General features: G+C 44.4%; 61 protein-coding genes and 1 pseudogene (1 of these 62 running past the window's edge). 60 read left to right on the forward strand and 2 right to left on the reverse strand.

What is annotated here, in order from left to right:
- The first annotated feature begins 78 nt into the window (after positions 1-78).
- From ACYQ3Q_RS24390 to ACYQ3Q_RS24450, 13 genes and pseudogenes are all read left to right on the forward strand, one after another.
- Positions 79-460 (forward strand): annotated as a pseudogene (locus ACYQ3Q_RS24390) (RRXRR domain-containing protein).
- Between the two features lie 3 nt (positions 461-463).
- On the forward strand, positions 464-1,723 hold the full coding sequence (locus tag ACYQ3Q_RS24395; protein ID WP_459931046.1) for a type II secretion system F family protein: 1,260 nt from the start codon (positions 464-466) through the stop codon (positions 1,721-1,723).
- A 254-nt stretch (positions 1,724-1,977) separates the two neighbouring features.
- A complete protein-coding gene (locus ACYQ3Q_RS24400; RefSeq protein ID WP_459931047.1) occupies positions 1,978-2,466 on the forward strand; it encodes a type II secretion system protein in 489 nt (162 codons plus the stop codon).
- A gap of 72 nt (positions 2,467-2,538) precedes the next feature.
- Positions 2,539-3,303: a prepilin peptidase gene (locus ACYQ3Q_RS24405; RefSeq protein ID WP_459931048.1), complete on the forward strand. Its 765-nt coding sequence runs from the start codon at positions 2,539-2,541 to the stop codon at positions 3,301-3,303.
- A 4-nt stretch (positions 3,304-3,307) separates the two neighbouring features.
- Complete coding sequence (gene pilM, locus ACYQ3Q_RS24410) at positions 3,308-4,786, forward strand: type IV pilus biogenesis protein PilM (protein ID WP_459931049.1); 1,479 nt, start codon at positions 3,308-3,310, stop codon at positions 4,784-4,786.
- A gap of 41 nt (positions 4,787-4,827) precedes the next feature.
- Entirely contained in the window at positions 4,828-5,439 is a 612-nt protein-coding gene (locus ACYQ3Q_RS24415) for a hypothetical protein (RefSeq protein ID WP_459931050.1), read from the forward strand.
- 133 nt (positions 5,440-5,572) lie between these two features.
- On the forward strand, positions 5,573-6,286 hold the full coding sequence (locus ACYQ3Q_RS24420; protein WP_459931051.1) for a LysM peptidoglycan-binding domain-containing protein: 714 nt from the start codon (positions 5,573-5,575) through the stop codon (positions 6,284-6,286).
- 213 nt (positions 6,287-6,499) lie between these two features.
- Entirely contained in the window at positions 6,500-6,946 is a 447-nt protein-coding gene (aroQ, locus tag ACYQ3Q_RS24425) for a type II 3-dehydroquinate dehydratase (RefSeq protein WP_459931052.1), read from the forward strand.
- 75 nt (positions 6,947-7,021) lie between these two features.
- A complete protein-coding gene (locus ACYQ3Q_RS24430) occupies positions 7,022-8,065 on the forward strand; it encodes a M24 family metallopeptidase (protein WP_459931053.1) in 1,044 nt (347 codons plus the stop codon).
- A 77-nt stretch (positions 8,066-8,142) separates the two neighbouring features.
- Positions 8,143-8,703 carry an elongation factor P gene (efp, locus tag ACYQ3Q_RS24435; RefSeq protein ID WP_459931054.1) on the forward strand — a complete coding sequence of 187 codons (561 nt, stop codon included), beginning with the start codon at positions 8,143-8,145 and terminating at the stop codon, positions 8,701-8,703.
- Positions 8,704-8,979: 276 nt separating this feature from the next.
- Entirely contained in the window at positions 8,980-10,656 is a 1,677-nt protein-coding gene (locus ACYQ3Q_RS24440; protein WP_459931055.1) for a ribonuclease J, read from the forward strand.
- A 30-nt stretch (positions 10,657-10,686) separates the two neighbouring features.
- Positions 10,687-10,812, forward strand: coding sequence for a hypothetical protein (locus ACYQ3Q_RS24445; RefSeq protein ID WP_291300797.1), 126 nt, complete (start codon positions 10,687-10,689; stop codon positions 10,810-10,812).
- 41 nt (positions 10,813-10,853) lie between these two features.
- Positions 10,854-12,821, forward strand: coding sequence for a sensor domain-containing protein (locus tag ACYQ3Q_RS24450; protein ID WP_459931056.1), 1,968 nt, complete (start codon positions 10,854-10,856; stop codon positions 12,819-12,821).
- Positions 12,822-13,309: 488 nt separating this feature from the next.
- Here ACYQ3Q_RS24450 and ACYQ3Q_RS24455 read toward each other — a convergent pair whose 3' ends face one another.
- Together ACYQ3Q_RS24455 and ACYQ3Q_RS24460 are read right to left on the reverse strand one after the other, a co-directional pair.
- Positions 13,310-13,609 (reverse strand): type II toxin-antitoxin system RelE/ParE family toxin, encoded by a 300-nt coding sequence (locus ACYQ3Q_RS24455; protein WP_459931057.1) that lies wholly within the window; start codon positions 13,607-13,609, stop codon positions 13,310-13,312.
- On the reverse strand, positions 13,609-13,950 hold the full coding sequence (locus tag ACYQ3Q_RS24460; RefSeq protein ID WP_459931058.1) for an AbrB/MazE/SpoVT family DNA-binding domain-containing protein: 342 nt from the start codon (positions 13,948-13,950) through the stop codon (positions 13,609-13,611). The genes ACYQ3Q_RS24455 and ACYQ3Q_RS24460 overlap by 1 nt, the downstream gene beginning before the upstream one ends.
- Before the next feature lie 712 nt (positions 13,951-14,662).
- On the opposite strand from ACYQ3Q_RS24460, the gene spoIIIAA reads away from it, so the two are divergent.
- From spoIIIAA to ACYQ3Q_RS24695, 47 genes are all read left to right on the forward strand, one after another.
- Complete coding sequence (gene spoIIIAA / locus ACYQ3Q_RS24465) at positions 14,663-15,766, forward strand: stage III sporulation protein AA (RefSeq protein ID WP_459931059.1); 1,104 nt, start codon at positions 14,663-14,665, stop codon at positions 15,764-15,766.
- A complete protein-coding gene (locus ACYQ3Q_RS24470) occupies positions 15,739-16,248 on the forward strand; it encodes a stage III sporulation protein AB (RefSeq protein ID WP_459931060.1) in 510 nt (169 codons plus the stop codon). Before spoIIIAA ends, ACYQ3Q_RS24470 begins: the two co-directional genes overlap by 28 nt.
- A gap of 20 nt (positions 16,249-16,268) precedes the next feature.
- Positions 16,269-16,466 carry a stage III sporulation protein AC gene (gene spoIIIAC / locus ACYQ3Q_RS24475; RefSeq protein ID WP_034145691.1) on the forward strand — a complete coding sequence of 66 codons (198 nt, stop codon included), beginning with the start codon at positions 16,269-16,271 and terminating at the stop codon, positions 16,464-16,466.
- An 11-nt stretch (positions 16,467-16,477) separates the two neighbouring features.
- A complete protein-coding gene (gene spoIIIAD / locus ACYQ3Q_RS24480) occupies positions 16,478-16,864 on the forward strand; it encodes a stage III sporulation protein AD (protein ID WP_034145690.1) in 387 nt (128 codons plus the stop codon).
- 10 nt (positions 16,865-16,874) lie between these two features.
- Positions 16,875-18,047, forward strand: coding sequence for a stage III sporulation protein AE (gene spoIIIAE / locus ACYQ3Q_RS24485; protein WP_459931061.1), 1,173 nt, complete (start codon positions 16,875-16,877; stop codon positions 18,045-18,047).
- 13 nt (positions 18,048-18,060) lie between these two features.
- The gene (locus ACYQ3Q_RS24490; protein WP_459931062.1) at positions 18,061-18,642 is read left to right on the forward strand and encodes a stage III sporulation protein AF; all 582 of its coding nucleotides are present in this window, start codon (positions 18,061-18,063) and stop codon (positions 18,640-18,642) included.
- Between the two features lie 35 nt (positions 18,643-18,677).
- On the forward strand, positions 18,678-19,241 hold the full coding sequence (locus tag ACYQ3Q_RS24495) for a stage III sporulation protein AH (protein ID WP_459931063.1): 564 nt from the start codon (positions 18,678-18,680) through the stop codon (positions 19,239-19,241).
- A complete protein-coding gene (locus tag ACYQ3Q_RS24500; protein ID WP_459931064.1) occupies positions 19,241-19,819 on the forward strand; it encodes a SpoIIIAH-like family protein in 579 nt (192 codons plus the stop codon). Before ACYQ3Q_RS24495 ends, ACYQ3Q_RS24500 begins: the two co-directional genes overlap by 1 nt.
- A 162-nt stretch (positions 19,820-19,981) precedes the next feature.
- On the forward strand, positions 19,982-20,341 hold the full coding sequence (locus ACYQ3Q_RS24505) for a response regulator (RefSeq protein ID WP_459931065.1): 360 nt from the start codon (positions 19,982-19,984) through the stop codon (positions 20,339-20,341).
- Positions 20,342-20,596: 255 nt separating this feature from the next.
- A complete protein-coding gene (gene accB, locus ACYQ3Q_RS24510; RefSeq protein WP_459931066.1) occupies positions 20,597-22,486 on the forward strand; it encodes an acetyl-CoA carboxylase biotin carboxyl carrier protein in 1,890 nt (629 codons plus the stop codon).
- 12 nt (positions 22,487-22,498) lie between these two features.
- A complete protein-coding gene (gene accC / locus ACYQ3Q_RS24515; protein ID WP_459931067.1) occupies positions 22,499-23,845 on the forward strand; it encodes an acetyl-CoA carboxylase biotin carboxylase subunit in 1,347 nt (448 codons plus the stop codon).
- Between the two features lie 325 nt (positions 23,846-24,170).
- Positions 24,171-24,566 carry an Asp23/Gls24 family envelope stress response protein gene (locus ACYQ3Q_RS24520; protein WP_459931068.1) on the forward strand — a complete coding sequence of 132 codons (396 nt, stop codon included), beginning with the start codon at positions 24,171-24,173 and terminating at the stop codon, positions 24,564-24,566.
- A 52-nt stretch (positions 24,567-24,618) separates the two neighbouring features.
- Positions 24,619-25,134 (forward strand): alkaline shock response membrane anchor protein AmaP, encoded by a 516-nt coding sequence (gene amaP / locus ACYQ3Q_RS24525; RefSeq protein WP_459931069.1) that lies wholly within the window; start codon positions 24,619-24,621, stop codon positions 25,132-25,134.
- Entirely contained in the window at positions 25,131-25,379 is a 249-nt protein-coding gene (locus tag ACYQ3Q_RS24530) for a DUF2273 domain-containing protein (protein ID WP_459931070.1), read from the forward strand. Before amaP ends, ACYQ3Q_RS24530 begins: the two co-directional genes overlap by 4 nt.
- A gap of 71 nt (positions 25,380-25,450) precedes the next feature.
- Positions 25,451-25,882 carry a transcription antitermination factor NusB gene (gene nusB, locus ACYQ3Q_RS24535; RefSeq protein ID WP_034145679.1) on the forward strand — a complete coding sequence of 144 codons (432 nt, stop codon included), beginning with the start codon at positions 25,451-25,453 and terminating at the stop codon, positions 25,880-25,882.
- A gap of 267 nt (positions 25,883-26,149) precedes the next feature.
- Positions 26,150-26,992, forward strand: a complete 843-nt coding sequence (locus ACYQ3Q_RS24540) for a sulfide/dihydroorotate dehydrogenase-like FAD/NAD-binding protein (RefSeq protein ID WP_459931071.1) — start codon at positions 26,150-26,152, stop codon at positions 26,990-26,992.
- The gene (gene gltA / locus ACYQ3Q_RS24545) at positions 26,992-28,404 is read left to right on the forward strand and encodes an NADPH-dependent glutamate synthase (protein WP_459931072.1); all 1,413 of its coding nucleotides are present in this window, start codon (positions 26,992-26,994) and stop codon (positions 28,402-28,404) included. The genes ACYQ3Q_RS24540 and gltA overlap by 1 nt, the downstream gene beginning before the upstream one ends.
- 13 nt (positions 28,405-28,417) lie before the next feature.
- Positions 28,418-29,269 (forward strand): bifunctional 5,10-methylenetetrahydrofolate dehydrogenase/5,10-methenyltetrahydrofolate cyclohydrolase, encoded by an 852-nt coding sequence (locus ACYQ3Q_RS24550; RefSeq protein WP_459931073.1) that lies wholly within the window; start codon positions 28,418-28,420, stop codon positions 29,267-29,269.
- Positions 29,269-29,904: a cyclodeaminase/cyclohydrolase family protein gene (locus ACYQ3Q_RS24555; protein ID WP_459931074.1), complete on the forward strand. Its 636-nt coding sequence runs from the start codon at positions 29,269-29,271 to the stop codon at positions 29,902-29,904. Before ACYQ3Q_RS24550 ends, ACYQ3Q_RS24555 begins: the two co-directional genes overlap by 1 nt.
- 273 nt (positions 29,905-30,177) lie before the next feature.
- Positions 30,178-31,380: an exodeoxyribonuclease VII large subunit gene (gene xseA, locus ACYQ3Q_RS24560; protein WP_459931075.1), complete on the forward strand. Its 1,203-nt coding sequence runs from the start codon at positions 30,178-30,180 to the stop codon at positions 31,378-31,380.
- Between the two features lie 4 nt (positions 31,381-31,384).
- Positions 31,385-31,729, forward strand: coding sequence for an exodeoxyribonuclease VII small subunit (gene xseB, locus ACYQ3Q_RS24565; protein ID WP_459931076.1), 345 nt, complete (start codon positions 31,385-31,387; stop codon positions 31,727-31,729).
- A 5-nt stretch (positions 31,730-31,734) separates the two neighbouring features.
- Positions 31,735-32,601 (forward strand): polyprenyl synthetase family protein, encoded by an 867-nt coding sequence (locus ACYQ3Q_RS24570; RefSeq protein ID WP_459931077.1) that lies wholly within the window; start codon positions 31,735-31,737, stop codon positions 32,599-32,601.
- Between the two features lie 15 nt (positions 32,602-32,616).
- Positions 32,617-33,057, forward strand: a complete 441-nt coding sequence (locus ACYQ3Q_RS24575) for a divergent PAP2 family protein (protein WP_459931078.1) — start codon at positions 32,617-32,619, stop codon at positions 33,055-33,057.
- A 44-nt stretch (positions 33,058-33,101) separates the two neighbouring features.
- Positions 33,102-34,988 carry a 1-deoxy-D-xylulose-5-phosphate synthase gene (dxs, locus tag ACYQ3Q_RS24580; protein ID WP_459931079.1) on the forward strand — a complete coding sequence of 629 codons (1,887 nt, stop codon included), beginning with the start codon at positions 33,102-33,104 and terminating at the stop codon, positions 34,986-34,988.
- Between the two features lie 32 nt (positions 34,989-35,020).
- Positions 35,021-35,830, forward strand: a complete 810-nt coding sequence (locus tag ACYQ3Q_RS24585; RefSeq protein WP_459931080.1) for a TlyA family RNA methyltransferase — start codon at positions 35,021-35,023, stop codon at positions 35,828-35,830.
- A 4-nt stretch (positions 35,831-35,834) separates the two neighbouring features.
- Positions 35,835-36,653, forward strand: coding sequence for an NAD(+)/NADH kinase (locus tag ACYQ3Q_RS24590; RefSeq protein WP_459931081.1), 819 nt, complete (start codon positions 35,835-35,837; stop codon positions 36,651-36,653).
- Between the two features lie 113 nt (positions 36,654-36,766).
- On the forward strand, positions 36,767-37,219 hold the full coding sequence (argR, locus tag ACYQ3Q_RS24595) for an arginine repressor (RefSeq protein ID WP_459931082.1): 453 nt from the start codon (positions 36,767-36,769) through the stop codon (positions 37,217-37,219).
- Positions 37,220-37,229: 10 nt separating this feature from the next.
- Complete coding sequence (gene recN / locus ACYQ3Q_RS24600; protein ID WP_459931083.1) at positions 37,230-38,921, forward strand: DNA repair protein RecN; 1,692 nt, start codon at positions 37,230-37,232, stop codon at positions 38,919-38,921.
- Between the two features lie 273 nt (positions 38,922-39,194).
- Positions 39,195-40,451 carry a SpoIVB peptidase gene (gene spoIVB / locus ACYQ3Q_RS24605; RefSeq protein ID WP_459931084.1) on the forward strand — a complete coding sequence of 419 codons (1,257 nt, stop codon included), beginning with the start codon at positions 39,195-39,197 and terminating at the stop codon, positions 40,449-40,451.
- 173 nt (positions 40,452-40,624) lie between these two features.
- Entirely contained in the window at positions 40,625-41,452 is an 828-nt protein-coding gene (spo0A, locus tag ACYQ3Q_RS24610) for a sporulation transcription factor Spo0A (protein WP_459931085.1), read from the forward strand.
- Positions 41,453-41,744: 292 nt separating this feature from the next.
- Positions 41,745-43,538 carry a methyl-accepting chemotaxis protein gene (locus ACYQ3Q_RS24615; protein ID WP_459931086.1) on the forward strand — a complete coding sequence of 598 codons (1,794 nt, stop codon included), beginning with the start codon at positions 41,745-41,747 and terminating at the stop codon, positions 43,536-43,538.
- A 203-nt stretch (positions 43,539-43,741) separates the two neighbouring features.
- Positions 43,742-45,472, forward strand: a complete 1,731-nt coding sequence (locus tag ACYQ3Q_RS24620) for a sigma 54-interacting transcriptional regulator (protein ID WP_459931087.1) — start codon at positions 43,742-43,744, stop codon at positions 45,470-45,472.
- 291 nt (positions 45,473-45,763) lie between these two features.
- Positions 45,764-46,831 (forward strand): Glu/Leu/Phe/Val family dehydrogenase, encoded by a 1,068-nt coding sequence (locus ACYQ3Q_RS24625; protein ID WP_459931088.1) that lies wholly within the window; start codon positions 45,764-45,766, stop codon positions 46,829-46,831.
- 28 nt (positions 46,832-46,859) lie between these two features.
- Positions 46,860-47,075, forward strand: a complete 216-nt coding sequence (locus ACYQ3Q_RS24630) for a 4Fe-4S dicluster domain-containing protein (protein WP_459931089.1) — start codon at positions 46,860-46,862, stop codon at positions 47,073-47,075.
- The gene (locus ACYQ3Q_RS24635; RefSeq protein ID WP_459931090.1) at positions 47,075-48,148 is read left to right on the forward strand and encodes a 3-methyl-2-oxobutanoate dehydrogenase subunit VorB; all 1,074 of its coding nucleotides are present in this window, start codon (positions 47,075-47,077) and stop codon (positions 48,146-48,148) included. The genes ACYQ3Q_RS24630 and ACYQ3Q_RS24635 overlap by 1 nt, the downstream gene beginning before the upstream one ends.
- Positions 48,145-48,894 carry a thiamine pyrophosphate-dependent enzyme gene (locus ACYQ3Q_RS24640; RefSeq protein ID WP_459931091.1) on the forward strand — a complete coding sequence of 250 codons (750 nt, stop codon included), beginning with the start codon at positions 48,145-48,147 and terminating at the stop codon, positions 48,892-48,894. Before ACYQ3Q_RS24635 ends, ACYQ3Q_RS24640 begins: the two co-directional genes overlap by 4 nt.
- Positions 48,894-49,448 carry a 2-oxoacid:ferredoxin oxidoreductase subunit gamma family protein gene (locus ACYQ3Q_RS24645; protein WP_459931092.1) on the forward strand — a complete coding sequence of 185 codons (555 nt, stop codon included), beginning with the start codon at positions 48,894-48,896 and terminating at the stop codon, positions 49,446-49,448. Before ACYQ3Q_RS24640 ends, ACYQ3Q_RS24645 begins: the two co-directional genes overlap by 1 nt.
- 179 nt (positions 49,449-49,627) lie before the next feature.
- Positions 49,628-50,164 carry an NUDIX hydrolase gene (locus ACYQ3Q_RS24650; protein ID WP_459931093.1) on the forward strand — a complete coding sequence of 179 codons (537 nt, stop codon included), beginning with the start codon at positions 49,628-49,630 and terminating at the stop codon, positions 50,162-50,164.
- A 97-nt stretch (positions 50,165-50,261) separates the two neighbouring features.
- Positions 50,262-50,411: a hypothetical protein gene (locus ACYQ3Q_RS24655; protein ID WP_459931094.1), complete on the forward strand. Its 150-nt coding sequence runs from the start codon at positions 50,262-50,264 to the stop codon at positions 50,409-50,411.
- A 44-nt stretch (positions 50,412-50,455) separates the two neighbouring features.
- On the forward strand, positions 50,456-51,055 hold the full coding sequence (locus tag ACYQ3Q_RS24660; RefSeq protein ID WP_459931095.1) for a stage II sporulation protein M: 600 nt from the start codon (positions 50,456-50,458) through the stop codon (positions 51,053-51,055).
- A 114-nt stretch (positions 51,056-51,169) separates the two neighbouring features.
- A complete protein-coding gene (gene ald, locus ACYQ3Q_RS24665; RefSeq protein ID WP_459931096.1) occupies positions 51,170-52,285 on the forward strand; it encodes an alanine dehydrogenase in 1,116 nt (371 codons plus the stop codon).
- Between the two features lie 291 nt (positions 52,286-52,576).
- The gene (locus ACYQ3Q_RS24670) at positions 52,577-52,891 is read left to right on the forward strand and encodes a hypothetical protein (RefSeq protein ID WP_459931097.1); all 315 of its coding nucleotides are present in this window, start codon (positions 52,577-52,579) and stop codon (positions 52,889-52,891) included.
- A 122-nt stretch (positions 52,892-53,013) separates the two neighbouring features.
- On the forward strand, positions 53,014-53,232 hold the full coding sequence (locus ACYQ3Q_RS24675; protein ID WP_459931098.1) for a hypothetical protein: 219 nt from the start codon (positions 53,014-53,016) through the stop codon (positions 53,230-53,232).
- A gap of 128 nt (positions 53,233-53,360) precedes the next feature.
- On the forward strand, positions 53,361-54,257 hold the full coding sequence (gene xerD / locus ACYQ3Q_RS24680; protein ID WP_459931128.1) for a site-specific tyrosine recombinase XerD: 897 nt from the start codon (positions 53,361-53,363) through the stop codon (positions 54,255-54,257).
- Positions 54,258-54,281: 24 nt separating this feature from the next.
- Positions 54,282-55,457: a phosphopentomutase gene (locus ACYQ3Q_RS24685; RefSeq protein ID WP_459931099.1), complete on the forward strand. Its 1,176-nt coding sequence runs from the start codon at positions 54,282-54,284 to the stop codon at positions 55,455-55,457.
- A gap of 3 nt (positions 55,458-55,460) precedes the next feature.
- On the forward strand, positions 55,461-56,291 hold the full coding sequence (locus tag ACYQ3Q_RS24690; protein ID WP_459931100.1) for a purine-nucleoside phosphorylase: 831 nt from the start codon (positions 55,461-55,463) through the stop codon (positions 56,289-56,291).
- A 159-nt stretch (positions 56,292-56,450) separates the two neighbouring features.
- Positions 56,451-57,671, forward strand: the 5' portion of a protein-coding gene (locus ACYQ3Q_RS24695) for a pyrimidine-nucleoside phosphorylase (protein ID WP_459931129.1). It continues 81 nt past the right edge of the window; only the first 1,221 of its 1,302 coding nucleotides appear in the window; its start codon is at positions 56,451-56,453; the stop codon falls past the right edge of the window.

Here is a 57,671-nt window from a genome sequence, read left to right on the forward strand (position 1 = left end):
TTGTCTAAGGATTTTTAACTCTGAAAGGAGATAGGTTTTATGTTAACCTATGTTTTAAATCAAAATGGGAAACCGTTAATGCCTTGCAAGTCGTCTAAAGCAAGAAGACTATTAAAACAGAGCAAGGCAAAAGTTGTTAAGTTAGAACCATTTACGATACAGTTGTTGCATGGTTCAAGTGGATACAAGCAACCAAATTACCCTGGGCGTTGATGCAGGAAGTAAAATGATTGGGTTGTCTGCAACGACAGAAAATAACGAACTCTACTCAGCAGATATTCAATTAAGAAATGATGTCGTTGATCTATTGTCTACTCGCTTCGGAAGAAGAAATAGTGGTTTCTTCGATATCAGGACTTTAGACGGAACCAAGGTAAACAAAGGTAGTATCAGTTGCAAATCTTTCAAATTAATTGAAAGAAGAAAAAGTCTATTAACCGAGAGGAGGGTGGCAGGTTAGGGTATGTGTACGGCATTCCTCCACTACCCTAAAAGGATAGTGGTTTCCTGCCAAGCCATTATGAAGCCGCAGCGTTTTGTCTGGAAAGCGGTTGATTTGAATGGAATTCTTAAGCGCGGAGTTTGGGAAGGGGCTGGAATAACTGATGTTCAAGCTCGCTTAAGGAAAGAAGGATACTTTCCAGTCTGGGTTCGAGCTAAAAGGATTTGGAAAATGCCTTTGTTGCCGTTCGGTGGTATCCAATGGAGTCCCTTCGTTCGCCGACTTGGGACGCTACTGGAGGCTGGGATCCCGTTGCTTCAAGCCTTGGAGATTATGACTTTCCACGAGGAAAAGTTATCCTTGGAGCAAGAATTATGGAAAAGTGTCAAAGATCGAGTGGAATCAGGAAGTGATTTATCTGAGGCCTTAGCCCTTATAAATCCATGTCCCAACTCATTTGTGCTTTCGATGATTAAAGCTGGGGAATACACAGGGACGTTAGGGAAAATTCTAAGTGAAGTGGCTGAAGAATTAGAAGAGGAACATGAATTACATAAAAAAATTAAAGCAGCCCTTGCCTATCCCCTACTTCTTTCTTCAGGGGTAGTGGTCGTGCTATACGTTCTCTCTGTCTGGGTGCTCCCTATGTATGAAAAACTCTTTCTGAGTATGGGCAGTACAGAATTACCGATTGTGACTAAAGTCATTTTTGCTAGTGGTCGAGTACTTCCGGCTTTTTTATGGGGTATGCTGGGATTGGTCACAATGCTTATGATAATTGTCAGAGTTTCAAGAACTTATGATTGGAAGTTGCGCTTAGAGCATTTACTGGGACGGGTACCGATCATCGGAAGGGTTTATCGTCTCCGCGATTTGGTTCAATTTAGTCGGATGTTGGGTCGTTTAATAGCGGTCGGAATCCCTTTACTAGAAGCGTTGCGTTTAACGGCAGGAACGCTACGCAGTCCTGTGATGCTAGAGTTGACAAACCAGCTTGTGCTATCTGTTCGGCAGGGAAAACGTATGGCTCCCCTACTCCGCTCGAGTCGTATCTTTCCTAAAGAGGGGGCAGAAATGATCGCGATTGCTGAGGAAACCGGACAATTGGATCGAATGTTAAACTATGTCACCCAACTGTTTCGTCGAGAACTCGAGGATCAGCTTGTGCGATTACTGCGTATGATCGAGCCAACACTTATTCTTGCTTTAGCTGGGCTAATCGGCCTAGTTGCTAGCGGGGTAATGATTCCTATTTTTGATCTTAGTTCACATCTTGAGTGAACTCGTTCAGCTAAAGCTGAACATCGAGACTTTGGTGGGGGACTCTACCCCCACCGAAGCAGAATAAGGAACACCCCCTTATAGAAGTGGGAGTCTCGAACGTGGATGAAAGTTTGGGCTAAAGCGGAATAGCCACTTACAAAATTAGGTATTTTGAAAGTGGGTCTAGTGGAGAACTTATGGCTTCAGGCCAAGAATGGCTAAAAACAGAGAGGTCAAAGAATATGAGGAAAGGAAAGGAAAGGAGAATTGAGATGAATCATCTCAAGGAAAAGAACGGGTTTACGCTTATTGAGGTCATGGCAGTGATAATTATAATAGGTGTCTTGGGTGCAGTAGTGATTCCTAAATTGACATCAAGCACAGCAAACGCACGGCGAAAAGCGGACATCGCAACTGCACATGAGGTAAAAGCCGCCCTTGATCGCTATCAGATGGAAAAGGGAACCTATCCTAAAAATACAGAGTTGACAGCCGCTGAAGGTACTGTGACAAGTTCAAGTCTCATACCCAAATATATTAGTAAATTGGACAAATCAACGACCCAGCAAATCGTCCCTGAGGGAAACAAAGGATTTGGAGTGGTTAATATTGTGGCTGATGCTACAGATCCCACGAAATTTGTTATTCCAGACACGAAGACCAATACAATCATGATTTATTTATTTGGAGATGGTTTGGGAGCGGAAGTTCGAGTGTATGATGAAGGTCTCAAGGATTTTCTTTGGACGTCCGCAAATTAGCAAGAAAACTCCAAGCATAAAAATCTAGTCTAACGTTTGTAGTGCGGAAAAGTACTGAAAGGGGAAAGACCATTGTACCTAATAAGTATAATAAGCGGATTTTTTGGTATCTTGATCGGGAGTTTTTTGAATGTGGTCATTTGTCGTGTCCCACGTGGGGAATCCATTGTTTCACCTAGTTCATATTGCTATACTTGTGGACACTCCCTACGAGCTTGGGAACTCATTCCTATAGTTAGCTTTCTAATCCAGAAAGGACAGTGTAGTAACTGTGAGGCTCGGATCTCATGGCGTTATCCTGCGGTTGAAGCTTTGACAGGGATTCTCTTCTTTCTTACTACTTTCTTGAGCTTCGATTCCGGGATGCACCCTGCACGATTACTCTTAAACCTTACTTTTGTAGCAACGCTTGTGGCATTATCCTTTATTGATCTTGATACATTTCGTTTACCAGATGTGCTTACCCTCCCGCTCTTGGGAATAGGACTTATAGGAGCCTTTCTCATCCCAGGGAATCCTAGTGGATGGGAAAGTGTGCTTAGTGCCTTGGGCGCGGGAGGATTATTCTGGATTATCGCCCGAGTTTACCCGCAAGGAATGGGGCTGGGGGATGTGAAGTTGGTTGCAGCAATGGGAGCATTTTTGGGGTTCCCTGCTATTTTCAGCTCTATTTTTGTAGGAAGTTTTGTCGGCGCATTAGTGGGAATTTTCCTTATCCGTACGGGTAAAAAAAGCCTTGGTCAACAGATCCCCTTTGGACCCTACCTGGCATTGGGGGCGATACTTACCTTATTATGGGGAATCCAAATCTTTGAATGGTATTGGGCGTGGATATAATTCGATGCGAAAAGGTACTGTAGTCTTTGAATTGACTGATCGAGAAATCCGAGCGCTTTGGTTTTCTGTCCCTCCTTTTTCCTCTGTTATCAAACCAGAAAATAGATCAAAATTAGTCAAATTTGACCGCATTCCAATACCGACTGGTATTATCGAACAGGGCAATGTAAGGAATGAAGGTCTATTAATCGATCTTTTGTCAAGGTATGGCTCACAACTCCCTAAGAGCAGGCCAAAGGCCTATTTAGCGATTTCACTGCAACAAGGTTTTATTCGGGCTTATCCGTTACCGTGGCTCCCAAAACGCGACAGAACTTCGGCTTTGGCTCTGTTAGTCGATGAAGAAATTTCGATTGCTAGATCGGATTTGCTGTATGATTTCCTAATTATTTCCGAAGAAAAGCCCAAAAGTTTACGCATTTTACTGGGCGCAACTCGTCAGAGTATACTCGAACGGTATGTATTTATCTTTGAAAAAGCGGGGTTTAAAGTAAACGGTGTTGATTTCTCGTTCTCTGTCTTAGGGCAAACACTCGGGTTCGATCCTAACGAAGATGTTCTTTATCTACACGGGGAAGCTGGCTGTTTCCAAGTAGCTTTATTTCGTGGAGAGGTTCCGGAAAGTGTGCGAATATTGCCTCCTCTGCCTTCGATTGACGGTTGTGAGTGGTGCGAAAGCGAGCAGATCGAAGAAAGGGAAAAAGAGATCCAACGCTTTCTTTTATATTATAAAACACAACAGACAGATCTAAACTTGAAACGCTTAGTTTGGAGTGGTGATTCAGTTACAGAGAAGCTGGCACAGAGGTTACTAGCGTCAAATCATGTTTCTACAGGTGACCAAGCCACCTTAAAGTCTGTTCCGAATTCCTGGCAGGAGATTCTTAAGGAACATGTGGGTAGGAGTGAGGTGGTGGTAGGGTATGCACAGCGGATTTTGGCGCATGATCCTGTGCTCAACCTTTGGGGCCAACCAGCCTGGGCAGAAAAGATTAGGCGGAGGTACCTCGGGTTGGCATTTTTCCTCGGGTCGCTTTTAGTGATCGGAGTAATCTTATGGTTTTCGCTCCAGCGAATAACGATGTCTTTACAACTAGAGGTACAACTACTTTCACCTCAAGGCGCTGAGATTGAGGGGCAGGCCAAATATGAGCAGGCCCTTGGAACAGCATGGAATGCGGCACTGGTTCGTACCGAGAAAGTTGGAGAAGCATTAGCCGAAGTGCAAACTTTGTCGGGGAACGGGCTGAGGATAGAACAGGTGGTGTATAAGCAAGGTAGCATGTCTTTAAGCGGAATAGCTGAAGATGCCAGCAGTGTTCAAACGCTAATACATACGTTGCGGACCAAGGGGTGGGAACAACCTGCTTTGACGAGTTACAAATTGACAACCCTTAACAATGTCGAATTCTCTATGAGTGCTAGACATGGAACAATTGGCATGCAACCTGTGAAGGCGAGTGAAGCTAATCAAGTGAACTAGCAAGGAATAAGGTGGACTTATCAAGGAAGGAGTGGATATATTTGGCTTTCTTCTCGAGTGAGATAAGGGACACTACTATCCTAGATTCTTTGAAGATTTCCCTATTACCTCTTTCACTGCGCAGTTTAAAAGGAATTGCGGCGGGTTTAATTGTCTTAATGGCCCTAGCGTTTTTAGTTCTTTGGCAACCGACGTATATAAAATATCAATCCTTACAAAAGGAAAAAGACTATTGGTTACTGATGAGCTCTGAGAAGAAACTCACACAATCGAACTCTAAGCTGTCCGTCATTCCCACCCTTGATCAGTTACCCGATATGATCGAGAGGTGTCGTAGTACCTTCGAAAAAGAGGGTATAGACGTGGTTACCTTCAATGTAGAACGGTTTGGGGAGAAACAAGAAATGGGAAAAGCGGCAAGTTTGGATTATGCTTTAGTTCGTTTGAATCTACATGGACAATGGAATGGAATAGTAACATCTCTCAAAGCGCTTGAGGAAGTGCAGGTGGCCAGCATTCACGTTAAGGAAGTCGTTTTAGCATCCCAAGGTGGAGAGGTGCTTCTCCAGATTTATCTACGTCAGCTAAAAGAGCTCGACTTCAAAACACCGCAGCGATTCAGAGATGTGTCAGCATCTTCGGCAGTGGCATAGCGCCTTAACCGGGCAATATGATATTAAACCAATACTCTCAAGAGTTATCAAGAAAATGATGGCTGGTTATGATAAATTTGGGTAACAGGACATTCCCGTTCTTCCATAATCTAAGGAGAGGAGGGGATATGTAATGGGTGGTAAGGAGTATTGTATTCAACCTGGAGATAATTTTCATGACCTTGCTCAGCGTTGGGGAGGAACTTGTGAAGACTTCCTTTTGGTCAATCCGAGCGTTGATCCCATGAAACTTCAAATAGGGCAAAAGATTGTTCTTCCCGAATTTAAAAGCGCTCTCCAAGGGCAAGAACAATTTGCAGATATACGTATGGATCAGGGACAAGGGTTTGTTGGGGATTATCTAGATGAAGTCGAAATGGAAGTAGAGGGTGTTCGTGTTCGGTTAAGACGGATTGGTGAACCTAGAGTCCCTCATGAAATTCACTTTATTCTCCCTAGGACCGAGATCCGTAAAATCCAACCCGCAGGGGAATGTGGGCCGACCGATGTACAAATTATGTTAAGCAATCTGGACGTTGTACTCTCCCCTCGATTAGTGAGTGGTAATGGAGACCGCGCGGAACAGGGCAAACAAGTTATTTCGCCAGATGGTCAGACTCAAGCTCAGCCGCAAATCCAGGCCCAGACACAGGCTCAGGCTCAGGCTCAGTCTCAGACTCCAACTCCAACTCAAAAGACAGTCCAAGGAGAGAACGCGTCACCACAGTTACAATTTGGGGCAACTCCTCCCTATGATCAGGGTGCGCAAACTGCGACGCAACCATCTCAAGGACTTATACAGGGCAAAAAGCAACCGAGATGGCGCATGTCCTTCCCCTTTAATTAAAGTATCCGTACATCGAGGGCTGTCAATAGAACATTCAAATTAAGGAAGAGCTTTTTTGATTATGAAGGCTCTTTCTTAGTGTGATTTACCACTTGTTGCTAATTCCGATAAGTTTATATATTAAAATTTCAGATAAGAATTCCTCCAGTTGAAAATACTATGCTATAGTACAAAATTGTGTTAAAATTTCAAGGTAGTTAAGGAAGTGATAAATTGGCAAGTATATGGGTATTTCATGGTCCTAATATAAATTTATTAGGTCTACGTGAACCGGAACATTATGGATCACGCACCTTGGCAGAGATCAATGAAGATGCGTTAGAGACTGCGAACCTAGCAGGAATGCAGGCCGAATGTCGGCAAACGAATCACGAAGGGGAGCTCTTGGATTGGATTCAAGCGTTATCCTCTGACGACTTCTTAATTCTAAATCCTGGGGCTTGGACACATACAAGTTACGCGATTCGGGACGCTATTAGTGCTGTAAAAGTTCCGACGGTAGAAGTCCATCTTTCAAACATCCATGCCCGTGAAGCATTTCGCGCCAATTCCCTTATCGCACCGGTCTGTATAGGACAAGTATCAGGTCTGGGGGCAGACGGTTATGTATTAGCGATGCGTTATGCTGTTGACTACCAAGGCCGTAAGGCAAAAACATGAATTCAATATTCGAACTACTAACTACGAACCACGAACAACGATTTGGGGGGATACATCATCAATCGCATCGAACGAATGCGTCAACGCATGCATGAAGAAAGAATTGATGCTTATATTGTTATTCGTCCAGAAAATGGACGATATCTGAGCGGGTTTACGGGTGGAGAAGCAACTCTGTATATCACCTCAGAAAAAGCTATTTTATTAACTGATTTTCGTTACATAGAACAAGCAAAGGCCCAGTCTCCAGATTTTGAAATTATTGATGCGGGTCAGGACCACTTTGCTTCTTTGGCAGAAATCGGAGAACATGTCCAGCGAGTGGGTTTTGAAGGAGACTATGTCACTTACGTGGACTACGGAAAACTGCAAGCTGCGTTATCCCAAGCCGAACTTTTGTCTCTGCCCAATCTTGTCGGATATTTGCGTTCAGTGAAAGATGATTCAGAGCTTAAGCTAATTCGTGAAGCGGTAAAAATTGCAGATCTTGCTTTTGCCGATGTGTTAAAGACGATCAAAATCGGGCAAACAGAAGAAGAGATTGGCTTAAACTTGGACTTTTCTATGAGACATGCCGGAGCAAGTGGAGGTTCTTTTGATTTTATTGTAGCCTCTGGTGTGCGTTCTGCGCTGCCTCATGGAACGGCCAGCTCAAAGATTGTTCAATCAGGGGAGTTTCTGACGATGGACTTCGGTGCAATCTATCAGGGTTATTGCTCAGATATCACGCGGACGGTTTTTTTAGGCGAACCAGAAGACAAGCAGCGCGAAGTGTATGAAATTGTCTTGGCTGCGCAGAGAGCAGGAATTGAAGCAGTTGCCCCGGGAAGAACTGGCAAAGAAGTGGATGCGGTAGCCCGTAAACTAATTGAAGAAGCAGGTTATGGTGAATACTTTGGACATGGACTTGGACATTCCGTGGGTCTGGCTATCCATGAGGGACCAAATCTCAATAAGCGGGAAGATCGTGTGCTTGAACCGGGCATGGTCGTTACCGTGGAACCGGGTATATATATCCCGGATTGGGGGGGCGTTCGAATTGAGGATATCGTTTTGGTGACCGAAAATGGTTGCGAAGTATTGACCCAGGCACCAAAAGATTTCATAATCATAAAGTAACGTTTTAGACTTTCTTTGTATATAGCTTTAGAAACGGACAAACTAAATAAAAGGATTTTAGGGGGAAAGTGGTAGTTATGATTTCAACAAATGATTTTAAGACAGGTCTAACCATTCAATTAGACGGTGATGTTTTCTCAGTGGTTGAGTTTCAACATGTTAAGCCCGGTAAAGGTGCCGCTTTTGTTCGAACAAAATTAAAAAACGTTAAGACGGGTGGAGTCGTTGAGCGTAGGTTCAATGCCGGAGAAAAAGTGGAAAAAGCCCATGTGGAGCGTCGTGAAATGGACTATCTCTATAAAGATGGAGAACATTACGTGGTCATGGATAAGGAAACTTACGAGCAAACCTCTTTGACTCAGGGGCAAATTGGAGACGGTGTGAAATGGCTGAAAGAAAACATGACCTTAGGTGTGCTTTTCTATGATATAGAGGTTATTGGAGTGGATGTGCCTAATACGGTTCATCTAGCTGTTGCAGCAACGGAACCCGGTGTGAAAGGGGATACGGCTACTGGTGGGACAAAGCCTGCAACCTTGGAAACGGGTGCAGTCGTGCAAGTGCCTTTCTTTGTCAATGAAGGAGATATGCTGATCATTGATACTCGGACGGGAAGCTATGTTCAACGGGCCCAGTAAAGTCAGAGGTCAGAAGTCGAGGCCGGAAGTCGGAGACTTATAAGTGAATATCCTAAATAACATGAAAACATCTCTTATGGGGCAAACTAAGTTAAGGCATATAAAAGAAAATAACAAGTCAGTATGCCAATCTATTTCGTGTCATACTGCGTCGGCATGACCTGATAGCCCCGCTATGAGGTAAACATACCTCCTTGTCTGACGCAAAATATCCATGGCATCTTTGACTCGCAATTTTCTTTCATATGCCTAATTGCGACCATAGGAGGTGTTATTTTGTTATCTCAGCAGACTTCAAAGCTTAGCGTGATTCCGCTTGGAGGAACTGGAGAAATCGGAAAAAATTTACTGGTTTTTGAATATGAAGATTCAATTGTAATCATTGATGGTGGAGTAAAGTTCCCAGACGAAGAACTACTGGGCATTGATTTGGTAATTCCGGACATATCATATTTGGAGAAAAACCGCGAGCGAATTAAAGGACTCTTCATTACACACGGCCATGAGGATCATATCGGTGGACTGCCATTTATTTTACCAAAATTGAATATTCCCATTTATGGTACAAAATTGACCTTGGGAATGGTTCGTGCCAAGTTTCAGGAACGAACTCCTTATCCTGAATCGTTAGTGCGTATGTTAGAACCTGGTGAACGTATTCAGGCAGGGGCTTTTGAAGTAGAGGCGTTTCGAGTTACCCATAGTATTCCGGATGCTGTGGGATATTCTCTACTATCACCGGTTGGACGAGTTGTCTATACAGGGGACTTCAAGGTTGACTATACTCCCATTGATGGTCAGAACATGGATTTGAGAAAACTTGCGGCTTGGGGTGACGAAGGAATCTTAGCCTTGATTTGCGACTCCACAAATGCTGAACGTCCAGGGGTCACCATGTCAGAAGGGACAGTCGGGAAAGCTTTGCGGGAGAATTTCGAACGGGCTAAAGGGAAGATTGTTATGGCTTCTTTTGCTTCCAATGTACATCGGATCCAGCAAGCAATTGATGCAGCCTCTGACGTTGGTAGAAAGGTTTGTGTCGTCGGCAGAAGCATGGAGAACGTGGTTCGTACTGCGCTCGATTTAGGATACTTAAAGCTTCCCCAAGAGGATATGCTTGTTGACAGTACAGAAGTAGGAAATATACCTGCTACTCAGCTGTTGGTTCTGACCACTGGGAGTCAAGGTGAACCCTTAGCTGCTTTGACACGGATGGCCACTCGAAGTCATCGACAGATTAACGTTCTCGCCGATGATATGGTCATTATCGCAGCAACCCCAATACCCGGTAACGAGAAGCTTGTGGGAAAGACGATTAATCATCTTTATCAGATTGGGGCAGAGGTTGTAACCAAAGAAATGGGGCAAGTACATGTATCCGGACACGCCAATCAAGAAGAGATTAAGCTAGTAATACGCCTTACCCACCCTCGTTTTCTTATTCCACATCACGGTGAAATTCGTCATCAAGTTGCTTTAAAAAGAATCGGACATTCGCTTGGTTACTCAGATCCAGATATTGCTTTAACACAACTGGGCTCACGAGTTGAGATAACCCCAGAGCGCATGGAATTCGGAGAACGAGTTGAAGCCGGAAGCATTTACATCGATGGACTGGGTGTGGGAGATGTAGGGCAGATTGTTCTGAGAGATCGTCAACAATTGGCGCAAGACGGTGTGGTTGTGGTGGTAGCTGCACTTTCGAAAGGAAAGCCATACAGAATTTTGTCTGGACCGGATATTATCTCTCGAGGGTTTACCTTTATGAAGGAAGCTGAGATATTGGTAGATGGGGCTAGAAAAGTGGTGGAAGCTACCTTAGAAAGCCAGATCCAGAAGGAGCAAATGGAATGGGGCCCTCTAAAATCCAATATCCGTGACAGTCTAAGCAAATACTTATGGGATAAGACCCGGAGACGACCCATGATCTTACCTGTGCTACTACATCATTAGATCATATTACTAACTTTAGGTTGGAGCGCTGTGGTCTGTTATAAAACGACCGAAGCGCTCTACATCGTTTCAGGAGCTATTCCTGAAGTCAGGATGTACAATCAGCCGTTAAATGGTTTTTTTGCAGAACTAAAGTTTGATTTGCAGGAATATTGATTAAAATCGGAGAATACAGCCACTAGGAAGGAGGCCTGAAAATGAAATTCAGTAGAAAATGGAAATGGAACCAGGTCACTCCTTTGCGTATAACCATTCTATACGCGCTGACCGGTGGGCTCTGGATTCTCTTCTCAGATCATCTCTTAGGCCTGATCGTGTCGGATCATAGCGTGCTGCTTTATTTGTCAACCGTAAAGGGCTGGCTCTATGTTACAGTGACGTCGGTGCTTCTCTATGCCCTTATTCAATGGGGCTTCACCTCCCTCCAGAAATCTGAAAAAGTCCTGAAAAAAGATCGAGAACATTTAGAGCGCTATCAGCTTTTGGCGGAGCATGTTCTTGATTTAATAATATTTATCCGCCCGGATGGACAGATTATCGATGCCAACGAAGCTGCGGTGCAACGTTATGGTTATACCCGTGAGGAATTAACGAATATGCCTGTTCATCAGTTGCGTTTGCCAGAGGACCAATTATCAGTGGCCACCTTTTTAGAAAAGGCTCCCAAGGGGATACAGTTTGAGCTCAAACACGTTTGTAAAGATGGCAGTGTCTTTCCAATCGATATCAGTGCTAAGGGTGCAACGATCAACGGGAAACCAATTATTGTGAGTCTCATTCGCGATATAACAAAACGTAAAGATGTAGAAACCGAGGTTTGGCTGGCGAAGGAACGAGCCCAAGTCACGCTAGAGTCCATTGGGGATGCGGTGATCACGACTGATGTACGAGCGAATGTTGAGTACCTCAATCCCGTCGCTGAGGCTTTAACTGGTTGGACGAATGCTGAAGCAGTAGGCCTCTCCTTAGAGCAAGTTTTTCAGATTGTCAATGAAGACACAGGTATAAAAGTTGAAAGTCCAATTATCCGATGTCTTGAAGAAGGAAAGGTTGTCGGCTTGGCAAACCATACCGTCTTAATCAATAAAGCCGGATCTAGGATTGCGATTGAAGATTCAGCTGCACCTATTCGAGACCGTAATGAAACAATCATAGGGGCAGTTTTAGTGTTTCATGATGTCAGTTATAAACGAAATCTTATTAAAGAGTTGGCCCATCAAGCACAACATGATGCTCTAACTGGACTCCCCAACCGCTACCTTTTCAATGAACATTTAAAGCAAGCATTAGCACGAGCAAAGCGTAAACAGGGTAAGCTAGCGGTTATGTTTTTAGATTTAGATCGCTTCAAACTGATTAATGATACGATGGGCCTTAATATAAAGGCCAATCAACGACTTGCGACAGAGAACAGTCTGCGTAAGGCCTTAGTGCGCGGCGAGTTTGTCCTGCATTATCAGCCCCAGGTTGATTTTGAAAGTGGCTCAATTGTAGGTCTGGAAGCCCTCATTCGCTGGAATTCTGTCGAACGGGGAATGGTTTCCCCTGTTGATTTTATTCCTATTGCGGAGGAAACAGGGTTGATTGTGCCGATTGGAGAATGGGTTTTACGGACCGCCTGCGCACAGAATAAGAGTTGGCAAGAACAAAACTATCCGCCTTTGCGCATAGCTGTTAACATTTCAGCTCGGCAATTTAGAGAACCGGATTTCATCAAGTTAGTGGCTAAAATTCTTCAAGAAACAGGTTTGGAACCCCGGTGGCTGGAATTAGAGATCACAGAAAGTATTGCCATGGAAAACGGTCAAACATCTCTTGAGATGTTGAACAGTTTTAAAGAGTTAGGAGTACGGATTTCCATTGATGATTTCGGAACTGGCTTCTCTTCACTGAATTATTTACGGCGCATGCCGATAGACACCCTGAAAATAGATCAGTGCTTTATTCAAGATATCAGTTCGGGCGAAAATGGAGAGGAAGTAGTAACAGCTATCATTCAGCTCGCTAAAAACCTTAACTTAAAAGTTATTGCTGAAGGAGTAGAGACAAATACCCAACGGTCTTTTCTCAAGGATAAATTGTGCGATGAAATGCAAGGGTACCTCTATAGTAAGGCGGTTACATCGCAAGATGTTGAAAAGTTGTTTGTACAACCTCCAAAATAAAAGAATATTGTGTTGTTCACTTAGGCCGGGTAAATGCTTTGTCATGTGCTCGGCTTTCTACATTGGAGGAAGTGTCTTAGCGATAAATCTACTAACCCCACGACCCCCTTTAGTTTTAAGGGGGTTAACTCCCTTCTTCTTTGGGTCATTTAATATTATTTTGGAATATGCAGCCCTCAATGCTTCTTTGTGCTTGCCTTTAAACATAGTTTACGATCGATTGCAGTTGGAAGGGCCGGAACGAAACTTAAGTTTCGTTCCGGCCCTTTCAACTGCGTCATAGAACGTTCAGGTCGTACCTAATCCTTCTAAATTAGACCCAAACCAGAGGAAGCTTATTGGCTCAGAGAGCGCACAAAGCGCATTAGTGCAAGTCAAAGACAGTTACTGACTGTTTTATGGTTTTTCTGAAATATGCTTTACTCCTAACTATCCTGGGCATTGTTCGAATATGCCTTTTTCTTATACCGGCCAATATAGGAGATACTCTAAAGACCTTTCATGTACCGCTTTAGTTCATTGTAGAAGTTCTCACGAGTACCGGCAAGCACAATGACAATTGTCTCAGTTGGCATTTCTACAATCGTATAAGCGAGCTCATAATTGGTTTTATTGTAATATATATCGCAGCAGTAAATACCTGAAAGGTCGCCGCTTTTTGCTTCGCCGATGTAAGGATCAACAAGAAGTTCGTCTACAGTTTTTTTAAAAAGATATATAAGAGGTTTTTCTTTGAGCTTTTTTAGAAAACGAGCAGCAGGAGGCAAAATTATGAGCTTTAGCGCCATCACTTATCCTCCGTACCAAAAAGATCATCATAGGTGGAATGCTTGCTTTTCCCTTTAGCTGCAAGCTCGGCTTCTGTAATTAAACCTTCAACTGCAGGACGGATGTTCTTTCGCGTTTCTTTAAATCTGGTAAGCAATTCTTCGCCGGATAAGCCTTGGGAGATTAAGTCGGCTAAGATTTGTTCATCAAACTCACCGCCGCTCTCACGTACAGGACGTATAACAATGGCATTGTTTTGGATATAACACTCAACCTCTTTTTCGATACCCACGTCATTATAAAACTCAATTGGGATGGTTATTTGACGCTTCTGAGATACCGAGATGCGTTTTTTGAACATGAAATTACCTCCTCTTTGAACGGTCTGAGACATTACACTTCATCCTCATTTAATCTATGCAAAAAAAGGGCAAATATTCAAAGTTTCTTTGATTAATAATATCAAAGAAACAAAGATGAATCAAGAACACTCGGTGTGTGCGCGTACCCAGTTTCTATACAATGAGCGCGGACAATAAGGCGTGAAGAAACGCATTTAGCTTGTCCAAGGCTCAAACAGGACGTTCGAGATTAGAGCGCTGGCCATGAGTTGCCGAGTGTCCTTGTTGTCCGAAGACACTGTCTTCGCACGAATTAGCATTCTTGCAGGACAGCGAGAAGGGACCATCGCCATGGGCGGCTAAATTTCGTGATGGCATAGCATTCGACCAGAAAGCCCAGAGGTTTTAAGTTTTAGCCTTGCGACTAGAGAATAGCAATGGAACACGATAGTCTCCAGTGACGAAAGTCTCCAGTGGAGACTTTCGCCGAAGGCGCAGTGCCACATACGAATACTATCGCGCCGTAGGATGAGTATCGCCGAAGCCGCTATCCTCAAAGTATACATACCGGCGTAGGATGTGAGAACGTACTAAGAAACTTCCTCCTACATGCAAAGTCAAGTTATGCAGTCAAGACCGTCCCCGACTTGCACTGAGATGCTTTCACTTTTTTTCAGCAGGATGTCTAAAACCAGAAAGCTGGACATACCTTCTATCAAGGGGGGCAATAAGGTGTCGCTACATTACAAACTATCTGTCGTTCAAGCACCGAAACTGATGCACAATAAGCCTGCTATGTTAGCTAAGTCTTTGACTCCTCAAGCGAAGGAGAGCTATTCTGAGCCGAATCCAAGTGCGGTGTTATGGATGGATATCTCTAGATGGTTTAGCGAGGGGATTCGTTCGATTTTAAGCAAGATAAACGATGTAGGCTTTCAAGAGGTTGAAGAGCTCCGCTTGAGGATTGGTCGGCCACTCTTGGTTCGAACGTCAGACAAGGACTACTTTATTAATCAGGAAGGTAGGGTAACGAGTCCGGATAAGGCTTATTGGGTGAATCGGGAAGATCTTGTCGGTACTTTAGAACGGATGACCCATAGCTCGGTTTACGCTGCCGAAGAAGATCTTAAACAGGGTTTTTTGACTCTTCCTGGAGGGAACCGGGTTGGGGTAACAGGAGAGGCAGTCTTACAACACGGAAAAATTCAGACGATGAAGCATGTATCTTCCTTGAATATTCGTATTGCTCGAGATATGAAGGGAAGAGGTTTAAAGATTTTGCCCTTACTTTTAGGTGCTGACGGAAAAGTATGTCATACACTCTTGATTTCCCCTCCCCGTGCTGGGAAAACAACCCTCTTAAGGGATTTGATTCGTTTAATTAGTAACGGTGTTCCTCACTTAGGATTAAATGGCCAGACTGTTGGAGTTGTAGACGAACGAGGGGAACTTGCTGGGATGTGGCAAGGGGTACCGACCTACGACTTAGGATATCGTACGGACGTCTTAGATCGATGCCCAAAAGCTTCAGGAATGAGCATGGTGGTTCGCTCTATGGCGCCTCAAGTTATGGCCATGGATGAGCTTGGTCATACAGACGATGTCTTTGCCCTGTTGGATGCTTTACGCACGGGAGTACAAATCCTAAGCACTGCCCACGCCAGCTCAATAGAAGAAGCACAAAATAGGCCGGTTTTGGCTGATTTGCTGAATCAAGGAGTGTTTGAACGTTTGGTCGTCTTGAGTAGGCAAAATGGACCAGGAACCATTAAGGGAGTTTATAATCTTAAAACTGGGAGGATCCTGCAATGCTCATCCTCGGTTGTATTGTCCTGATCGCTGGTTGTGGATCTTCTGGATTGTGGTTGGCTAATCGAATCAGGCGGCGACCGTCTGAATTGCGAGAGCTATTAATGGCCTTGGCTCTTTTAGACACAGAAATTGTTTGGGGTGCAACCCCTTTGCCAGAGGCCTTTGGGATTGTGAAGGAACGAACGGATACGCCTTGGCAAGAATTTTATAAGGAACTTCAGGACCGGTTGCAGCGGGGAGAGTCAGCAGGCATTGCTTGGAAAGAGACAATATTGGCTCAAAAGGCGTTTTTCTGTTTAAAGCCAGAAGATTGGCAAGTAGTTCGTGACGTTGGGAAGGGCTTAGGTCGATCAGATCGTACCGAGCAACATAAACAATTAGAACTTGTCTTACGTCAACTTACTTTGATCAAGGAACAAGCAGATGTTTGGTCCATTAAACAAGCTAAAATGTGGTCCTATTTAGGCTTTCTAGGTGGGATCGCAGGAGTGCTCATTCTGATTTAAGCAGGGGAGGAGTCGGGAAGATGAGCTTCAATCTAATCATTACTGTCGCTGGAATTGGAATTCTAGTCGGAATATTGGCAACCGTACTTACTCAATCCGGGCGCAGTGAAATGGCACAGGGTGTTACAATTATGGGCGTTATTGTGGTTCTCTATATCGTAGTCCAGTCGATTGCGGAATTATTTACACTGGTTAAGAGTGTTTTCAACCTTTATTAGGGGGCTAAAGCGTGGAGATATGGCAAATCGTAGGACTAGCCCTGATTGTTACAATTATGAGTGTTGTTCTTAAGCAGATTCGACCTGAAATTGCCTTGCAACTTACGATTCTCGCAGGAGCCTCAATCTTTATCATCATTTTAAGTAAAATCAAAGTTATCGTTGACTTACTTCAAACTCTTGCTGATCAAGCTAATATCAGTTCCTACTATTTACTGATAATTTTAAAGATTGTGGGGGTGGCTTATTTAGCAGAGTTCGGTGCTCAGATCTGCCGTGACGCTGGAGAGAACTCGTTGGCAACCAAAATCGAGCTGGCAGCTAAGGTTGGGGTTATCGTCTTAGCGATCCCTATTATTGTAGCCATTACAGAGTCGCTGGTACGACTCGTTCCGTGAGGTGATGTGTTTGCGGAGATTCTTTCTAAGTTTAGTCTTATCAATCATCTTGTTGAGTGGGACAACTTCTCCGGTCTATGCGGAAGAGGCTGCATCTCCAAGCGCTGGAAAGGTGGAATTATCTCAAGAGGTCGATCTGACTCAAATGCGAGGTTTCTTGGACCAACTGGATGGAGATGTTCAGAAGGCAATGCCAGGGTTTTCCTTAGTCCGCATGTTTGAAGATCTTAAGAGCGGAAAACTGAGTTTGCGACCGGAAAACATCGGACAAACTTTATTAACTCTCCTAGGTCATCAAGTTTTAGGAACGGCTCCCTTAATTGGCAAGCTACTCATTTTGGCAGTATTAGGGGCAGTTTTAGGTCAACTTCAAGTTGCATTTGGGGGAAGCGTGGGAAAAACTGCCCAAGTGATGACGTATTTAGTTCTTTTGAGTTTAGCCATTACCTCATTTAGGGAGGCTTTGACTGTCGCTACGGGGGCAATTGATCAGATGGTCGGTCTCATGCAGACGATCTTCCCGGTTATCCTAACCTTATTAATCACGATGGGGAATCTGACCAGCGCTGCACTTTTTAAACCTCTGATTATGGGTAGCCTGACTGTGTTAGCTACGCTCATCAAAACCACTATTTTACCGCTATTTTTTCTCGCTGCCGTCCTTAAACTTCTCAATAATATCTCAGAACAGTTTAAACTTAGCAAGCTCGCTGGACTTTTCGAATTTGCAGGGAAACTTTGCTTGGGAGTTATCATGACTGTATTTATCGGAGTCATGACGGTTCAAGGGGTGACCGGAGGGGTTGCAGATAGTGTAGTTTTTCGTACCGCCAAGTATTCAGCAGATCTTATTCCTGTCGTGGGCAAATTTTTTAAAGATGCCGTTGAATTAGTGATTACGTCTGGTTTACTGCTCAAAAATGCCGTTGGAATTATTGCCTTAATTGCTATTATCATCATCTGCTTAGGTCCTTCAGTTAAGATTCTAGCGATGATCTTCGTTTTTCGGATCTCAGCAGCCCTGATTGAGCCTCTCGGTGAAAAGGCCCTTGCGGAAAGTCTGCAGGATATGTCAAAAAGTTTAATTTTAGTTTTGGTCACTGTCTCGTCAGTGGCGATCATGTTTTTTATGTCCGTCGCCGTGGTCGTTGGCACGGGAACTTTTTCGGTGATGTTGCACTAAGGAGGAGACCGTTGTGCAGACGTTGCAAACACTTGTACGTAATTTGGCTGTGATTCTACTCTTGGCCACATTTCTAGAAATGCTCCTACCCAATAAATCAATGCGTGGTTTTGTCCAAATGGTCATGGGATTGTTCGTGATTTCGGCAGTTCTTGCCCCTATTACTGCATTCTTACATACCCCATTATCCATGGAGATTCCCGCTTGGACGGCCACAACCCCTCAGGAGTTACCAGCGCTTGCTTTAGAAGGTCAAGGGGTTAAAGTAGGTCGGGATGCTGTCCAAGAGCAATACCGCCTGATTCTGATCAACCAGATCAAAGCACTGGCCTTAAGCACACAAGGAATCGAAACGGCGGAGGTCAATGTTGAATTGGAGGAGGGAGCGGGAGGGTTTACTGATCAGCCAAATATCACCAAGATTGAGGTTGTGTTAACAGCCACTAAGGATGAAATTAAACCTGTGCAACCCATTATTATCGAAAGATCTACTTCGTCTGTGAAAACTCAGTCTCAGAGAGCGGAAGAAGTTCAAGTGCGCATAGCCACATTTATGAGCTTGTCTAAAGAGCTAGTTTTTGTTCAAGAAAGTTAGGAAAAAGAAAGTGCTTGAAAGGAGGAAGAGGATACATGAATTGGATGAGGCAGATTTCATCAGATAAAATATTGGTTGGGTTAGTGGCCGTCATCGTTGTTGGAATGTCTTTTATTTACCTTGGCAAAGGACCCGTGGACCCTGCTCAAAGTACGCAAGCTAAATCCGACCAAACCAACGTTCCAGTCACGAGTACGAAAATTGGTATGTTAGAAAAGGAATTAGAAAGTAAACTCCAAACAAATATTTTAATGATGACTGGGGTAGGTAAAGTTAAAGTTTCAGTAAGCTTTATGACAGGACTAAGAAATGAGTATGCGCGGAATAATAACGTGACGAAAAGAACCAATAAAGAAACCGACAAGACTGGTGGAACCCGAGAAACGACGGAAATTACCGAGAATAACCAAGTGGTTATGCCCAGCGGTTCATCTCAACCAGTCATGGTGCTGGAGGATCGTCCAGAGATTGCGGGTGTTTTGGTGATTGCTGAGGGAGCAAGGGATCCAAAGGTGAGAGAGGGGATTCATTCAGCGGTGCAAACGCTCTTGAACATTCCGAGCGCGAGAATAACTGTTGTTCCCATGGGTGAAGGATAATGGCTTTTCCAAACAAGAAACGACCACTGATTATAGTTCTAGGGCATAAATCTTGGCTATGGATCGCCAGCCTAGTAGGATTGGCAGTTATCATGGGGATTATAGGAATTAAGTCAACAACCGCTGAGCCAAAGGCTTATTTTTCAAGCCAAGTGGATGTTTTGGTAAATTCTCCAGCGGAGGGTACTGGAATTAAATTCCAAGTTGAAACGGTTAAGCAAAGCGATTCAGGAGAAAACTATTTCGTAAATTATCGTTTGAAGCGAGAACAGTTTCGTCAAGAAACTAAAGCTATGCTCTCTGAATTGCTAAATTCAAGTGTGGAAAAAAGTAAGGCTCAAGCGCAAGAAAAATGGCTGGAACTTAGTACGAAAATACAACGAGAAGGCGAAATAGAGAACCTCCTAAAAATAAAGGGGTTTCAGGATGCTGTGGTAGATGTTTTTCAGGATAGCGTTACGGTGATCGTTTATGCTCAGATTCTAACCACAAATGAAGTGAATCTCATTCAAGAGATTGTTGTGCGAGTAACGAATGTTCGCTTAGATAAGATTACTATAACGGCAAAAAATAGCTAAGCTTATGCAGCGCTTGGAGCCAGCTAAGTTTCATAAAAGTATTGTATAAATCTTGCAGGAATATGGAGATATCAGCGCGAATTGAATAATAACAGTGAATGGGACTAAAATAACAGTTGAATAGGCCGAAAGACCCAATCGAGAGGGCGAGGAACACGGTAAATGAACAAAATTCTTATTGCAGATGACGCAAGTTTCATGCGATTGATGATTTCACAGATTCTTGCCCGCAAGGATTTGAGGAACACTATAGAAGCCGAAGATGGACGGCAGGCTGTAGAACGATTTAAATCTGATCATCCGGACTTGACACTCATGGATATTACTATGCCGGAACTGAATGGGTTGGATGCGCTTAAAGAAATTCTAGGAATCAATCCCTTAGCTAAAGTGATCATTTGTAGTGCAGTTGCCAATGAAAGTATGGTTGTTGAAGCTTTGAAACTAGGTGCTGTCGACTTTTTGGCAAAACCTTTTCGACCTGATGAACTCATACGGACGGTACAAAAACACCTCACTTAGTGATTGAACATCTTTAACTCACTAAGTAATCCGAAGCCGTTGCCTGTAAGGTGATGGCTTTTTTGCTATCGGGGCGACCTTATGTGGGTTAATTCAGTGAATTTACGGATAATATATTGTATACTTAAACTCACTTCGTTGAAAAAGGCAAACTACCCTCATATAATGATACATGTATGTTATGGTGATTCACTAGATAATTGGCGGTTGCAGGTCTTTAAAATTATCGAGAGACAATAGAGAGGGGTGAAGGCTATGATACCAGTTAAGATTACGGATACTACTTTGAGGGATGCGCATCAAAGCCTTTGGGCCACTCGGATGCGTACTGAAGACATGGTACCAATCCTTGCTGACATGGATGATATGGGATTTTTCTCTATGGAAGTGTGGGGAGGAGCCACTTTTGATGTCTGTATGCGCTTTTTAGGTGAGGATCCTTGGGAACGTCTAAGGGAGATCAAACGACATGTCAAAAAAACCCCTTTGCAAATGCTCTTAAGAGCCCAGTCTTTAGTCGGATATCAACATTATCCCGATGATGTAGTACGGGAATTTGTAGCGCTCAGTGTTAAGAATGGGATTGACATCATTCGAATTTTTGATTCCTTGAATGATGTGCGAAATATGGTTGTGCCAATGCAAGCGGCCAAAATGGCGGGAGCCCATGTTCAGGCGTCCGTGGTTTATACAATAAGTCCTGTTCATACAACAAAACACTACTTGGAAACAGCCACTGCCTTAGCTGAACTTGGAGCTGATTCCCTCTGTATTAAAGATATGGCCGGCTTGTTGACGCCGTTTAAGGCTTACGAATTGGTTTCCTTATTGAAAAAAGAATTAGGGATTATGATCCATTTACACAGTCATTATATTGGCGGAATGGCTGTAGGGACTTATTTGAAGGCAGTCGAAGCAGGGGCAGATGTCATAGATACAGCCAGTGTTCCTTTAGCCTTTGGGGCTAGTCAACCTCCTGTCGAAACAGTGGTACGGGCTTTTCAAGACACTGGCTATGATTCGGGCTTGAGTTTACGTAAATTATTCCGTATCGCAAAGTATTTTGAATCACTGCGTAAGAGTCGAGGGTTTGAACGGGGTATCACCCGGATTTCGGATATGAGGGTTTTTGAACACCAGGTTCCTGGGGGTATGATCTCTAACCTTGTTTCCCAATTGGAAGAACAAGGGGCCTTGGAACGAATACACGAGGTGTTGGAGGAGATCCCAAAAGTTAGAGCGGAATTAGGGTTTCCACCCTTGGTCACACCTACAAGTCAAATTGTTGGAACCCAAGCGGTATTAAATGTCTTGAGCGGGTCAAGATATAAGTTAATACCAGGGGAAGTGAAGGCCTATGTGCGGGGGTTATATGGACGACCTCCAGCTCCAATTAATACTGATATTCAAAAGAAAATTATTGGGGACGAAGAACCTATGACGGTTCGTCCGGCGGATAAATTAGAACCTGGAATGCCAAAAGCCTTGAAAGATAGTGAGGGTTTAACTCGTTCTCCTGAAGATGTCATCATTTATGCACTATTCCCTCAAATAGCTAAAAAGTTTTTTGAAGAGCGAAACCAAGGCGTTATAGCGAAAGAAGAAATGAAGAACGTACAAGAAACAAAGACAACTTGTTTGTCTAAGGAGGATCCGAATTTGAACTTACAAGAAATTAAAGAATTAATCCAGATCATTGATCAAACCGAAATTAGTGAGTTAAATCTCGAAAGTGATGGCGTCAAAATATCCATCCGCAAAGGACCGAGTATGGTCGCTGGTGTTCCAGTCACCGCTACTGCGCGCCAAGAAAATAGGGCGTCGGTTGCAGCAGACGCTGCTGTTCGAGTTTCTCCGAGCGTTGAAGCAGAGACAACTAAAGCTCCAGAACCTGTAGTTAAAGCAAATACTGAAATAATCTCAGCTCCCATGGTAGGGACCTTTTATAGCTCACAGTCTCCAGATGCAGATGCTTTTATAAAAGTTGGCCAAATGGTTGAAGTCGGGCAAACAGTATGTATTGTGGAGGCCATGAAACTGATGAATGAGATTGAGTCGGAATTCAAAGGCAAAGTGATCCAAATTCTTGTCGAAAACGGGCAGCCCGTAGAATATGGGCAACCGTTATTCGTTATTGAAAAATAAGGAGAAGAGAGCATGTTTAAAAAAATCCTGATCGCGAATCGTGGAGAAATTGCCTTGCGCATCATTCGGGCATGTCGCGAGCTTGAGATTGAGACGGTCGCAGTTTTTTCAGAGGGAGATCGGGAGGCTTTGCACGTTAAAGCCGCTGACGAAGCAGTCTGCATCGGTCCTGTAGCAAGTGCCAAGAGTTACCTAAATATCCCGAACATAATCAGTGCAGCTGAATTGACTGGTGTTGATGCAATTCATCCTGGCTATGGTTTTTTATCCGAGAACGCTCGATTTGCTGAGATATGTGAATCATGTGGAATCGCTTTTATTGGCCCATCCCCACATGTCATTGCAACCATGGGAGACAAGGCTACGGCAAGAAAAACAATGATTGAGTGTGGCGTTCCTGTAGTGCCTGGTTCCAAAGATATTATTGAAGATGAAGAGACAGCCGCTGCTGTTGCCGAAGAAATTGGGTATCCGGTGTTAATCAAAGCCTCAGCAGGCGGCGGTGGCAAGGGAATGCGGGTTGCCCAAAATTCTAAAGAATTAAGCAAATCGATTCAAGCAGCCCAAAACGAGGCTCAGGCTTCCTTTGGCAACGCTGAGGTTTATCTAGAGAAATACGTTGAAGAACCTCGACACATTGAGATTCAAATCCTAGGCGACAACTATGGGAATGTAGTTCATCTAGGAGAACGAGATTGTTCTTTACAACGTCGTCATCAAAAACTATTAGAAGAATCCCCTTCAAGTGCTTTGACACCGGAATTAAGAGCAGAAATGGGTGAGATGGCGGTCAAAGCAGCTAAGGCAGCAAATTATTCGAACGCCGGAACCATTGAGTTTTTGTTGGATCGTCATGGCAAATTTTATTTTATTGAAATGAACACACGCATCCAGGTTGAGCATCCAGTCACTGAGCTAGTAACTGGCATTGACTTAGTCAAAGAACAAATCCGCTTGGCGGCCGGAGAACCACTGGGGTATACTCAAGAGGAAATTCAGCTGCGAGGTTGGGCAATAGAATGCAGGATAAACGCCGAAAATCCAGAGAAGAATTTTATGCCTTCACCCGGACTGATTACAAGCTATCATGTTCCTGGGGGACCTGGAGTTCGAGTTGACAGCGCGGCTTACCAAGGGTATATGGTTTCGCCCTACTATGACTCAATGGTCGGAAAACTGATTGTCTGGGGCGCCACCAGGCAGGAGGCCATAGCACGTATGAAGCGAGCCCTAGAGGAATTCGTGATTGAAGGGATCCATACGACAATCCCCTTCCACTTGATCGTCTTGGAAAATGCCTTCTACCGACGTGGAGAAGTCTACACGAATTTTATTCAGCGCCGAATTTTAGGAGAGTAAACTCGTTCAAGACCCCCACTTACAAGAGTGGGGGTCTTGAAAACTGGCTAAACACGTTCTTCGTTCTTCGAACTACAAATTTCGAATAATAGTCTTTGCTAGATCCGCCTTAATTTGGTATAATAACAACGTTATTATTTGGATATAGGAACTTGCTTTAGCGGAGTTTCTCAAGTGCTACATCGAAAGTGTAAGCAGTACTTATCCAAGGCAAATGTGTGATGGTGTAATACGATGCGGTGTTCGATGTTTGATATGGTTGATATTTTCGACATTCGAACCACTAACCACGAACATCGAACATCGACTAGTGGGAGGTGAGTGCATGGAAAGTTTAGGAACGGATAATTCCCTCGGGTCTATACGAATTGCTGATGAGGTTGTTGAAGTTATTGCCGGTTTAGCAGCTTCTGAAGTAGAAGGTGTAGTTGGAATGAGTGGGGGTCTTGTGGGAGATCTTGCACACATGTTAGGGAGAAATAAAAACCTAACCAAAGGGGTTAAGGTTGAAGTAGGGGAACATGAGGTAGCGGTAGATCTCTATATCGTCGTTGAGTATGGTGTATCGATACCTGATGTCGCTTTAAGCGTGCAGGAATCAGTGAAGGAAGCCATAGAAAGCATGACTGGGCTCAAGGTCGTGGAAGCAAATGTACATATACAAGGGGTAAATTTTAAACCAGTTTCTGAAATCAAAGAAGATGATCTTCGTCTGAAGTAGAGTTGGCCCCCCCTGGAAATGCCAGGGGGGGTTTTAAAAGAGGGGGCGACAAATGTTGGCCTACGTTTTAGGACTCCTTCTGATCCTTGGCGCGCTATGGATATTAGCCATCGCCACGGGATGGGGGCTTCCTTATTTTCTAATAGCTGAAGGGCTTGAATGGTTAAAGGTCAACCCTTGGGAAAGTACTGTTGTGGCGGGGGTTTTACTCTTGCTGGGATTACTATTATTTATGCGACCACGCGAAAGTACACTTCGTGCGTTTCGAACCCCTGCCAAAGGAGGGGATGTTCGAATTTCTCAGGAAGCCTTGCAGGAGATTATTCTGCGCAGTACTACTGCCTTGCCAGGTGTGATTGAGGTTCAATCTAGTTTGAGTGAGCGTGAAACAGGACTTGAAATTATTGTTTTTTGCCAATTTGAACAAGGAGTTCTCATTCCCCAGACCTCTGGAGAGCTTCAAACGAAGGTTAAGCAGGATGTCGAACTTTATACTGGAATTCCAGTTTCAGAGGTGAAAGTGTTGGTACGTCGTCTACAAAAGACGCGTTCAGCACGCGTCCGATGAGTGAGTTCTGGCCAAAAATTGGCAACAAGCTTATGAATTTTTTGGTTTGGGCCATTGACAATCATCCGGGCAAATTTATCGGAACAGCTATCGGGTCTTTAGTGGGGTTATTATTTGTCACGCTTGGTTTTTGGCAGACTCTAGTGTTAGTGCTGTTTGCTACAGTGGGATTCATCATAGGCAAACGCCAGGATGATCACAAAGATATCTCGACTTGGTTAGAAAGAATTTTGAATAAGTATTAAGTATTCGTGGATACTGATGATGACTTACTATTCGTAGTTTGAATGAAATTTATTGGGGAGGGGAATTTTTCTTGAGTCGAAGATTAGCCCGTGAAACGGCATTGCAAGTGCTTTTTCAAAGGGACCTGACTAAAGAACCGCTGCTGACAGCGCAAGAAGTCCAGCGTTGGGCTGAGGAATTTGAAGTTCCTGAGCCCAGCAGAGCCTTTGCTCAACAACTTGTCGAGGGTACAATCGAACATCTCCCTGAAATCGATCAAAAGATTGCGTCATTTACCCAAGATTGGTCTCTTAGCCGCATGGCGAACGTGGATCGGAATGTAATGCGCTTGGCTACCTATGAGGTGCTTTTCTGTTCGGACATACCAGGCCGAGTTAGTCTCAACGAAGCGATTGAATTAGCAAAGCGCTTTGGTGGAGAGGAATCGGCAAAATTCGTGAACGGAATTTTAGATCGAATTGTGGATAGTGTCACGAAATCTGAACGAAAAGGTTCCGATTAAAGCTAACTTGTAAAAACCATTAGTTCTTAGTTTTTTGCAGATCAGTATTAGATATTCTTTGTTTTCTGAATAGTCTGATAACATCAGAAGTGAAAAATCACAATTTAAATTTCGCAATTCTGATTAAACTTAGAATCTTAAGGTAGTTACTTCATAGTTAATTCAATATTTATTTAATTTTATGTATAAGCATTGAAGGAAAAACGTATAAACATCTCGAATTAACTAAATATATGAGAAATTCTATTCACATTGAGGAGGAGTCAAATGTACCGCGTCGTTAGAAAAAGACTACTAGCAACGGGCATTGCTTTGCTAGACGTCGATGCACCGGCTGTGGCCGCGAAAGTGGAGCCAGGCCAATTTGTGATTGTCAGAGTTGATGAATCGGGTGAGCGCATACCGCTTACTGTGATGGACTTTGATCGAGAAAAGGGTACTATCACGATCGTTATTCAAGATGTGGGATACTCATCAGCAATCATTACGCGCATGAATGAGGGGTCTGAATTCCTAGATTTCGTCGGACCCTTAGGAGTTGCCTCTGAAATTGAAAATCATGGTACCGTAGTGTGTATTGGAGGGGGCCTTGGCATAGCTCCTATTTTCCCAATCGCACGGGGCCTTAAAGAAGCAGGTAATCATGTGATTTCTGTTTTGGGATCCCGCAGTGCGGATCTGCTAATTCTCGAAGAAGAAATGCGTGCTGTCAGTAGCGAAGTTGTTATTGCCACGAACGACGGAAGTTTAGGGGTTAAGGGTTTTGTAACAGATGGACTTGCACAAGTTCTGGCTCAAGGACACGATGTGAAAGTTATTTGGGCAATCGGTCCTATGGTCATGATGAAGGCCGTCGTGGAATATACCCGTCCTTTGGGTATCAAAACGATTGTCAGCATGAATCCAATCATGGTGGATGGGACAGGTATGTGCGGAGCTTGCCGGATCAGTGTCGGTAATGAAACTAAATTTGCCTGTGTCGATGGACCGGAATTCGATGGGCACTTGGTGGATTTTGATTTAGCGATCAAGCGTTTAGCTTATTTTAAAGACGAAGAAAACCGGGCCAAAGCTCGTCTGGAATGTGATCATGAAGGGGGGCATCATTAATGGCAGAGAAAGTGGAGAGCACAAAAAAAGTCAAAATTCCGCGTCATGAAATGCCTTGCCAAGATCCTCTGGTTAGGGCACATAATTTTGAAGAAGTCGCACTGGGCTACAGCCAAGAGGCTGCAATTGAAGAAGCTCAACGTTGCTTACAGTGTAAAAATCCTAAATGCATTGCAGGATGTCCCGTGTCGGTTCTTATTCCAGATTTTATTAAACAGATTGCTGAAGGAAATTTCCTGGAAGCATCTAAGGTTCTGAAAATCAAGAACTCTCTGCCGGCCGTCTGTGGTCGGGTTTGCCCACAAGAATCTCAATGTGAAAGCAAATGTATTGTGGGGATCAAGGGAGAGTCAGTGGCCATTGGTCGCCTTGAACGCTTTGCTGCGGATTTCGGTATGAAAGCTGAAAAGACAAGCTTTGATAAGCCAGTGCCAAGCGGTAAACGTGTTGCGATCATTGGTGCTGGGCCAGCAGGCTTAGCTTGCGCAGGAGATTTAGCGAAGGCCGGGCATGCTGTAACAATCTTTGAAGCGCTCCACGTTGCTGGAGGCGTTCTGATGTACGGTATCCCGCAGTTCCGTTTACCGAAGGAGATTGTTCAGACTGAAATTACAAACCTCAAAGAAATGGGCGTAGAAATTCTCACCAATCAAGTAGTGGGTAAAGTTACGTCTGTTGATGAACTCATGGAAAATGGCTATGATTCAGTTTTCATTGGTACGGGCGCTGGGCTACCTTACTTTATGGATATTCCGGGAGAGAATCTCAATGGAGTCTATTCTGCTAATGAGTTCTTAACACGTACTAATTTAATGAAGGGTTACAAGTTCCCTAACTATGCTACTCCAGTAAAAGTTGGAAAAAATGTAGCTGTTCTCGGAGCAGGGAACGTTGCGATGGACTCGGCGCGTACAGCTTTACGTTTAGGTGCAGAAAATGTTTATATTATCTATCGTCGGTCGCGTGATGAAATGCCCGCTAGGAAAGAAGAACTTGAGCATGCAGAAGAAGAAGGCATTCAATTCCGGCTTTTAACCAATCCGGTTTCCATTAATGGCGATGAGCGTGGTTGGATCACAAGTTTGACCTGCTTACGCTATGAACTCGGAGAACCAGATGCATCTGGAAGGCGCGCGCCAGTGGCTATTCCGGGGTCTGAATTTGATATTCCCATGGATACAGTCGTCGTAGCGATTGGGCAAGGCCCGAACCCCTTAGTAACCACTTCAACTCCTGGTTTGGAGTTGAACAGACGAGGAAATATTGTTGCAGATACCGAAACGTTAATGACGTCTAAGCCTGGTGTTTTTGCGGGTGGAGATATTGTAACGGGTGCTGCTACAGTTATTTTGGCAATGGGTGCTGGAAAAGTAGCTGCAGCAGGCATTGATCAATATCTTAAATCAAAATAAAGGAGTGTGTCGATTGTCCCAACTATTAGATGGTAAAGCGGTCTCCAAAATCCTAAAAGAAGAAATTCGTGAGGAAATTGCACAGTGGAAAGCAAAAGGAGTGCAACCTAAACTTTCGGTAATCTTAGTAGGAGATGACCCAGCATCTGTGGTTTATGCACGTTCAAAGCAGAAAGTCTGTGAAGGAATAGGAATGGCTTTCGAACTCTTCACGATGCCAGGCTCAACTCCTGAAGCAGATGTCTTGGCACAGATTGAAAGCCTTAATAATGATCAGGATGTTCACGGTATCATGATTGAACTTCCGCTGCCTAAGGGAATGAGCAAAGAAAAGATTATGGCTGCCGTCCGTCCAGATAAGGATGTAGACGGAGTTCATCCCATTAATCGTGGCTACATTTTAAGCGGTGAGGAAGGGCTTTTCCCTGCCACTCCACAGAGCTGTATTGAGCTGCTTCTGCGTTCGGGAGTCGAGATTTCTGGGAAGCATGTGGTTATTGTTGGACGGGGAGAAACAGTTGGCAAACCGTTAGTTTTCTTAATTCTTAAGCACAATGCAACAGTGACTATTTGTCACTCCAAAACACCGGATTTAGGGGCATTCACCCGTCAAGCAGATATTTTAATTGCTGCTGTGGGTCGTGCTAAGTTAATCAAAAAGGATATGGTTAAAACAGGCGCGATCGTTGTCGATGCCGGCATCAACGAAATTCCAGAGGGAATTTGCGGAGACGTTGATTTCCAGGCAGTTCAAGAAGTGGCCTCATTAATTTCTCCAGTTCCAGGTGGAGTCGGTTCCCTAACTACTGCCTTAATTATGCGCAATGTTCTCAAAGGAATCGTTCTGCAGGGGGGAGCGCGTTAATGGATACGAATAAGATTTGGGAATGGACAACGGAAGAGTTTTTGACGGTGTCGGCCAGTTCTTCACCAACACCAGGCGGTGGAAGTGTTTCCGCCTATGTTGGAGCACTAGCGGCTTCGATGACCTGTATGGTGGCTAACCTCACAGTCGGTAAAGAAAAGTATAAAGAAGTTGAACCTGAAGTAAAAGAGATTTTGGCGGAGGCGGAAACAGTCTTAGGCTTGTTAAAGACTGGGTTAAGTCAGGATATCGCTGAGTTCTCCAATTTTATGGATGTTCTAAAATTACCAAAAGGCACAGACGAGGAGAAAGCTGTACGCACTGAGAAAATGCAAGAGGTCTTGGTCTCGGCGACAGATACTCCGCTCGGGATTTCCCAAAACTGCTTTAGAGTATTGCAGTTAGCGCAGAAACTTGCTCCGATCGGGAACAAAGGTGCCATTAGTGATGTTGGCGTAGCCGCTTATTTAGCAGAGAGTGCGCTCAAGTCTGCGATGCTCAGCGTCGATATTAACCTTCCTGGAATTAAAGACGCAGGATATCAAGAGCGAGTTAAAGCTGAACGCGCTCGGCTCTTCGAACAAGCTGCTATTATTTGTGCTGAGACCGTAGCAGTCGTCCAAAGTCGAATGTAAGCGCGAAGCGCGAGGTTCGAATTGCGATGCACGAGGCTCGATGCGCGAGGCACGAAGTTTAAGTGGTTGTTTTTTGGATATCTAAGAAGAAAAACCTATGATGAAGTTTTATACTTCATCATAGGTTTTAGTTGTATTTATTCAGAGATATTTGCGATGCTCAATGATCGAACTCGAACTTCGAGCCTCGCGCCTTGCACATAAAGAAAAGTGGGAAGGAATTATTTCCTCCCCACTTTTCTTTATGTTATGATAGGCATTGAGGTGAAGTTTGTGCCAAAGATATGGACGGTATCCGAGATTGTCAGCCAGATTGGCTGGGTTCTACAGGACCGAGTGGATCTGCAAAATTGTTGGATCAGTGGTGAACTTTCCAATTTTAAGAACCATCGCGCCTCTGGACATTGGTATTTTACCCTAAAAGACGAGTCGTCAAGTCTTAAGGCAGTGATGTTTAAAAGCCGATCCGAACGGGTTCGTTTTGTCCCATCTGATGGGTTAAAAGTGATGATCCGCGGAAATATCCGTATGTACGAGCGCGAAGGCACGATTCAGTTCTATGCCGAAGAGATGGAACCGAGTGGATTAGGCCAACTTTACTTAGCGTTTGAGCAACTTAAAATAAAGCTTGCTGGGGAAGGGCTATTCGATCCCGTTCGCAAAAAAAAGATCCCTCGTTATCCTCGACGAATTGGGATCGTTACGAGTCCGACTGGAGCGGCGATTCGAGATATTCTAAACATTATGGAACGTCGGCATCCCAAGATGTCTTGGGTCTTAGCGCCTGCAGCCGTACAGGGAGAAGCCGCGCCTCGAGAAGTGGCTCAGGCGATCGCCCGACTTAACCGCTCTAGGACAGTGGATGTTATCATTGTCGGTCGAGGGGGGGGATCGCTGGAAGAGTTGTGGGCCTTTAATACTGAAGTAGTGGCACGCGCCATTGCCGAGTCGATGATACCCGTTATTTCTGCAGTAGGACATGAAACAGATGTGACCATCTCAGACTATGTGGCAGACCTGCGTGCGCCAACTCCTTCGGCTGCCGCCGAGCTGGCTGTGCCTGTTTTGCAGGATTTGCAGTCTCAAGTCAACCAACTCTGTGTTCAACTTCAAAGCGCAATGGGGACCCTAATCGAGCGAAAACGTCAGACTCTGGAAAGGATCTCTAATAAGGGGCCACTGAAAGATCCCTTTTGGCGAATTGATCAAAACAGGCAACGCTTGGATACACTACAGATGCGCCTTCAGGAAGGCATGACTAGATTTGTAGCGGATAAAAATGGTATACTAAACCTGTTCGCTGCCAAGCTGAACCTCCTGAGTCCCTTGGCTATCTTAGGTCGAGGATACTCTTTGACTTATGATCAAACAGGGAACCTCCTGCGTTCTGTGGAGCAGGTTGAGTGTCGTCAGCAGATACGGGTTCGCCTAGGAGAAGGAAGTTTGCGCTGCGAAGTGTTAGAGAAGGAGTTTTAAATCCATGAGCAAAGACAAATGGATCGATGACCTTTTTAATGAACCCTCAGAGGAAATAGTCCGCAAAGAAGTGCTTGTCTTTGAGGAAACGCCAACCGATAGCAAAGAGCAGGAAGATGAAGCCATAACTTTGGAGAAAGGGCTTCAAAATTTAGAAATAATCGTCAAGACTCTTGAACAAAAGGACCTTCCCTTGGAGAAAGCCTTAAGCATATTCAAGGAGGGGGTAGGTCTTGTTCAGTACTGTTCTAATGTTTTGGATCTAGCAGAAAAACAGATGGAAATTCTGCTTGAAGGTCCAGATGGAAAGTTGCAGATAAGACCTGCCAGTTTTGATATGGAAGGATGAACCGCGTGTTTAAGGAAACTTTTCAACGCTATCTCAGCATGATTGAACAAACGCTCGCTCGATTACCTTGGGAAAAGGATGTCTTGAATCAAAGCATGTACTATTCCTTGATTGGGGGAGGTAAACGGATTCGACCTGTTTTAGCATTAGCTTCTGCAGAGGCTGTAGGCAGTAACCCAGAAAGCATAGTACCTGCTGCTATCGCGCTAGAACTCATTCATACATACTCCCTAATTCATGATGATTTACCGGCCATGGATAATGATGACTATCGGAGGGGAAGATTATCCAATCATAAGGTTTTCGGAGAGGCCAACGCTATTCTTGCTGGTGACGCGTTATTAACCTATGCTTTCGAATTATTGGCTAATCCTAAACTCGGTCAACCTGAGAAGCAGCTGCGAGTTATTCGAGAAGTTGCGCTTGCCGCCGGAAAAGTCGGAATGGTTGGCGGGCAGGTAGCGGATGTTGCTGCTGAAGGAAAATCGCTGACCTTACTCGAAATTGAAGAGATTCATAAAGCTAAGACAGGTGCTTTACTAACGGCTTCTGCACGGCTTGGTGGGATTTTGGCAGGGGGTACGGAAGATCAGCTTAAGGCCTTGACTAGCTATGCTCAGGCCTTGGGGTTAGCGTTTCAAATTAAAGATGATATCTTAGATGTGGTCGGGGATAGTGATACTCTCGGGAAACCAGCCGGCAGTGATCTGCGTCAGAATAAGGCGACTTACGTTTCTTTACTAGGACTAGAGGGGGCAGAGCACCAGCTGCATGCCCAAATTCAAGAAGCGTTGTCCGCTTTGCAGCCCTTTGGCGAAGCAGCGAGCTTCCTAAAGGAACTAGCCTATTATATTGAACAACGTAAACATTAAAAAGAGGTCATTAATATGCCAATTATCCCAGGTATTTTAAATAATGCCATACTAATCTCTGCAATGACAGCTTGGTTGATAGCCCAGTTGCTCAAGGTTGCAGTGAATTTAATATTGCTAAGAAAACTCAATTTTCAAATGATCATCAGTTCAGGTGGTTTCCCAAGCTCTCACTCCGCGACGGTGAGTGCTTTAGCATTAGGAATTGGAAAATACTATGGCTGTGATTCACCCATCTTTGCGGTAGCAGCTGTTTTTGGTATGATTGTTCTTTATGATGCAGCTGGGGTACGACGTGCAGCGGGTAAACAGGCAGAAGTCTTAAATCAATTAATTGAACGCTTGTACCATGGACCCGTTCCTGCTCAAGAAAAGTTAAAAGAATTAATTGGCCACACCCCGTTAGAGGTCTTCGGTGGTGTGATGGTAGGGCTTATAGTGGGGTTGTTAATCTAACGAATTGGGATTGACCGGACCTAAAAAATGAGGGGGCAAAAAGGATGGGGCTACTCGGGACAATTCATGAGCCAAAGGTCTTGCGCTTGTTAGATTTGACCGAGCTAAAGACTTTGGCGCAGGAAATTCGGCAAGAAATGATTGAGGTGGTCTCCAAAAATGGAGGGCATTTGGCGCCAAACCTTGGGGTTGTTGAACTTACCTTGGCTTTACACCGAATATTTGATAGCCCTTACGACAAGATCGTCTGGGATGTTGGTCATCAGACTTATGTGCATAAACTATTAACAGGCCGCTTGGATCGTTTTAAGACGATTCGTAAATATCAGGGACTGTCTGGTTTTCCAAAACGGGGCGAGAGCAGCCATGATTGTTTTGAGACGGGGCATTCCAGTACCTCCATTTCTGCCGCTGTTGGGTTTGCCAAGGCCCGAGATGTTCTGAGGGAGAACCATCATGTTGTGGCCGTGATCGGAGATGGCGCAATGACAGGTGGCATGGCCTACGAGGCCATGAACCATGCGGGACATAGTGAAACGAATTTGATCGTGGTTCTGAATGATAACGAAATGTCAATTTCCCCCAATGTAGGGGCCATGTCAACCTATCTCAATCGATTAAGGACGGACCCACTCTATGATAAACGCAAAGAAGATCTGGAGTACCTCCTTAAACGAATACCGGGTATAGGCACAAAAGTTGCAAAATTAGCGGCTAAAGCCAAAGATAGTTTAAAATATTTGCTTGTGCCAGGTCTTATCTTTGAGGAGTTAGGTTTCACATATTTAGGACCGATTGATGGACATGACCAAGCCTTGATTGAAGAGGCGCTTGATCAAGCTAAAAATAAAAAGGGACCCGTTCTGGTCCACGTTTTAACTCATAAGGGCAAAGGGTACAAACCTGCAGAAGAAAATCCAGATATCTTTCATGGCGTAGGCCCGTTTGAACCAGAGACTGGCAAGGTGACGAAAAAAATTGCACCTCCGACTTACACAGCGGTCTTTGGAGACACCCTTTGTACACTGGCCAGCCAAGATTCGAAGATTGTTGCTATCACAGCCGCTATGCCGAGTGGAACTGGGCTTAATGGTTTTTCCAAGCAATTTCCAGAACGTTTTTTTGATGTGGGAATCGCGGAACAACATGCCGTAACCTTTGCGGCGGGCTTGGCATTTGGGGGACTAAAACCTGTAGTAGCGATTTATTCCACATTTTACCAACGAGCCTATGACCAAGTACTCCATGATGTCTGTTTACAGCAGGCCAATGTAGTTTTAGCGATCGATCGTGCTGGAGTTGTTGGGGATGACGGTCCCACGCATCACGGAGTCTTTGATATTTCCATGTTTAGAATTATTCCGAACCTGATTTTTATGGCACCTAAAGATGAAAACGAGTTACGTCACATGCTCTATACTGCACTACAACAAAGTGGTCCAGTGGCCTTGCGTTACCCGAGGTCAGTCGGTCAAGGGGTGCCCTTGGATGAGACGTTAAAGCTTCTGACCATTGGAAAAGCTGAGGTATTGAGGGACGGACGGGATGTGACCTTGATAGGGGTGGGCCCCTTAGTCCAGACCTGTTTACTTGCTGCTCAGGAATTACGACACCAGGGCGTGGATGCGGCGGTCATTAACTTACGTTATATTAATCCCCTCGATCGGGAAGTCCTTGCTCACTATGCGCACCTCACGAAAAAATTCATCACCGTCGAAGACCATTCCCTCAAGGGCGGGATGGGAAGTTCTATTCTAGAATTCCTTGAAGAAGAAGGAATTGATGAAGTAACGGTTGAACGGCTAGGCTATCCAGGATTCGTGGATCAAGGGGCGATTCCCCAACTCTTCATGGCCCATGGACTGTCTGTTAAAGGTATAATGCAAGCTGCTGAACGCTTGCAATTGTTTCGCCGTGCGGCGCAATCCTAGGAAGGTTCTCATAGGCAAAAGGAAGGGATACAGTGGCTAAAGGAAAAGAACGCATTGATATTTTAATGGTCAAAAATGGATTGGCTTCTAGTCGTGAGAAGGCGAAGGCAACAATCATGGCGGGGATCGTGTTTGTAGAGGGTCAGCGAGTGGACAAACCTGGAACTGAATTGCCGGAGAGCTCTCTGATTGAACTCAAAGGAGAAATCCTGCCGTTTGTTTCACGGGGAGGATTAAAACTAGCCAAAGCGGTGCAAGCCTTCCATATTCCGTTTAATGATCAAGTCGTAGCTGATATTGGATCTTCAACTGGAGGCTTTACCGATTGTGCCTTGCAAAATGGAGCTAAACGAGTCTACGCTGTCGATGTGGGATATGGACAGTTAGACTGGAAACTCCGGACCGACCCCCGTGTTGTCTCCATGGAACGGGTGAATGCCCGCTATCTTAATCAAGATTCCCTTCCGGAAAAGGTGGATTGGGTCGTTTCAGATGTAGCATTTATCTCAATTACCAAGATCTTTCCAGCAATGATTGCTATTCTTAAAGACGATGGGCAAGTTATGTCTCTAGTTAAGCCACAATTTGAAGCAGGACGAGAGCATGTTGGGAAAAAAGGCGTCGTTAAAGATGAGAATGTTCATAAACAGGTCTTGAAAACTGTCCTCAGTGAGGCGGAAAAGCTGGGCTTTCATGTCTTAGGTTTAGACTATTCGCCCATTCGAGGTCCTGAGGGAAATATCGAGTATTTAGCTTGGCTGGGATTACAAGCTGAATTGAGCATAGATTGGCATAAAGAGCTAGAACGAGTGGTTCACGCTGCTCGGAAAGAGACGGAATAACCGGATGGATAAAATCGTTGGTTTATGGCGCAATATGACCAAACCAGAGACTCTGACACTAGCTGAACGCATAAATGATTGGTTTCTAGCCCGGGGGTGGGTCGTTTTAACTGAATGGGAAGATATAATTAGGCAGCAAGCCCAATTTCTTATTTCTTTAGGTGGCGATGGAACCCTTCTTCAAGCAGCTCGAGAAAGTGCATCGTTTGGAATTCCTGTCTTGGGAGTCAACTTTGGGCGTTTAGGATTTCTCTGTGAAATAGAGCGGGAAGACGTTTTCGGAGCCTTGGAAAAGATCCTGAATCAAGACTATAAAATTCAAGAGCGTTTGATGTTAAATGCAGCTGTTAATCGGGTAGGTACGGACAATATCTCTCATTTAGTTTTAAATGATGTTGTTTTTTCGAGGGAGAGTAAGGACGGGATAATAACTCTCCAAGTACACCTTTCTGGAGAACTCTCCGTGAGTTATCCAGCCGATGGTTTGATAATTTCGACTCCGACCGGTTCTACAGCTTATTCGCTTTCGGCAGGAGGGCCAATCGTCAGCCCAGATGTTCAAGCAATTTTGCTGACCCCTCTAGCTGCACATTCCCTGTCCGCTCGTCCCATGGTAGTTTCAGAAAAGGAAGAAATTCGTATTCTTCTTGCTAATGGAGAGAAATGTATGGTGACATTTGATGGCCGCCAAAGCGAGATGATCTATTCAGGTGAAACCGTGATTATCGAGACGGCTCCAATCAAGGCCTTGTTAATTCGTTTAGGAAGCAGAAGTTTCCCCCAAGTGGTTCGAGAAAAGCTGAGAGACCGTTGGCATGAGTAGAATTTGAGGCACGATGCGCGATGCGCGAGGTGCGAATTAAGGAGAGTTATGTGTGAGGTTCGATATTCGTGCATCGAGCATCGAACCTCGCGCTTCGCGTAAGGAGGCAAGTGATGAAAGCACGTCGCCAGATGAAGGTACAAGAAATAATCACAAGAGAAATCATTCATACCCAAGAGGATCTGGCAGAAAGATTGCGCCTTGCTGGGTTTAATGTCACTCAGGCAACGGTATCTAGAGATATTAAGGAAATGGGACTGATTAAAGTGCCTAGTGCTGGTGACGATTATCGTTATGCAGTTCCCGCTGAGGCTCATCCCACTAACCTTCAAGATCGCTTAAAGCGTTTGCTGCGGGAAACCATGGTTTCCATAAATGACACAGAAAGTCTTATTGTAATTCGTACCATTCCAGGGAATGCTCATGCCTTAGCAGCAGTCGTGGATAATAGCAATTGGGAAGAGCTCATAGGTACGATAGCTGGAGATGATACGATTCTGCTAGTTATAAAACCAAAAGAAGCAGTACCAACAGTTTTAGACCGGATTAGCACCTTGCTTGGATAGGAGGGACGTCATGCTAACGGAGTTATACGTAGAGAATTTTGGATTGATGGAGTCTGTGCGTTTAAAGTTTGATCGAGGTTTGACGGTATTTACGGGAGAAACTGGCGCAGGGAAATCAATGCTGATTGATGCTCTGGGGGTTCTTTTAGGTGGAAGAGCTAGTGCAGATTTAATACGGCACGAAGAGGCACAGGCTCGAATTGAAGGGGTGTTAGAAGATCTGACCTCAGAATACACGCTGAGGCTTGAGGAAGCAGGATATCCGATGGACGAGGGCCAACTTTTTCTCTATCGTGAAATAAACTCCTCGGGAAGAAATGTCTGTCGTGTTCAAGGTCGCACAATTCCGCTGACCCTCTACCGTTCATTGTGTGAAGGGCTCGTAGATATACATGGGCAAATCGAACATTTGTCCCTCTTCCGCGCTGAAACTCATCGGGATCTATTAGATGCTTTAGGTGGAGTTCAAGACAATGTTGACCAAGTCAATGAAGCCGCAAAAGCCTATCAAGCATTGATCCGCAAAGAGCAGGAGTTGTCCATTTCTGTCGAGCAACGCCAAAAGCGTGAGGAAATCTTGAGGTACCAAATTGAAGAAATAGAGCAGGTTAACCCCATCCCGGGGGAAGAAGAAGAACTTAACCAGGAAAAGAAACGGCTTAATAATGCAGAACGCATCACCAGTTTGACTTCTGAAGCCTTTGCCGCCCTTTATGAGGGATCTACAAGAGGGTACGCTGCCTGTGATCTTTTAGGACAGACTCGAAAAACACTCCAAGAACTAGCCCGGCTGGACGAGACATTTGATGTAATCGAGCAAATTGAGTCCCTTTATTATGCAGCGGAGGACTTAGCTGAACAGATCAGAACGTATCGTGATAGCTTAGAGTTTGAGCCAGGAAGGCTTGATCAGATCGAGAGACGACTTATCGAGTTGACTAAACTCAGAAAATACGGCCTAGAAGTGGAAGCTATTCTGGAAAAACGCTTGACTATGATTCAAGAGTTAGACAAAATTACCCACATTCAGGAGCAATTTGAAACCCTACATAAAGAGCAAAAATCGACCCTGAAAGCGTATGACAAAGTTGCCAAGCAACTCAGTCAGAAGCGACTGGAAATTGCTCAGCGAATCGAACAAGGTCTGGCCCTAGAACTGTCAGATTTGAGCTTAGAGAGAAGTCGGTTTGAAGTACGCTTCATACCTAATGTTGGACCGACGGTAGGTGGGGCTGAGAGGATTGAATTTTACTTTTCTGCCAATCTCGGTGAACCACCTAAACCCTTAGCAAAAGTAGCCTCTGGAGGAGAGATGTCTCGTTTAATGTTGGCGTTGAAAAGTCTCTTAGCTAAGGTAGAGCCGGTAGGGACGTTTATTTTTGATGAGGTAGATAGTGGGGTCGGCGGCAGGACGATCCATAAAGTCGGAGAAAAGCTGGCTAAAATCGCCAGCGACAAACAAGTTTTTTGTATCACTCATGCAGCCCAAGTCGCTGCCTTTGCAGATGTTCATTATGGCATTCTCAAAGAAGTTAACGGTACAAGAACAAGGACCAGGGTTGACCTTCTGACGGAATCCGATCGTATCGAGGAACTTGCCCGCATGCTCGGGGGCGGGGAAATCGAGATTACTCGTAAACATGCCCAGGAGCTTCGTCGAGGTTCGAGGTTCGAGGTTCGAGGCCCGAGGTCCGAGATTTAAAATTCGTATATCGGGCATCGTATTTTATTAATAAAATTTCTTGTATTGCTCTGGCTTAAGACTGCAAAAACTAATTATGCAGTCTTTTTCTTTTGTCTAAATTGCCAATGTTTTAGATAAAATGGAACTGATTTAACAGGATGAAAGACTATAGATTTGGATAATTTAACGTTAGAATTCAATTTAAAAAATTTCACTTCACTTATTATAGGACGCTCTAAAAAGAGGAAAGGGAAGAAAAATGGGGAGAATAGAGTGGAGGATGATAAGAGAGTGAAAAAAAGAAGCATCTTACTACTAATCAGTCTCTTGTGTTGTACCTTCCTTCAATTATTAGTTGAATTGCCTGAACTTCATAAAGCAGAGATTAGTCATACTGAACCTAAATTTAGAGGTATTTGGTCAAATATCATTAAAATTGAGAAGGTCCCCTCCAATCAAATCGTTTCAGTTGCTACAGGATTGTCTCATTCCCAAATGTCTGAGAAATTAGAAATTGCCTACAAATTATTCGGGATTTTCCCCTTAAGGACCAGCGAAATACAAGTAATGAGTCCTGTAAAATTAATTCCCGGTGGACACTCTATTGGAGTTACCTTACAAACTAAAGGAGTAATGGTGGTAGGTCAAGCCCCGGTTGTCGACAAGAATGGGAGAAAAGCGTTTCCAGCTAAAGAAGCAGGAATTGAAGTTGGAGATATTCTCTTAAAAGTCGATAACCAAGAAGTTCGAACAGATCAAGAGGTTTCTAATGCCGTTAATTTAGCGGGTGAAAAAAATGGAAGCGCGAACGTGTTATTCAAACATCAGGATCAAATCATAGAAAAAAGTGTTAATCCGATTTTTTGTTCGGAAACTGGTCGATATCGCATGGGTTTATTTGTTCGTGATGAAGCAGCAGGTGTGGGTACTCTCTCTTTTTTTGACCCTGTTTCTAAACAATACGGAGCACTTGGTCACGTGATTACCGATGCGGACACCAATCAGAAAATTGAAGTCTATAATGGTAAAATAATAGCCTCGACGATTTATGCAATCGAAAAAGGGAAACGTGGGCATCCGGGCGAAAAAATAGGTTCGTTTATTTCTAATTCGATCTTCAGTGGAACTATTGAAAAAAACACCCTGACCGGGATTTTTGGAACAATGAGCGGTCAAGTTGAAAACTCCTATTTTAAAGAAGCTATCCCAGTCGGCTGGGAATCTGAGATTAAAGTTGGTCCGGCCAAGATTTATACGGTCGTACAAGGAGAAAAAATTGAGGAATTTGAGGTTAACGTTGATCGTGTCATGCACAATCGAACCGATAGCAAAAACATGATCGTTCGTGTTACAGACCCTAGGCTGCTAGATATAACAGGCGGTATTATCCAAGGAATGAGTGGTAGTCCCATAATTCAGGACGGTAAACTTATCGGGGCAATTACGCATGTCTTTGTGAACGACAGCCAGCGAGGATACGGAGTCTTCATACAAAACATGCTAAATGACTCAAACTCAAAAGTAACAGGCAAGAGGGAAGCAGCTTAAGAATAGTAGATTGGTTTTTAGAGAAGGAATAGCCATAAAATGGTTATTCCTTCTCCTAATAAAGTCAAGTTTTACAAATAAAAACTAGGTTTTCTTCTTTTTAAAAGAAGGAGTATGAAAAGAATTGTCGAAATTATAACTCAATACGGCTGAAATGAGGGGGATCCTGGGAAATGCAAAGGCCTATACGAGTATTATTGGCAGATGACAACCGGGAATTTGTCGAGATCGTCAAAGAGTTTATTGAACGGCAGGAAGATATGAGCCTTGTTGGGGTTGCATATCATGGGAATGAGGCTCTGGAATTAATTGCACGGGAAGAACCTCAAGTTGTTTTATTGGATATTATCATGCCTCATCTGGATGGTTTAGGTGTACTTGAGAAACTTCAAAATGCCCCTATAAGACCTAAGATTATTATTCTAACCGCCTTTGGACAGGAATCTATGACCCAACGGGCTGTCAACCTTGGTGCAAATTATTACATTTTAAAACCGTTTGATTTAGATATTTTGGGTAAACGTATTCGCCAACTACAAGATGATTTTTCAAATACAGTAAATATACCACACTCAAATACTGTACAACATGACAAATATAGTTCAAATTCAAATTCTCAGATCTATAATGGAGTCTTACCGCCAACGACTAAAAATCTCGAAGTTGAAGTCACGCGAATGATTCACCAGATGGGGGTACCAGCGCATGTTAAAGGGTATCAGTATCTGCGGGATGCTATTGTCAGCGTAGTTATCGAAGTATCATTGCTTGGAGCTGTGACCAAGGAGCTTTATCCCATGATTGCCCAAAAATATCAGACCACCCCCAGTCGTGTTGAACGTGCAATTCGGCATGCCATTGAATTAGCTTGGGATCGTGGAAACGTGGATTTCATGAATCGCTTTTTTGGCTACACCATTAATGTTGATCGAGGTAAACCCACTAATTCGGAATTTGTGGCAATGGTGGCAGATAAATTGCGTATGTCGATGATGTATTAATAGCAATAAGATTTCTGTCCGTTAAACATCTCTATATATGGAGATGTTTTTGGCGTTGGTTTTTTTAAAGAGATCATGCTCCTAGGGACTATGGAGCTGCCTTCGGTTTTTTATGAAAACTTATATTGGGAAAGATCTTTCGCCAAGAGCGAATTCAGTAATAGCTACCAAGTCTGCCACTAGATGAGAAAGAAGGGGGCGAGCTAGGAATACGAAGTGGTCACAATCAGTATGATGTGTTGACGAATCAATTCAGGTAGTTATAGGGGCTTATTAAGGAGATGTAAAAAAGATGGATAGGACGGCTGTGATGAAAGAACCTACTGAAGGCACTTCAAAGGCAAGTGAATCTAAGCCATCGGTACATAAAGGCAATAGGAAACGAGCTTTACTTAAGGATCTGAAACTGCAAAGCAAACTCATTTTAGGTTTTGGACTTGTTTTACTGATGATGATTATTTCCTCAGCTTTTTCTCTCTATCAAAATGTGCAAATGGAAAAGGCTACAGCAGCTATTGCGCAAGATGCGATGCCTTTAGGGAGATTAGCGGACGACCTTCTGACGCAATTAGTTAATGAAGAATCAGCAGCAAGGGGATATGTCGTTAGTGGGGATATCTCTTATTTAGCCCCTTACTATGCAGGAAAAGATCAAATTCAAAAGGACTTAGAAGAAATAGCTGCCTTCCTGCCGTCACATCCGGAGATAGCCGCTTTAATGACCCGGGGACAACCGTTAATTGAGCAGGCACAAGTATATTTTCTTGAGCAAATTACCTTAGTTCAACTAGGGGATATGGTTAGCGCACGTTTGAAAATCGGGAGTACAAGAGCCACAACTGATGGCTACAGAGCTGTAAATAATGATATGCGTCTGGAAATTGATAGAATTACCCAAAATGCCTTGAACCAATCTCAAATAGCGAACGAAAGAGCCCAATTGAGCCTGTTAATTTTAACCATAGTGAGTATTGTATGGGGTCTACTAGTCGCTTTAGTTTTAGCACGAATGATTGCCAAGCCTTTGGCAAAGGTTTCGCGAACAATGGAGAGGGTTGCTGAAGGAGATCTTACGTTTGATCAGATAGTAATCAATGGCCGGGATGAAATAGGCATGATGGTAGACTCTGTCAATCAAATGCAAGCTAACCTTCGCTCTTTGATTCAACGATCAAAAGAAAGTGCCTGGCAGATTGCTACATCTGCTCAAGAAATGAGTGCCTCGACCGCGGAGGCAACGAAGTCTGTCGAACAAGTAACATCCACAGTGCAAAATATGGCTGAGGGTGCTAATGAACAAGCAATACAGGCTCAAGAAGCTGCTAGTATGGTTGAAAACATTACCCAGGCCATTAGTGAAATTAGGCAAAGAATTGAAGAAATCGCTAAAAGTTCAGAACAGACTCAAGTTCTTGTTGGTGATGGTTTTAGTGCTATTCAGAATCAAAATGATAAAATGAAAGAGAATCTAGCTGCGACGGAAAAGGTGGACAAGGCTACTGATGATTTAGTTAATCAGTCTCATGAGGTAGGCCGGATCTTAGAAACCATCTCCGCGATTGCTGGTCAGACAAACCTTTTAGCCTTAAATGCTGCTATTGAAGCCGCACGTGCTGGTGAACACGGGCGTGGTTTTGCCGTTGTGGCAGAGGAAGTTAGAAAGTTAGCTGAAGGTTCTGCACAATCTACCCGTGAAATTGCCGAGATCTTGCAAAAAATCCAAGCAGGTGCCGAAGTTGCTGCCCGGGAAATGGATAATACTAGGCAAATTGTAGACGGGCAAAATTCTGCAGTCTTCCGGACAGATCAGATCTTTCGTGAAATTTCTGCTTCTGTAGGTGAAATGGTAGAAAAGATTGGGGCCGTGAATGCTTCTGCAGAACAGATTGATAACTCAGCCAAGGGGATAACTGAAACGATAGCTTCCATTTCCGCAGTGGCCGAAGAAACTGCGGCTGCCACAGAGCAAGCATCAGCCAGTACGGAGGAGCAGAGTGCCATAACCCAGCAGATCGCTGCTTCGGCTGCTTCTTTAGCAGGACTGGGTCAAACATTGCAATCAGCCATTGCCAGTTTTAAAATCTAACCGCTTTGAGTTTAGAAAAATGTTGTAAGGTTAAACATATAACCCCTCTATATCCTGGTTTCAGGGTATTGAGGGGTTATTAGATTAGGGCAATAAGTTAAAAAGAGGTAAAAAGTGTGCAAAGTATTGCTAAGCAGGATTTTGCACACTAAAGAGAGAATCTACGCACAGTAATGAAAAACTGTATTGGAAGGGGAAAAAAGATGTTTACGCGTCGCGAGCTAGAGAGTATGGCTGAAGAAAAGAACCAAGCGATCATAGGGATCAACCTCTTAAACGAAATAGTGATTTGTAGTCCTCTGGCAGCGAAGTTCTTGGAGCTATCCGTCCAAGACATCTTAGGCAAGGATGTATGGCAGCTCATACCGGATGATTCCCTGCCGAACATCCGCGATTCTGAAACGATTGAACTAAATAGTTTTAGCCGAATCGGCACAAAGATGTTTATAGCCAGTCGGATGCCATACTATGACGATCAGGGTCGCGTCATCGGAGCAGTGGCCTTCTTACAAGATATGGAGGAATTTGAGGAGCTCAGGGCTAAAGTAAACACGCTACAGGAGGTTCGTATTCTACTTTCTGCAATTATTGATTCCACTCAGGATGCGATCTCTGTGGTGGATGAAAAGGGTCTTGGATTATTAATTAACCCTGCCTACACACGCTTGACAGGCCTCACTGCAAATGATGTCATCGGCAAACCTCCTACTGTAGACATTGCAGAAGGAGAAAGTATGCATATCCAGGTCTTGAAAACTCGTCTTCCGGTTAAAGGAGTTTTCATGAAAGTGGGACCTAAGCGAAAAGAGGTGATTGTTAACGTTGCCCCCATCATTGTTTCTGGGCAGTTGCGGGGAACTGTAGGGGTGCTCCACGATATCTCTGAGATCCATAGACTCTCGGAAGAGTTGGAAAGCGCAAAACGTTTAATTCGCCATTTGGAAGCAAAATATACCTTTAGTGACATTATTGGTGAAAGTGAGGCCCTTAAAGCAGCGATCGAACAAGCGGGGCGTGCAGCGGTGACACCCGCTACTGTCCTCTTGCGTGGAGAAAGCGGAACGGGGAAAGAACTATTTGCCCATGCCATTCACCGCTCAAGTGAACGAAAAAAAGGGCAATTTATCCGAGTTAATTGCGCAGCATTAGCTGAGGGCCTGTTGGAGAGTGAGCTGTTTGGCTATGTTGAAGGGGCTTTTACAGGAGCCAAACGTGGTGGAAAGGCGGGCCTCTTCGAAGAGGCTAACGGGGGTACTATTTTTCTCGATGAGATCGGAGAGATTAGTCTCAACCTGCAAGCCAAGCTCTTGCGCGTATTGCAAGAACGTGAAATTGTTAAAGTCGGAGATAATCGTCCCTTTAACATAGATGTCCGGGTTATTACAGCGACTAATGCAAATTTAGAAGCGGCATTAGGAGCGGGTAAATTTCGTGAAGATTTGTATTATCGTTTAAACGTGATTCCAGTCCTTATTCCGCCTTTAAGGCAGCGAAGAGATGATATCCCCTTACTTGTTCACCACCTTCTGGGGAGTTTTAATCAAGACTACGGCCGTTGTGTTGAGAGGGTCAGTGATGAGGCGTTGCAAATTTTGATGGGGTATCATTGGCCGGGGAACGTTCGAGAATTAGAAAATATTTTAGGACGAGCTATTATTAATATGCGCATAGGGGAAACGGTTGTGGAATTACAGCATCTTCCGGTTTTAGCCTTGCCGAGTCTCAATTATCCAGAGGCGGGTTTTGTGAACTCGGTGCAATCTTCTTTGACGCAAGAGGAAGGTGGATTTGAAGGAATGCAACGGCAATGGGAACGCGCCATACTCTTAGTAACGCTCCAAAAAAATGGAGGTAATAAAACAAAGGCAGCCAAGGAACTGAAAATGTCCATACGCAATTTCTACTATAAACTTGAGCGACATGCCCTTATTTAAAAGAAAACTTACAATTAGTTGAACGAAATCATGACTTGCAATCCTTCGCATGCAATTTATTGCCTGCATATTATTGCAAGTCATGAATTTTTTTGCATTATAAACAAACTGCTTAAGTAAGGGCTCATAGCTGTTGTAATAGTTGCCTAGCTGGCTTCTTAAAATAGATGCGCCTGAATTCTGATAATTCTAAAGATCAGAGATGGGTGGTTAATAATTTGAGCCAATTTTAAAACCCTGGCACTCTTATTGCATTTAACTAAGTGCCAAGAGGAAGTGGGGGAATCTAAAATGAAAATATTTGAATATTTGCAGAAGTATGATTACGAACAGCTTGTTATTTGTCAAGATCAGACGTCAGGGTTAAAAGCTATTATTTGCATTCATGACACAACGTTAGGACCGGCCCTAGGTGGAACACGGATGTGGAATTATGCCAGTGAAGAGGATGCTATCTTTGATGCCCTAAGGCTTGCTCGAGGAATGACCTATAAAAATGCTGCCGCAGGTTTAAATCTTGGCGGTGGGAAAACCGTGATTATTGGGGATTCTCATACTCAAAAAAATGAAGAATTGTTTCGAGCCTTTGGCCGTTATGTTCAATCTCTGAATGGACGTTATATCACCGCTGAAGATGTAGGTACCACAGTACAAGATATGGATTGGGTACATTTAGAGACCGATTTTGTGACAGGAGTATCCTCTTCTTATGGCGCTTCCGGAGATCCTTCTCCGATGACAGCGCGTGGAGTATGGCGGGGAATGAAAGCTGCTGCTATGGAAGCCTACGGAAGTGACTCTTTGACGGGGAAGACAATTGCCATTCAAGGGCTAGGGCATGTCGGCTATTATTTGGCAAAACACTTGCACGGAGAGGGTGCCAAACTTATCGTCACAGATATCCAGGATGATCTCATTAAGCGTGTGGTAGACGAAATGGGAGCGACCGCGGTTCGCCCTGCTGAAATCTTTGGTGTTGAAGCAGATATCTTTGCGCCCTGTGCCATGGGGGCAGTGGTTAATGATGAGACAATTCCTCAATTTAAATTCTCAATCATTGCGGGGGCTGCTAATAATGTGCTGAAAGAAGAACACCACGGAGATAAGCTGCATGAACTTGGTATTCTTTATGCGCCTGACTATGTTATTAATTGTGGCGGCGTTATCAATGTAGCAGATGAGTTAGAAGGCTATAATTATGAGCGTGCCCTGAAAAAAGTTGAAATGGTTTATGACAATGTCGCAAAAGTCCTTAAAATTGCCAAAGAGTATAAAATACCCACTTATATTGCTGCGGATCGTATGGCTGAACAGCGCATTGAGAGGATGGGACGAATTCGTTCGAACTACTTAGGCTAGTTATTTTCACAGACAAGGAGGAGCTTTTATGCTAAAAGTTGAGTTCGATGAAGACCGCTGTAAAGGATGTGAGCTCTGTGCGGAGGCTTGCCCAAAAAACATTGTGATCATGGCCGATTATTTGAATGCCATGGGCTTTCATCCTGCCACCGTGCTAAAACAAGAAGAGTGCATTTCTTGTGGCTTTTGTGCCAGAATGTGTCCGGATGTCGCAATCACGGTCCGAAAGGAGGAGAAAATGTAATGGCAAAGGTACTTATGAAAGGCAATGAGGCCTTAGCAGAAGCTGCGATTCGCGCCGGCTGCCGTTATTTCTTCGGGTATCCCATTACCCCGCAAAATGAAATTCCGCAGTATCTAGCGAGACACCTTCCAGAAGTCGGCGGGGTATTTGTGCAGGCGGAGTCTGAAATTGCAGCGATTAATATGGTTTACGGGGCAGCGGGGGCAGGAGCACGGGTAATGACCTCCTCATCAGGCCCGGGTATCAGCCTTAAACAAGAAGGAATCTCCTATATAGCTTGCGCGGAGCTCCCGTGTGTGATTGTAAACATGCAACGGGGGGGGCCTGGGCTTGGCGGTATTCAGCCTGCCCAATCCGACTATTTCCAGGCAGTCAAAGGGGGTGGGCATGGAGATTATAAAGTGCTTGTACTTGCTCCGGCCACCGTTCAAGAAATGGTCGATCTAATCGGGAAAGCCTTTGACCTAGCTGACGAATACCGTAACCCTGTCATGATCTTAGGAGACGGTATTCTCGGGCAAATGATGGAAACGGTCGAATTATCGGCAGAAAAAATAGAAATTTCCAAATCGGAGAAACCATGGGCAACCACAGGTGCCAAGGGGCGAAAACCCAATCTGATTAACTCATTATTTCTTGATCCTGTAGAACTCGAAAAGCACAACCTGCATCTCCAACGAAAATTTGAGAGTATGGCTAAAGAAGTGCTCTGGGAAAACTATCAAACGGACGACGCGGAGCTGATTTTAGTCGGTTATGGCACTTCAGCTAGGATCGCTAAAGCGGTTGTGGATCAAGCAAGAGCACTTGGAATTAAGGCGGGGCTATTCCGACCGATTTCCTTATTTCCCTTCCCGAAAGATGCCCTGCAGGAGGCCTGTCGGCAAGCCAAACATGTTCTCACAGTTGAGATGAGCATGGGGCAACTTGTGGAAGACGTTCGCTATAACTTGGAGTTCAAAATCCCAGTCCACTTATATGGACGAGTCGGAGGCATGGTTCCTACTGCTCGCGCAGTTCTTGAAGAAGTTAAACGTTGGGTCAGTAGCGGAGAGGAGGCTGGAAACGCATGATCACTGTTTTTGAACGACCTGAAGCCTTAACTTCGGCCAAGACCCACTATTGCCCCGGCTGTACACATGGCATTATTCACCGCCTAGTGGCTGAAGTGATTGATGAGCTAGGTGTAAGAGAAGATACTATCGGCGTAACACCGGTGGGATGCTCAGTCTTAGCCTATAATTACTTTAATCTTGATATGCAACAAGCTGCCCATGGTAGGGCGCCGGCTGTCGCCACGGGAATCAAACGAGTCCATCCCCAAAAGGTTGTTTTTACGTATCAAGGGGATGGGGATCTAGCTGCCATTGGTACGGCAGAAATTGTGCATGCCGCGGCCCGTGGTGAAAAAATCACAACAATTTTCGTCAATAATGCCATATATGGGATGACCGGTGGGCAAATGGCCCCTACGACGCTTCTGAACCAGGTAAGCATGACTTCTCCCCAAGGAAGAGATGCTGCTCCCCAAGGATATCCTCTGAGAGTATCAGAAATGCTCGCTACTATAGATGGGGCAGCTTATATTGCTCGGGTGTCTGTGCACAACCCCCAAGAAGTTTCCAAAGCTAAAAAAGCCATCAAGACGGCATTTGAATATCAAATGGCTGGTATCGGGTTTGCACTCGTTGAAATTTTATCAACCTGTCCTACGAACTGGGGGTATACGCCCAAAGAATCGTTACAATGGTTAGTTGATAATATGATTCCTGTTTATCCACTCGGAGTCAAAAAACAGCTGGAAGAGGTGAAGGTCTAATGTTGCAAGAAATTATCTTGGCTGGCTTTGGAGGACAAGGGGTCATGTCCATGGGACAGCTGCTTGCTTATGCGGGCCTCGTCGAAGAAAAACATGTAAGTTGGATCCCTTCCTACGGCCCGGAAATGCGTGGAGGCACTGCCAACTGTTCTGTCACAATCTCAGATGATGAAGTAAGCTCTCCGATCATTACCGAACCGGATACGCTGATAGTCCTGAATCGCCCCTCCCTAGAGAAGTTTGAACAGGATGTTAAACCAGGAGGACGGTTACTCATTAACTCATCACTGATCGATATAGAGTCTCAGCGCCAAGATCTTCAAGTTTTAAAAATCTCGGCCTCAGAACTCGCTAATGAAAAATTAGGAAATACGAGAGTTTCCAATATGATTATTCTCGGCGCGTTTGTTGAGTTAACTCGTACAGTAACCATCGAATCTGTGATTGGGGCTTTGAAGAAAGTCCTGCCGGAGTATAGACATAATCTCATCCCACTTAACCGTCAGGCCCTTGAGACAGGGGTGGAGTTAGCTAAAAGAGCAAGAATGATTTAACTACCTGCGAGCATCATTTAGTATTGTATTAGCTCAAGTAGTAAAGCAGTGTCGTTTTTTAACGAACTGCTTTTTTCTGTGCTTTGGTTATCAAGGTTCTCTAGGACTTTTCTTGAATCTTGATAAGAGTATGGGGTAAGATATTGATTAGAGATAGATTAAGGAAAGAGGTAAACGTATTGGAAGAACACGATCGACGGGAAGAACGTATCGAGGGCAAAGTTGTTTTTGAAGGGCGTCTGCTTCGTTTAGAACGAGATATTGTGCGTTTGCCCAATGGATTGGAGACGTCCCGTGAAGTCGTTAGACACCCTGGAGCGGTAGGAATTGTTGCTTTGCAGGATCAGCACCTGCTCATGGTTCGTCAATACCGTTATGCCGTAGGTCAAGAAACCCTTGAAATTCCGGCAGGTAAACTCGATCTACTGGAACTCCCCCTGGATTGTGCTCAACGAGAACTTCGCGAAGAAACTGGCTATCGAGGAACCTTGGAACCGATCAGTAGCTTTTATACCACACCAGGCTTCACGGACGAGGTGATCCATCTTTTTCTAGCTGTGGATTTAGTCTGGGATCCGCTCAAACCGGATGACGACGAATTCTTAGGGGTCGAGAGAATTCCTTGGGATGAAGCCGTCCTAAAGGCTCAACAGAATAAGTTTAATGACGCTAAAACAATGCTGGGAATTTTACTGGTTCAGGGGCGAATAAGATGATATTCGCAGATTTGCATGTACACATTGGGCAAAGTTTAGACGGAAACTATGTGAAAATTACTGGGGCTAAAACAAGGCTTTTGGTACAGAAATGGCCGTGCTTCATCATGTAAACGCTACAGATTTAGTGCGCGTTGCAGGAGAAAAAGTTGCAGTCTGGATTATAAAAGCACGTCGGGGTGACTTAACAATTGAAGCAGGAGGCGGAGGTGTTTTTGGCAGAGTTGTGGACATACTTTCCCCTTGAGTGGAATAAACTTCCATAGAAGGGTTTGGGAAGGGGTGCGGAGGATGTGGAAACAACTCGGTGAACACATTCGTCAATATTGGGTCATTTATCTCACACTTTCGAGTGTCTATCTTGCAGGTGTGGTGTTTGGGGCGGTCGGTGTCAGTGCCTTAGGAGTGTCTGAAAGCTCTCAGCTTGGTAAATTTTTGGACATGCTTTTAAAAAGCCAACCGACAGCTTTTGATCCTACTTTCCTAGGGCAACTCGCTCGAGATATGTTTATCATGATGGCTGGAATTTGGATCTTAGGACTTACGATCATCGGGGCACCCTTAATCTATCTAATTGTTTTTACACGGGGATTTATTCTTGGCTTCACGGTGAGCTTTATTATTGGAGTGAAAGGAACGCTTGGAATCGCTCTAATTCTTACGACGGTCCTTGTGCCAACTATTTTTGCTATTCCGTTGCTGCTCCTTGGTGCTGGATTAGCAACTATTTTCTCATTTTTGTTACTCAGGGGTAAAGCCAGAGGGGAATCTTTACGCAGAGAATTTCTTTATTATACTGCGGCAGCAGCCTTTGTTTCTATTGGAGCGGTTGCGGTTGGCGTGGCACAAGGCTATTTTTCGATCCTTGGCCTGCGTTTATTGAGACTGTAAGACTTGATTTCGGGTTATATTGAAGATAAGCAACTTTATAAACTGCTTGCTAACGGCACAATAGTTGAATTATAATTATATGCAAGTCCTAATGATTGAGATGGAGGTTAAGTTATGCTGATTGGAGTACCGAAAGAGCTTAAAAACAATGAAAGTCGCGTGGCTATTACTCCTGCGGGAGTCTATGCTTTTACTTTGACAGGGCATCAAGTGGTTGTGCAAAAATCTGCGGGTGAAGGCAGTGGTATCACCGATCAACAGTATATCGATGCGGGTGCTCAGATCTCTGATTCGGCCGTTGACGTTTGGAATGCTGACATGATCATCAAGGTTAAAGAACCTGTAGCGATCGAATACGACTATTTTAAACCTGGACAAATTCTATTTACTTACTTGCACTTGGCAAAAGAACCAGAATTGACTAAAGTACTTATGGATAAAGAAGTGGTGGCCATAGCCTATGAAACGATCCAATTAGATAATGGTTCGCTGCCTTTACTGATCCCGATGAGCGAAGTTGCTGGCCGCATGGCGATTCAAATCGGGGCGCAGTTACTCGAAAAGCCCTTTGGAGGAAAAGGCGTTTTGCTGGGTGGAGTCCCTGGGGTAACTCCTGCTAACGTAACTATTATCGGTGGCGGAATTGTTGGGACAAACGCTGCTCGGATGGCCATCGGCTTAGGTGCAGGAGTTACGATTGTTGAACAAAGCACCCAGCGGCTCAGAGAGATTGATGAAATGTTTAACGGTCGAGTAAGAACACTGGCCTCAAATCCCTTTAATATTGCTAACAGCGTAGCAAAAGCAGATTTGTTAGTTGGGGCCGTACTTATCCCAGGTGCCCGTGCGCCACATTTAGTAACCGAGGACATGGTGAAAGCAATGTCTCCTGGAAGTGTGATTGTGGATGTTGCAATCGACCAAGGCGGTAGTATTGCCACAATTGACCGTGTTACAACGCATAGTGATCCCACCTATATTAAATATGGGGTTATTCATTACGCAGTTCCCAATATTGCGGGAGCAGTTGCCAGAACGTCTACCTTTGCCTTGACCAATGTGACGTTGGGTTATGCTCTGGAGATCGCCAATAAAGGTTATTTCAAAGCGATTCAGGAAAATCGTTCCCTGCGTAAAGGGGTTAACGTTGTTAACGGCAAATTAGCCTATAAAGCAATTGCCGAAGCCTTGAACATTATGTACACTCCTCTGGAGGAGGCTTTACTTTAAAGCTGAGTTCCTAAAACGAGGTTTGAGGTTCGAGATCCAAGATTCGAGATTCGAATAGCACTTAGTCATTGGGCAAGGTTTCTTTAACTTTACTGTACTACAAAATTGTTTTAGATTATTATGATAAAGTCTATGTTATATAACGTCGAGTGGAATCCGTTGATGGGTTCCACTCGTTTTTTCGTTAAGAATAGGAAGTCCTCAGGGAGGGCCAACTTTCGAAGATATTTAATAGGAATATAATGGTATTATAGAAAAACATCGGTAATTTTTCAAATGATTTGGTAAGGAGTGAGTGTATTGCATCAGAAACAAACGACTTTCGTTCCCATATATGGTCATTACCCGCATCAAGTGCGCTGGTATCCAATCAACTACACGGGCGGCTATGAGCCCGCTTGGTGGGAACGATTTGAAGAACAATTTGAACCACGGTGGCTCCAAAGAATGGAAAAACGCATGGGCTTTTTACCTGGACAGGAACCGCTTTGGTGGGAACTTTTTGAAGAGCAATTTGAACCTGCATGGCTGCAGCGCTTAGAACGCCAGATGGGTATTCCCCAGCCATTTGACCCTCGTTATGATCTTCCCCAAAGAAGCTTCTAAACTTAAAAGGAATTACCATTATTTTTACGTTCAGGACCGGTTAAAAGAATAACCAGTCCTTTCTTTTTTTAGGATAAGTACAATCAGAGGATGCATAGGTTTAAGAGATAGGGGGGAGTTTAATGCTACCAACGAAACGCTGGAGTGATTTTTTTCTGTATCTAGGCAGGGTTTTTATCCTCCTTATTTTACTAGCCGTGCTGCTTCCCAAGTTAGCTGCGGTCTGTAATAGTTGGATGTCTTCGCTCTTACATAATGATCAAAAACCCTTCGGCAATCCTCTGCGAGTGCAGGCACCCCTTAAAGGCGAACGACACACAAATTGGATAAAGGTTGAGTAAAGTTATACTTTCTGACTAGTATATAAAAACTTGGCTTGTGCCAAGCCTACTAGTACAAGGAAATCCCCTTTCTGTGTAGAATGTAATAAACGTAGAGGAACTTTTTGACCTATAAGAAAGGGGAAAATATGGTAGCCTCCGAGGAACAACTTATTAGACAGTACCTAACCTTCCTGCATGTTGAGCGGGGACTTTCAGAGAACACGAGGCAGGCTTATGAGCGGGATTTACGCTTACTTTTAAGTTTTCTAAAACAGAGGGGAACAGAAGTAAGGCACTGTGATGGTAATGACCTGTTTTTATTTCATCTCAAAGCCAAAGAAAATGGCAAGGCACCTCGAACGATTGCTCGCTGCAATGCAACCCTGAGAGGTTTTTTTGCGTTCTTGCAAGAGGAAGGACATCGGAATGATAATCCAAGTTCCTATTTAGTGACCCCCAAGTTAAATCAGCCCCTTCCGAAGGTGTTATCGGAAATGACTATGGACAACCTATTAAGAGCAGGAGAGGAAACAGACCTTAATCTGCGCAATCTAGCGATGCTGGAAGTTCTCTATAGTAGTGGTCTTCGTGTATCTGAACTGATCGGGTTGCGTTTAGCGGATGTATCGTTGGACGTCGGATATGTTCGCTGTATTGGTAAAGGAAGTAAGGAGCGAATTGTGCCGTTAGGAGAACAAGCCATGCAGGATGTGGCACGATATTTAGATGGTCCAAGAGGGCGATTGAGTCGCAAGCGAAAAACCGATATCCTGTTTTTGAATGTCCATGGTCAGCCTCTCACTCGTCAAGGAGTGGTTCATATTCTAAAGAAGTGGGGACAAACTCATAATCTAGAGCAATCGATTTCCCCTCATATGTTTCGTCACAGCTTTGCAACCCATCTTCTGGATAATGGGGCTGACTTGCGTTCTGTGCAAGAAATGCTGGGGCATGCGGACATTGCAACGACTCAGATTTATACGCATCTGACACGAAATCGCATATTGGATGTCTTTAGAAAGGCACATCCACGAGCGGATTGATAGACAAGGAAGTGAAGCAAGAACATGTCACGAAGAGTCATCATTATTGTCTTAGATAGCGTTGGGATCGGAGAAATGCCTGATGCAGGAGACTACGGAGACACTGGGAGCCATACCTTAGGGAATACTGCTCGTCTGCGGGGGGGACTTAATCTTCCGCATCTTCAAAAACTCGGTTTGGGTAATATTGAGCCTATCATCGGAGTTCCGGCTATTCTCGATCCAGAAGCTAGCTATGGAAAAATGGCGGAGAAGTCTATTGGTAAGGATACTACGACTGGGCATTGGGAAATGGCTGGGATCATTTTGGAGAGGGCACTGCCAACCTTTCCGCAGGGCTTTCCTAAAGAGTTTATTCAACGCTATGAGTCAGCGATTGGAAGAGAGGTATTAAGCAACGAAGTCGCCTCTGGAACTGAGATTATCCAGCGCCTCGGTGAAGAGCATGTACGGACAGGAAAACCGATCGTTTATACTTCCGCAGACTCAGTTTTCCAAGTGGCCGCTCATGAAGAGGTAATCCCACTGGCGGAACTTATGCGTATCTGTGAGATTGCCCGCACAATGTTGATTGGTGAAATGCAAGTAGGACGCGTAATTGCCCGGCCATTTCTTGGTAATGTCGGCAATTATTATCGCACTCCAAACCGACATGATTTTGCGATGGTACCCCCTCATAAAATTTTATTGGAATATGTAGAAGAACAAGGACTTGAGGTCTGTGCGGTGGGGAAAATCAAGGATATTTATGCGGGACGGGGTGTGACCGACTACGTAACCTCCAAAGGGAATATGGAAAGTGTTGATAAGACCTTAGCTTATATGGCAAAAGTAAAAGCGGGTTTGATCATGAGCAACCTGGTTGATTTCGATATGATATATGGGCACCGCAATGATGTTGAAGGGTATGCGAGGGCGTTAGAAGAGTTTGATACTCGCTTGCCGGAGATCTACGTTGCCTTGCGACCAGAAGATATGCTGATTATTACGGCCGATCATGGCTGTGATCCGACCATCCGAGGTACGGATCATACTCGGGAATATGTGCCTTTGCTTGTTTATGGGCAAAATCTGAATAAGGGCGTGAACCTTGGAGTGCGCTCTTCCTTTGCGGATTTAGGGGCGACTGTCGCTGAATATTTGGGGACTGAGCAAATAGTCCATGGAAAAAGTTTTTACACTGATATTAAGGGGGTATGAGAAATGATCTCGGAATTGGAACAGAATGCTAAATTAGAAGAAGCTCGACATTATCTTCAGAATCAGGTAGGGGTGTCACCTGAACTTGGAATAATCTTGGGTTCAGGGTTAGGCTCTTTTGCTGACCTGGTCGAAGAGAAAGTCGTAATCCCTTATCATAAAATTCCTCATTTTCCGGTCTCAACGGTAGAAGGGCATGCTGGACAATGGGTCTTTGGAAAAGTTGATGGTCGACCGGTTGTCGTCATGCAAGGACGCTTTCACTATTATGAAGGATACGCCATGCAAGAGGTAACCTTCCCGATTCGGGTTATGCAAGGACTAGGCGTCAAGGGTCTGATTGTTACCAATGCCGCTGGCGGAATAAATCCTGAATTTCGTCCTGGTGACCTTATTCTGATTAAAGACCATATCAATATGATGGGTGACAATCCGTTACGGGGAGCAAATTTATCGAGTTTAGGACCACGTTTTCCGGACCTCAGCGAAGGGTATAATTTGGAATGGCGTCAAAAGGCATTAGCCATGATGCCAAACTATGAAATACGCCCTCAGGAAGGAGTTTATGCGGCGATGAGCGGCCCGAATTATGAAACTCCTGCTGAGATCCGTTTCTTACGAACGGTTGGTGCTGATATGGTTGGTATGAGCACCGTACCAGAAGTGCTGGTCGCGAACCACGGGGGAATGCAAGTTTTAGGTATCTCCTGCGTGACCAATATGGCGGCTGGAATCTTACCCCAAAAACTTAATCATGCAGAAGTTATGGAAACTGCAGAACGGGTTACGAAGCAGTTTATAAGTTTTGTTCGAGGGTTGGTAAAGGAACTTTAGGAGTAATCTCTCGACGTAAGTCATACTCTCTAGTTGAGAGTTGAACTTTCTAGCAGTTTAGAACGTTAAAAGTTGGAAAAGCGAGTTAAGATAGGTTAAAGCATTTGCCTTAATTGTTAATTTGTAAACTGTGAATTGATATAGAGAGAGTGATTCATGATGCGTATGGTGGACCTGATTGAAAAGAAACGGGAGGGGGAAATCCTTTCTAGGGGAGAAATCGGCTTTATTATTGAGGGTTATGTCCAAGGGATCATTCCGGAGTATCAAATGTCTGCTTGGGCTATGGCAGTTTATTTCCGGGGGATGTCGCTCGAAGAAACAGCAGACCTAACCATGGCGATGGCGCAGAGTGGAGATCAACTGGATCTATCCTCACTTGGAGGACGATTTGTCGATAAACACAGTACAGGAGGGGTGGGGGACAAGACAACCTTACTCCTGGGGCCTATGGTTGCAGCCTGCGGAGTACCTGTGGCGAAAATGTCGGGGAGAGGTTTAGGGCATACCGGAGGAACTATTGATAAGCTATCCGCGGTGCCGGGCTTCAGGGTCGAACTTACTCGGGAGGAATTTCTGGCACAAGTGAAGAAAATCGGGTTATCCGTTATTGCTCAATCGGGGAATCTCGTCCCTGCCGATAAAAAGCTTTATGCACTTAGGGATGTCACGGCGACCGTAAGTTCCGTTCCCTTGATTGCCTCTTCGGTTATGAGCAAGAAGATCGCAGCTGGAGCGCAAGGAATCGTCCTAGATGTAAAGTATGGCTCAGGTGCCTTTATGAAAACTCTTGATGAGGCTAGGGTGCTGGCTAAGACCATGGTGGGCATAGGAAAACAACTTGGCCGTCAGACGATTGCGGTCTTGAGTAATATGAATCAACCCTTAGGGCGAGCCGTGGGAAATAGCCTTGAGATTCTTGAAGTGGCGGACGCACTTCAAGGAAAAGGTCCTGACGATTTAATGGAGGTAAGTTTAGAACTGGGGGCCTGGATGCTTGTGGCTGGACAGGTCGTAACGAACGTTGAGGCTGGGAAGGAAAAATTGCGTGCCAGCCTGATCAATGGAGCCGCATGGAATAAATTCTTGTCGTTTCTATTAGAGCAGGGAGGAGATGCGCAAGTGGTAGCAGATCGTCGTCTAATAGTTGCCTCGTGGAATCTGCCGATTCTTGCCCATGAATCAGGCTATGTACAAGCGTTTGATGCGCATAAAATTGGGATCTTGGCTATGACCCTTGGGGCAGGACGAGTTACTAAAGAAAGTCCAATAGATTTAGGGACAGGGGTTATCCTTGAAAAAAAAGCAGGCGAGTGGGTTGAAGCTGGAGAACCCATCTTGCAACTCTATGGCAGTTCTCAGGCAACGTTGGCAGAGGGA

This window comes from Desulfosporosinus burensis, assembly GCF_054657535.1.

Bases quoted from the DNA above. Each gene is read 5' to 3' on its own strand.
- ACYQ3Q_RS24540 (WP_459931071.1), top strand. From the start codon at position 26,150: ATGTACCGCGTCGTTAGAAAAAGACTACTAGCAACGGGCATTGCTTTG.
- ACYQ3Q_RS24625 (WP_459931088.1), top strand. From the start codon at position 45,764: ATGAAAATATTTGAATATTTGCAGAAGTATGATTACGAACAGCTTGTT.
- ACYQ3Q_RS24400 (WP_459931047.1), top strand. From the start codon at position 1,978: ATGAATCATCTCAAGGAAAAGAACGGGTTTACGCTTATTGAGGTCATG.
- efp (WP_459931054.1), top strand. From the start codon at position 8,143: ATGATTTCAACAAATGATTTTAAGACAGGTCTAACCATTCAATTAGAC.
- ACYQ3Q_RS24450 (WP_459931056.1), top strand. From the start codon at position 10,854: ATGAAATTCAGTAGAAAATGGAAATGGAACCAGGTCACTCCTTTGCGT.
- ACYQ3Q_RS24635 (WP_459931090.1), top strand. From the start codon at position 47,075: ATGGCAAAGGTACTTATGAAAGGCAATGAGGCCTTAGCAGAAGCTGCG.
- xseB (WP_459931076.1), top strand. From the start codon at position 31,385: ATGAGCAAAGACAAATGGATCGATGACCTTTTTAATGAACCCTCAGAG.
- ACYQ3Q_RS24690 (WP_459931100.1), top strand. From the start codon at position 55,461: ATGATCTCGGAATTGGAACAGAATGCTAAATTAGAAGAAGCTCGACAT.
- ACYQ3Q_RS24430 (WP_459931053.1), top strand. From the start codon at position 7,022: ATGCGTCAACGCATGCATGAAGAAAGAATTGATGCTTATATTGTTATT.
- ACYQ3Q_RS24395 (WP_459931046.1), top strand. From the start codon at position 464: ATGTGTACGGCATTCCTCCACTACCCTAAAAGGATAGTGGTTTCCTGC.
- ACYQ3Q_RS24645 (WP_459931092.1), top strand. From the start codon at position 48,894: ATGTTGCAAGAAATTATCTTGGCTGGCTTTGGAGGACAAGGGGTCATG.
- ACYQ3Q_RS24620 (WP_459931087.1), top strand. From the start codon at position 43,742: ATGTTTACGCGTCGCGAGCTAGAGAGTATGGCTGAAGAAAAGAACCAA.
- pilM (WP_459931049.1), top strand. From the start codon at position 3,308: ATGCGAAAAGGTACTGTAGTCTTTGAATTGACTGATCGAGAAATCCGA.
- ACYQ3Q_RS24630 (WP_459931089.1), top strand. From the start codon at position 46,860: ATGCTAAAAGTTGAGTTCGATGAAGACCGCTGTAAAGGATGTGAGCTC.
- gltA (WP_459931072.1), top strand. From the start codon at position 26,992: ATGGCAGAGAAAGTGGAGAGCACAAAAAAAGTCAAAATTCCGCGTCAT.
- ACYQ3Q_RS24575 (WP_459931078.1), top strand. From the start codon at position 32,617: ATGCCAATTATCCCAGGTATTTTAAATAATGCCATACTAATCTCTGCA.
- ACYQ3Q_RS24555 (WP_459931074.1), top strand. From the start codon at position 29,269: ATGGATACGAATAAGATTTGGGAATGGACAACGGAAGAGTTTTTGACG.
- spo0A (WP_459931085.1), top strand. From the start codon at position 40,625: ATGCAAAGGCCTATACGAGTATTATTGGCAGATGACAACCGGGAATTT.
- ACYQ3Q_RS24500 (WP_459931064.1), top strand. From the start codon at position 19,241: ATGGCTTTTCCAAACAAGAAACGACCACTGATTATAGTTCTAGGGCAT.
- ACYQ3Q_RS24470 (WP_459931060.1), top strand. From the start codon at position 15,739: ATGCTCATCCTCGGTTGTATTGTCCTGATCGCTGGTTGTGGATCTTCT.
- argR (WP_459931082.1), top strand. From the start codon at position 36,767: ATGAAAGCACGTCGCCAGATGAAGGTACAAGAAATAATCACAAGAGAA.
- ACYQ3Q_RS24615 (WP_459931086.1), top strand. From the start codon at position 41,745: ATGGATAGGACGGCTGTGATGAAAGAACCTACTGAAGGCACTTCAAAG.
- spoIIIAC (WP_034145691.1), top strand. From the start codon at position 16,269: ATGAGCTTCAATCTAATCATTACTGTCGCTGGAATTGGAATTCTAGTC.
- xerD (WP_459931128.1), top strand. From the start codon at position 53,361: ATGGTAGCCTCCGAGGAACAACTTATTAGACAGTACCTAACCTTCCTG.
- ald (WP_459931096.1), top strand. From the start codon at position 51,170: ATGCTGATTGGAGTACCGAAAGAGCTTAAAAACAATGAAAGTCGCGTG.
- ACYQ3Q_RS24685 (WP_459931099.1), top strand. From the start codon at position 54,282: ATGTCACGAAGAGTCATCATTATTGTCTTAGATAGCGTTGGGATCGGA.
- ACYQ3Q_RS24460 (WP_459931058.1), bottom strand. From the start codon at position 13,950: ATGTTCAAAAAACGCATCTCGGTATCTCAGAAGCGTCAAATAACCATC.
- amaP (WP_459931069.1), top strand. From the start codon at position 24,619: ATGTTGGCCTACGTTTTAGGACTCCTTCTGATCCTTGGCGCGCTATGG.
- ACYQ3Q_RS24455 (WP_459931057.1), bottom strand. From the start codon at position 13,609: ATGGCGCTAAAGCTCATAATTTTGCCTCCTGCTGCTCGTTTTCTAAAA.
- ACYQ3Q_RS24530 (WP_459931070.1), top strand. From the start codon at position 25,131: ATGAGTGAGTTCTGGCCAAAAATTGGCAACAAGCTTATGAATTTTTTG.
- accC (WP_459931067.1), top strand. From the start codon at position 22,499: ATGTTTAAAAAAATCCTGATCGCGAATCGTGGAGAAATTGCCTTGCGC.
- ACYQ3Q_RS24505 (WP_459931065.1), top strand. From the start codon at position 19,982: ATGAACAAAATTCTTATTGCAGATGACGCAAGTTTCATGCGATTGATG.
- recN (WP_459931083.1), top strand. From the start codon at position 37,230: ATGCTAACGGAGTTATACGTAGAGAATTTTGGATTGATGGAGTCTGTG.
- ACYQ3Q_RS24675 (WP_459931098.1), top strand. From the start codon at position 53,014: ATGCTACCAACGAAACGCTGGAGTGATTTTTTTCTGTATCTAGGCAGG.
- ACYQ3Q_RS24640 (WP_459931091.1), top strand. From the start codon at position 48,145: ATGATCACTGTTTTTGAACGACCTGAAGCCTTAACTTCGGCCAAGACC.
- ACYQ3Q_RS24660 (WP_459931095.1), top strand. From the start codon at position 50,456: ATGTGGAAACAACTCGGTGAACACATTCGTCAATATTGGGTCATTTAT.
- ACYQ3Q_RS24495 (WP_459931063.1), top strand. From the start codon at position 18,678: ATGAATTGGATGAGGCAGATTTCATCAGATAAAATATTGGTTGGGTTA.
- accB (WP_459931066.1), top strand. From the start codon at position 20,597: ATGATACCAGTTAAGATTACGGATACTACTTTGAGGGATGCGCATCAA.
- ACYQ3Q_RS24590 (WP_459931081.1), top strand. From the start codon at position 35,835: ATGGATAAAATCGTTGGTTTATGGCGCAATATGACCAAACCAGAGACT.
- ACYQ3Q_RS24520 (WP_459931068.1), top strand. From the start codon at position 24,171: ATGGAAAGTTTAGGAACGGATAATTCCCTCGGGTCTATACGAATTGCT.
- ACYQ3Q_RS24420 (WP_459931051.1), top strand. From the start codon at position 5,573: ATGGGTGGTAAGGAGTATTGTATTCAACCTGGAGATAATTTTCATGAC.
- dxs (WP_459931079.1), top strand. From the start codon at position 33,102: ATGGGGCTACTCGGGACAATTCATGAGCCAAAGGTCTTGCGCTTGTTA.